Genomic DNA, 57671 nt, shown 5'->3' on the forward strand with positions numbered 1-57671 from the left:
AGTGAGTCTTTGCCGACGCTTTCATGTAATGCTTTGGCGCTGGCAAAGCGATAGGCGCCGACGATTTCTAGGTCATCTTTGTCCCACAAGACCAAGTGAAAGTAATGATTATCATATTTATCAGTATCACGACGCTTACCTGTGCCTTCACCTACGGCGCGAAAAGCGATTTCACGTAAGCGACCAATTTCACGCATTATTGAGCTACTTTGGTGGTGTTTATAAAGATAAATTTGTTTGTTGTCTTGGGTTTGCCCGAGTAACTCGCATTGCGATAAAGCATGTTGCAATTCGCTTCGCTTCTCTGGGTGCGCAATCGCATTTTGGGTGGTAAATAAAGGACTGCGATTTTTACCGATGCGGTATAAATGATTTTTAAGCAATTTAACTTTGGTTTTTAACGGGAAATCCTGGTTGTTCACCACTTCTTTGGCGATCAATTGTCCGATACGTACCGGCATCACTTGGTCGGCTTGCTTAAACATCTCTTTCACTAACAGTAAGGTGGCTAACGGCTTGTATATCATTGATGCACCGTAAAATGTGGCTGAGTTTTTGGCATCAACAAATATGGGCAGCAAGGGGGAATTACAGGCTCGGGCCATTTTTAAAAATCCTGAGTGCCAATGTAAATCCGTTACACCCGTTGGCCGTAAACGAGACACTTCACCAGACGGGAAAATCAGTACAGCACCTTCGTTTTTAAGGTGGTGATGAATTTCGTCTAAATGTTGTTTGGGTGTACCACCAGTCATGTTACGCACCGGAAGTAAAATAGAGTGTAAGGGTTTAATGGCCATCAATAATTCATTGGCAACCACTTTGATGTCTGGGCGAATCTGGCTAATCAGTTTAATCAAGGCGAGGGCATCGAGTGAGCCTATTGGGTGATTGGCGTAAATGACCACGCGGCCTTCGTGCGGGATATTTTCAACTTCGTTATTGGGTACGCTGTAAGTAAAATTCAAACATGCTAAGATTTGCTCAACAAAGTCAACTCCTGATAAATGCGCATGTTCATTGGCAATCTCATTACATTGTTTTTCGTGGAGTAAATAACGCAACATGGCTTTAGTGGGCGTGGCTAACCAAGGTTTGTTATGTAACTTGGGAAGGTTTTTCTCGACCACATTATCGACGGTAAATATCATAATTGTGCCCTTATTTATGCTACATGCTGTTTTTGTGGCTGGGGAGATTTATCGTTATGCACACGAGGGAATTCGATGTAGTTGACGATTTCTGCCTGCAAGGTTTGTTCGTTCCATTTAAGTAGTTGCACATCGCCCGTCACTGACTCGGCAATGAGAGTGCAGTTTTCTACCCAATCGCCGTCGTTAGCGTAAATTAGACGTTGCTGGTTGATGATGTGCTCAGACAGCTCAGGCTGGTGAATATGTCCGCACACCACCATGTCGACCTGTTTTTTTGCCGCGTAGCGTAATACCGCATCACGATATTGGTTAATGGCTTGCTGGGCTTTATTAACCCGTAACTTAATAAAGCTGGCCAGTGACCAATAGGGGTAGCCCATTGCACTTCTCACCGCATGCAGTTGTCGGTTTAACCACAATAAAACATCATATAAATGGTCGCCTAATTTGGCGTAGGTGCGGCTAACACAGACTTGGGAGTCAAACTGATCGCCATGAAGCATTAAAAACCGTTTGCCATTAATCGACTCATGGATGTGCTGTTTTGCGAGGGTGACTCCTCTGAAGTGGCTGTCAGCATAAGCTTTAAATGCCTCGTCATGATTACCGGGAATAAATACAACCCGAGTGCCGTTATTGGCAAGTTCTAGTATTTTTTTGATGACTTTGTCATGGCTGTCTGGCCAGTACACTCTTTTTTTAAGGGCCCATACATCCACAATATCACCGACTAAATATAAGTAATTACTTTGACTGTGGTTTAAAAAATGCAGCAGAAAATCTGCTTTACAGTCTACGCTGCCAAGATGAACGTCTGATAACCACAAGGCATGAAATGATTGGATCTGTTGAGGGTGAGTCAGGTGTGAAATCGGCTGTCGTTTTGCCAGCGTTGTTGTTTGATTGCTATCAGTCATCGTCTGCCAGTTCCCAATACACAGGTTGCGTCAGTGTTAATTTAGAGTAGGGCAGTTAATTGACGCTAAGGTGAACGATTTATTGCAAATTGATTAAGCTTAATGCGAAGACAATTTAGATTGATTGTCTGGTCACTTAGAGTGGGTCTAGCGGTTTTGATTTAGGGTCGCAATCCAATATTATTGCCCCCTTGAATAGCGGTATTAGAGTCAAAGTGAGTTTGTTTTTTCACTGAGTGTTGAGTTATTTTTGCCCATAAAAAAGGGAAATACTCAGTATTTCCCTAGGGTCTGTTGATCTTTTAAGGTTATTTTTGCAGCGAATTGTTGGTCATTACTCATATACAAGTGCGCGGCAGAGACTTTGAAGTGTATTATTCTACATAAAAAGTCGATAACGCAGTAAAAATGACCAACAAACGCTGCCCACAGGGTTCGGCTAAAAACGTTTTACTCTTTGTTGAACAGATTTTGCTTAGGTGGCTAGGCTTCAATCCATTCGCCTCGATTAAAACGTTTTTAACTCGAACAAAATTCAACCAGCAAAGATCAACAGACCCTAGTATTCAGGCTTGCTATTATCGTGCTGCGTCGATAATAGCTTTGGCCATTTCATCGGCAACTGAACCTGTGGTTCGGTTTTCGTTATCTGCGCGGCTAAAGATGGTCAACAATGTGTTGTAAATTTGCTCTACCTTAGCTTTTGATGCCGCGGCATCATAGTTTTTCTCAAACGAGACATTAATAATGCCGCCAGCATTAATGACATAATCTGGTGCGTATAAAATGCCCATTTCTTTGAGCTTTTCACCGTGTCGTACTTCAGCTAGTTGGTTATTGGCACAACCTGCAACAATCGTCGCTTTAAGTAATGGCAATGTGGTGTCATTTAATGTGGCACCCAAAGCGCAAGGAGCGTAAACATCCACATCTTGAGTATAAATGTCTTGAGGCGCAACCACGGTGGCGCCAAACTCTGTCGCTACGCGGTCAAGCGATGCTTGATGAATGTCGGTAACAATTAACTCAGCGCCTTCTTCATGCAAATGTTTACATAGGTAGTACCCAACGTGTCCTACACCTTGTACAGACACTTTGATGCCTTTAAGGCTGTCGATACCACGTTGATGTTTTACTGCAGCCTTGATCCCTAAATAAGTGCCAAGTGCAGTGAGGGGCGATGGGTCGCCTGACTTACCTTCCATTCCGGCTACAAATTCAGTTTCACGACTGGCTATCATAATGTCGGATGTTGATACGCCTACATCTTCTGCTGAATAGTATTTACCACCTAGGCTGTTAACAAAGCGGCCAAAGGCTAAAAATAATGCTTCGCGGTCGGTGGTTTTAGGATCGGCGATGATTACGGCTTTACCGCCACCCATGGTTAAACCGGCAAGGGCATTTTTATAAGTCATGCCACGTGATAGACGTAACACATCAGTTAATGCTTCATCATCAGATTGATAATTCCACATGCGACACCCACCCACTGCGGGGCCTAGGTTCGTATTATGGACTGCAATAATGGCTTTTAAACCACTTTGCTTGTCATGACAAAATACCACTTGTTCGTGTTCATCGAACGAAACATGATTAAATACTGCCACGTGAAATCTCCGCTTGCTGTTTTATTAAGTTATCGTACCCAGTATTTTACAATACATTAGGTACAAACGACTGCTTGTTATATTTATTGCAGCACGATAGCATTTAGCGATACTCTCAACAAAGCACGATTTAGTTATTTTTGTGATTGATGTGGCAATTTAGCTTGCCACTTTACGTAAACGTAAAGTAAGTTATGTTGCATCATTGTTTTTGAGATTGCATAGCAGGTTAATTATTGTTCTAACCTGTAATATAACAATAAGATAGGAAGTATTATGACTGAAGAAGTTGCAGAGCAGGTTACCAAACCCGCAGTAGATCAAGAAGCCATGAGACAAGAGTGGGTACGTACACAGTTTCAAAAAGCAAATCGTTTTTTAGCTGAAAAGGGCGTGATCCCAAGTAATGTGCTAGCCAGCGAAAGTCGTTATCTTGCGCCTTATTTAGCGATTTGGAAAATGGAATCTAAACAACCTAAAAAACAAACATTTTGGGTGATGTCTGGTGATTTGCCTTCTGATTATGTCGATGTGAAAGTGGCGGCCACTGCCCGTGATGCGATTCGACATTTTTCGATGATGTGGCAATTAAAAGCTGAAAACTTGCATAAATCTGGCATGACAAAAGATGCCACTCAGATGAAGTTTGCACAGCTATTAGTGTCACGTGCAGAAAGCTTATACAAAATGCACCAAGACGAGAAGCTTTGGGGTTAGTGCCAGGGCGTAGTATTTACTGCAAAGCGCGATGATATACAAAAAGGCACCTAGGTGCCTTTTTGTTTAGGGTAAATAGTGATACTCATCAGCATGATAATGTGATCATTCTTACTAGATAACATCGCTTATAACGTGTTAGCAATGTTGAAGGTAGAATAACTCACTCGCTACAATTTCTGCCTTGAACGATGCGATTTTCTACGCAATTTCTGATCACTTATTTATCTTGACTGGTATTATTCATCGTCTGCTAAGTAAAATAAACCTTGGTTAATCAGTTGGGTAAATACGGCTAGCAAAGTCGGCTGTTCAATAAGTTCACTGGCTTGCTCTGGTAAAATACTGACTTGATTGGCAAGCAGTTGTAATACGTCTTCCTTAACGTCAGGCAGTGGATATACTTCACCATTAATAAATAACCGCGCATGATTGTCTTGTTCAAGACGTAATACCTTTAAGCCCCCAATACGCTGAATAATTGCACCTTGTTCTATGGCATCAATTAAGTCATCACTGCTTAATGGCTCTTCACCTTCACAAATATCGAGTTCGAAACGATTTTGACTCAATAATTTACCTAGCATGATTTGATAGGCTTGAGGATCTTGAGCAAGTTGAACCAATAAATCCATTATACCTTGCTGGTGAGCTTGGCTAATGAGACCAGGCGAGCTCGGTTCTTCCTTAGAGGTAAAGCGTTTGTGTCCTTGATTGGTGTCGATAAGGCTATCGGCGATCTCTGATAACAATTCTTGCTGGCTGGGCGCTCTAAAACCAATGGAGTAAGACATGGCTAAGGTGACGGTTTCGCCGCAATGTGGGTAGCCTGGCGGAATGTATAATACGTCGCCTTTTTTTAGTACTACATCAATAATGGCTTCAAAATCCTCAACAAGCGGCGAGTTAGGGTTATTGCCTCGGCGTTTATGTTGGCCTTTGTCCCCGACTTTCCAACGACGCTCGCCTTCACCTTGAATAATAAACACATCATAGTTGTCGATATGTGGTCCTACGCCGCCACCGGGTGTGGCAAACGACACCATTAAGTCATCAAAGCGCCAGTCGGGTAAAAAGCGAAATGCCTCTACTAACGGCTGTGAAGCAGGATACCAATGGTTAACGGCTTGTACTAATAATTGCCAGTTGTCTTCACCAAATTGATCATAATCTTCAAATGGGCCTTGTATCACATCCCAGTCTTCACCTTTGGTAACGACCACTCGTGAAGATATTTCTTCTTCGCAGGCAAGGCCTGCAAGCTCGTCTGCGGCTATGGGGTCTTCAAAATCGACAAAGGCTTGTTGCATTAAGCGTGGTTTCTGTTGCCAATGTTGTTTAATAAAGGCTTGGGTATCAATATTTAATGTGTACATCATTGACCTCAGAAAGAGTGTTACATCCAATAAAAAAGCGGTCACAGATGCGACCGCCAAGATTAGTTCGTGTCGATTAAATGACTATTTTAGCTCGTCGACAAAGGCTTCTGCTCGGCCAATGTAATTTGCAGGGGTCATTTTTTTCAATTCAACCTTAACGTGTGCTGGCAGTTCAAGACCATCGATAAATACCGCAAGTTGCTGTGCATCAATGCGTTTACCACGGGTGAGCTCTTTAAGCTTTTCGTATGGTTTTTCAATACCATAACGACGCATCACGGTTTGTACTGGCTCGGCCAATACTTCCCAATTTTTATCAAGCTCGGCAAGTAGTTGTGCTTCATTGACCTCTAACTTACTGATCCCTTTTAAGGTGGCTTGGTAAGCAATGAGCGAGTGCGCCATGCCGACACCAAGGTTACGTAAAACCGTTGAGTCTGTTAAGTCACGCTGCCATCTTGATACTGGCAATTTAGCCGCTAGGTGTTGCATTAATGCATTAGCAATACCTAAGTTACCTTCAGAGTTTTCAAAGTCGATTGGGTTAACTTTATGCGGCATGGTTGATGAACCAATTTCACCAGCAATGGTGCGCTGTTTGAAGTGACCTAACGCAATGTAACCCCAAATATCACGATCAAAGTCGATAAGAATAGTATTGAAACGCGCAATAGCATCAAATAATTCTGCAATGTAATCATGCGGCTCAATTTGCGTGGTGTAGGCGTTCCAGTTAATGCCAAGACTAGTCACAAAACGTTGTGACAGTTCATGCCAGTTCACTTCAGGGTAGGCAGAAATGTGGGCGTTGTAGTTACCCACAGCACCATTGATTTTACCCATAATCTCAACCGCATTGATTTGGTTTAATTGACGCTCAAGACGCACGGCAACGTTGGCCATTTCTTTACCTAACGTTGACGGTGATGCTGGCTGGCCATGAGTGCGCGACATTAAAGGTACACTTTTGTTGTCATGGGCAAGTTTTTTAATTGCATCAATAATTTGTTGGCAATAGGGCACTAACACTTGTTCACGAGCTTCTTTTAGCATTAAACCGTGAGATAAGTTGTTGATGTCTTCTGATGTACAGGCAAAATGCACAAATTCATCAATGGCCGCAAGTTCTGCATTGTCGGCTATTTTTTCTTTGATGAAGTATTCAACCGCTTTTACGTCATGGTTGGTGGTGCTTTCGATGGTTTTGACACGAAGGGCATCTTGTTCGCTAAAATTGTCTTTGATGCTGTCTAACAAGGCCAGTGCGCTTTCGCTGAATGGGGGAACTTCTTCAATCTCTGGGCAGCTAGACAATAGCTTTAACCAGTTGATTTCAACTTGAACACGGTATTTTGTAAGACCGAACTCGCTGAAAATCCCTCTTAAAGAGGCGGTTTTACTACCATAACGACCGTCTATCGGAGAGATAGCAGTTAGTGCGGAAAGATCCATTTGAAGCTCCTTGATGAACTTTGTTGTAGGGTGAATCGATTAATTATTATTTTGGCATTGTTTTGCAATATCAAATATCGCTTTACGGGCAAACACCAAATGACGGCGTTTACCCCCTAATTGACGCCATAATACTGCGCTGCGCATAGCGGCGAGCAGAAGGGCACGAATTTTATGTTGTACTATGGGTTGCTTTAGGCAATCTGGGTTGCCTGATATTTGCAATTTAGGCCCAAGCTCACTAATGATGTCACTGTAGATACTGGCAAAATTAGACAATACTTGCTCATCGGTAATGGCAAAGTGACTTAATTGACGATGAACTTGATTAATGCGCTCTGCAAGCATGCCTAAGCCATTAGCAGAGCGAGCCAGCTTTCGCTCTAATGCAAGTATACCGACCAAATAACGTGTCGTTTCAACATCTTTGTTACTACCATCACCCAATTGATTTTGAATGAGCTGATAGCCTTTGTGTAAAATACTTTTGTCTTGGTAAACGTCTGCGGTCGATTCAGGTTCTGTCACTAAAATAGTATTTAGTGTTGCTGCTAAGGCTTCTTTTTCGCTGTCTCCATGACGCGCTAAATACTGAACTTGGCCGATTGCCTGTAAAATACCTGCAAATGCCATGGTGCGCTCGAATAAGATGTTGTCTTGGGTATCACTCACGGTTTAACCTCGGATCAAAGTATCGATAATACCGCCGCCTAAACAAGTTTCGCCATCATAAAACACTGCTGACTGGCCAGGGGTGACAGCGGCTACAGGTTCGTCGAATGTCACTGTGATATTATTGGGATCTGTATAAATTAAGGTGCATGGCACATCGCGTTGACGGTAGCGAGTTTTGACTGTGATTTGACTGTTATTGGCCGGGCCTTTGCGGTCAACCCAATGCAGTTGGTTAACTGTCATGCCTTGTGACATCAGGCGTGGATGATTTGCGCCTTGTGCAACCACGAGTACATTACGAATTAAATCTTTTTCAACGACGTACCAAGGATCTTCGCTACTGTTTTTAAGGCCGCCAATACCAAGGCCTTTACGTTGGCCAAGGGTATGATACATCAAGCCCTGATGCGTGCCGATGACTTCGCCTTCACTGTTTTCAATGTCGCCAGGTTGTGCGGGTAAATAAGTGGCAAGGAAATCAGTAAATTTACGTTCGCCAATAAAACAAATGCCGGTGCTGTCTTTTTTGTCGTGAGTGATTAAGCCCATTTTTTTGGCAATCTCACGTACTTCATGTTTTTCAAGCTCACCTACTGGAAATAAGCTGCGTGCGACTTGCTCATGGCTAAGGGTGTATAAGAAGTAGCTCTGATCTTTATTGCCATCTACACCACGGAGCATTTCAACGCTGCCGTCGCGGTTGTCACGACGACGCACATAATGACCCATGGCGATATAGTCGGCGTCTAAAATCTCGTCGGCAAATTCTAGGAATGCTTTGAATTTAATTTCTTTGTTGCACATGATGTCAGGGTTTGGTGTGCGACCGGCTTTGTATTCGGCCAAAAAATACTCGAACACATTGTCCCAGTATTCGGCAGCAAAGTTGACGGTATGCATTTTGATGCCAAGTTTGTCACACACAGCTTGTGCATCTTTTAAATCATCTGCAGCAGCGCAATATTCGTCGGTATCGTCTTCTTCCCAGTTCTTCATAAATAGACCTTCAACCTCGTAGCCCTGCTGGATAAGCAAATAGGCCGACACTGAAGAGTCTACACCGCCGGACATGCCGACAATGACTTTTTTACCATTAGAAGTGGGGTTGATTGATGTCATAAATCCTAAAAACCATTGAATAAAGAGAATATGTATATGGTGGCGCCTGTTAACGGTTTCAAGCTAATGATAAAAATTGACTGTGCCTAAGCCATTAAACAAGGTTAAAAATTAGCTAAATCTTATCTTAAGGTGTCAACATTGCATTTGTGCGGCGCATATTCTACCACGCATTCGAGCGCTGGGCTATCTTGAACAACAGTCAATAAAGGAGCGTGCGGTGCTAATGTGTGTGTAAATAATCGGCATTAATCAAGGATAATGGAAAATGGCTTGGGCAAGATTTGGCTTGGTTATGTTGGGTTACGTTTTCAGTTGTGTTTTCGTTCAATAAACCAGCCTGTTGAATATAATCATCAATACTGTTGAGTACCAAAGGACTGCGTAATTGACTACCTAACTCGCTAATTTGTGTTCGAGACAACCAATGAGTGCGGGTAATGGCGCTGTCAAGAGGTGTGGCTTTAAGTGGTTGTTCAAGGTTAATACAAAAAGTGTAACGTACAAATGCGAGTGTATCACTGGCACTAAATTGATAAATACCGACAATGGCTTGCGGTGTAATGGCAAGTCCTGTTTCTTCTAAAATTTCTCGTGAACAGGCATCAATCAGTGACTCGTTGGCTTCTAAATGTCCTGCAGGTTGATTAAATTTAACCAGGCCATCTATCATTTCTTCAACCAGTAAAAACTGCCCTTGGCTGTGGATCACACAAGCAACCGTGGTATTAGGTTTGTAACGTTGAGTCATCTGTTTCACTCCCTTTTTTAGTGCTTGGCCTGTGTTATTTATGGTTAATGATTAACGTTGGCTGATTTGTTTGTATTGTCCACTTTGTAAATCATCTAGACACCATTGACCTATTTTATAACGGATTAATCTTAAGGTTGGGTGGCCCACATGAGCAGTCATTCGTCTTACTTGACGATTTCGACCTTCGCAAATTTGCACTTCAAGCCAGGTTGTTGGTATTGATTTTCGCTCACGCACCGGTGGTACTCTTGGCCAAATATTCGGGGGATCCATCTTTTTTACTTTTGCAGGTAACGTCATGCCGTCTTTGAGAACCACGCCGTCCGATAATGATTTTATAGCCGATTCGCAGGGTTCTCCTTCTACTTGTACCCAGTAGGTTTTAAAGGTTTTTTTATTGGGCTGGGTTAACTGTGCCTGTAATTTGCCATCGTTTGTTAACAGCAATAAACCTTCGCTATCTCTATCTAAACGCCCTGCAGCATACACATCTGGAATTGCAATAAAGTCTTTAAGTGTTTGTCTGCCAGCCTCATCTGTAAATTGGCACAACACATCAAAAGGTTTATTAAATAGCACAATAACCGGTTGCGTGGTTGCAGGTTTATTGTTTGTTTTACGTGGGAGACGGCGTTTGTTAGCAAAACGCCCCCCTATAGAATTTGGGTGTTTTTTGGTCTGTTTTTTAAGCGAGTTAACTTTACCGGCATTTGACATAAACGTTTAGATGACATCCTTTGTTGGACATAACACGGGGACAAGCGAACGATTTTGGTATTTTTTATGATAGTTTACTGTGTATTCGCCCTTAGTGGAATTTGAAAATGAGCAATTATGATCTATGATGTCCGCCTAAAAATTGTGATCTGTACCTAATTACTCACTTGTTGAGGTTAAATTATCGTTAAATAAACCTCAGCAGTGACAAGAAAATATAATAAAAAATGGGATAGGGGATTTCACATACTAAGCTCGCACAGGATGTGTGCTGTAGTTGCAAATCAAGGTTCACTCAGGTGAGTGTTATCCACCAAAGCCCGTCAGTTGTTTGTACAATTTATTCTAATAAATTATTAATTTACAATAATGTAGGAAATATAATGAAAGATAACACTCCAACGATCATTTACACTGAAACCGATGAAGCTCCAGCACTTGCTACTTTATCTTTTTTACCTATTATTCGTGCTTTTACCAATGCTGCAGGCGTAAAAGTTGAAACCCGTGATATTTCTTTATCTGGTCGTGTCATTGCTAACTTCCCTGAAAATTTAACAGAGGAACAAAAAATTGCTGATGCGTTGACTGAATTAGGCGAATTAGCTAACCAGCCAGAAGCAAACATTATTAAACTGCCTAATATCAGTGCGTCAATTCCACAGTTAAAAGCCTGTATTGCCGAGTTACAAGCCAAAGGCTATGACATACCTAACTACCCAGACGAGCCTAAAAATGAAGCAGAGGTAGAAGCTAAATCACGTTATGACAAAATTAAAGGCAGTGCGGTAAACCCTGTTTTACGTGAAGGCAACTCTGATCGCCGTGCTCCAACGTCGGTGAAAAACTATGCTAAGAAAAACCCACATTCAATGGGTAAATGGGCAAGTACTTCACAATCACACGTTGCTCACATGAGCGAAGGTGATTTTTACGGTAGCGAACAATCTGTGACGTTACCTGCTGCTGATAAAGTCAACATAGTGTTAACAAAAGCTGACGGCTCTGAACTGGTACTTAAAAGTGGTTTATCACTGCTAGCTGATGAAGTGATTGATGCGGCGGTAATGAGCAAAAAAGCCTTAGTTGATTTTTATACTCGCGAAATTGAAGCAGCCAAATCAGAAGATGTTTTACTCTCGCTTCACTTAAAAGCCACCATGATGAAAGTGTCAGACCCTATTTTGTTTGGTCACGCTGTTAAGGTGTTCTTTAAAGATGTATTCGATAAGCACGGTCAATTATTTGCTGAGTTAGGTGTTGATGTTAATAACGGTTTTGGTGACGTTTACGCCAAAATTAAGTCACTTCCTGATGCAAAGCGTAACGAAATTGAAGCAGATATCGCTGCCGTTTATGCAGCGCGTCCAGCACTAGCTATGGTTGATTCAGACAAAGGTATCACCAACCTGCATGTACCAAGCGACATCATTATTGATGCATCTATGCCTGCTGCTATTCGTTCATCTGGCCAAATGTGGGGCCCTGATGGCCAATTAAAAGACACCAAAGCGATGATCCCAGATCGTTGTTACGCTGGTGTATACCAAGAAACTATCGCATTTTGTAAAAAACATGGCGCGTTTGACCCAACAACAATGGGTAGCGTACCAAACGTGGGCCTAATGGCTCAAAAAGCCGAAGAATATGGTAGTCATGATAAAACATTTGAGATTACCGCAGCAGGTACTGTCAACGTGATTAATCAAGCTGGCGATGTGTTAATGAGCCACAACGTCGAAGTGGGCGATATTTACCGTATGTGTCAGGTAAAAGATGCTCCGATTCGTGACTGGGTTAAGTTAGCCGTGAGACGTTCACGTTTAAGCAATACTCCAGCTATTTTCTGGTTAGACAGCGCGCGTGCACATGATGCTGAATTAATCAAAAAAGTGACTCAATACCTAGCACAAGAAGATACAGCAGGTTTAGACATTCAAATTATGTCTCCAGTTGAAGCAACTCGCGTAACGTTAGAGCGTATCATTAAAGGCCAAGATACCATTTCTGTTACCGGTAACGTGTTGCGTGACTACCTAACCGATTTGTTCCCAATTCTTGAATTAGGCACAAGTGCTAAAATGTTATCAATTGTACCGTTAATGAATGGCGGTGGCTTATTTGAAACAGGCGCAGGTGGTAGTGCACCAAAGCATGTCCAACAGGTAGAAAAAGAAGGCCACTTACGTTGGGATTCTTTAGGTGAGTTTTTAGCGCTAGCTGCATCATTAGAGCATTTAGCTCAAACAGCTAACAACCCTAAAGCCCAAGTGCTTGCTGATACGTTAGATGTGGCAATTGGTGAGTTCTTAGACAGTAATAAATCGCCTTCACGTCGTGTCGGTGAATTAGATAACCGTGGTAGCCACTTCTACCTAGGTCTTTACTGGGCACAAGCATTAGTTAAGCAAACTGCCGATGCACAACTTGCTGAGCATTTTGCGCCTTTAGCACAAGCGCTAGCAGCCAATGAAACAGTTATTTTAGCTGAACTTAATGGTTCACAAGGCCCTGCTGTTGATTTGGGTGGTTACTACCGTCTAGATGCGGCTAAAGCTGAAACAGCCATGCGCCCAAGTGCAACATTGAATAAATTAATTGGTTAATTGATGTGTCAATAGGGCATTACTTTATTGTAATGCCACTATAAATAACTCAGTTAATGCATTATTTTTAGACAATAAAAAAGACAGGGATTAAAATCCCTGTCTTTTTGTTTTATAGTCTCTACCTACTATTTTGTAGGTGAGATGGCTGAAGCATGCATTCCTTTAGGACCTTCTTCAACTTCGAAGCAAACAGGTTGACCTGCTTTTAAGGTACGATAACCTTCCATTTCGATAGTTGAATAGTGCGCAAATACATCCTCGCCACCCTGATCTGGGCAAATAAACCCGAATCCTTTGGCGTTGTTGAACCACTTTACAGTTCCGTTTGCCATACTTCCACTTCCTTCTGTTGTCTACTTACCAGTAAGATAGTAAAACTTATTATCCAGCGGTCTAGTATTCGCCGCCTAACAAACAGAATGAAATTTGTACGAAAAGATGTCAAGTGGAATTTAACAAAAAGACAACATTTAATTAATTTAATAATATCAAGTGGTCGGGATTCAAACGAGAGGCTAGTATTAAACAATGGCAAAATTAGGCAGTGTAGAACATACCGAAGAAAAGGTTGAATCTGAGCTACAACCACCCCATATGTATAAAGTGGTGTTAAACAATGATGATTACACCCCAATGGATTTCGTGGTTGAAGTGTTGCAACGCTTCTTTGATAAAAACGAGCAGCAAGCTGTTGATATCATGTTAGCGATACATCACCAGGGCAAAGGATTGTGTGGTGTTTTCCCATTTGGGATCGCCGAAACAAAAGTTTTTCAAGTAAATCAGTTTGCAAGAGAAAACCAACATCCGTTACTGTGTACATTAGAGAAAGCATAAAAATCGTTTTCTTACAGTCTGTGGTTAATTTTAGGGGGTGCTTATGCTGAACAAAGATCTGGAAGTCACCTTGAACCTAGCGTTTCAGCAAGCTAGAGATTCACGTCATGAATACATGACGGTAGAACATTTATTATTAGCGCTTATTGATAATCCAGCTGCTTACGAGGCGCTTATTGCCTGTGGTGCGGATGTCAATCGCCTTCGTGAAGAGGTGGCTAATTTCATTCAACAAACCACACCCATTATTGCAGAGTCATCTGAAGAGCGTGAAACTCAGCCCACACTTGGATTTCAGCGGGTGCTTCAACGTGCTGTGTTTCATGTGCAATCCTCTGGTCGCAATGAAGTGACTGGCGCGAATGTGTTAGTGGCCATTTTTAGTGAGCAAGAATCGCAAGCGGTATACCTGTTACGTCGTAGCGATATTACTCGTCTTGATGTGGTGAATTTTATTTCCCATGGCATGAGCAAAGACGAAGAGTCACGTGAGTCCTCAGATCAAGAGCGCATTGAAGATCAATCTGAAAGTAGCGAAGAGCGCAGCATGCTATCGCAGTTTGCTGCTAACCTCAATCAACTCGCCAAAGACGGAACTATCGATCCATTAATTGGCCGTGATGCTGAAATAGAGCGTGCAATTCAAACCTTGTGTCGTCGTCGTAAAAACAATCCGTTGTTGGTAGGTGAAGCGGGAGTGGGTAAAACGGCAATAGCCGAAGGGTTAGCGTATCGAATTGTGACGGAACAAGTACCAGATGTGATGGCTGATGCCACAGTGTACTCGTTAGATTTAGGGTCGTTACTCGCAGGGACTAAATACCGAGGTGATTTTGAAAAGCGCTTTAAAAGCTTATTAAAAGAACTCTCAGCCGATGAGCATGCGATTTTATTTATCGATGAAATTCATACGATTATTGGTGCAGGAGCGGCGTCTGGCGGGGTCATGGATGCATCTAATTTATTAAAACCCTTGTTATCAAGTGGCAAGTTACGCTGCATGGGCTCAACCACCTTCCAAGAGTATCAAAGCATTTTTGAGAAAGACCGTGCTTTAGCGCGTCGATTCCAAAAAATTGATATTAATGAGCCGTCTGTCGCTGAAACCACTAAGATTTTGATGGGGTTAAAGTCAAAATACGAAGAGTATCATGGTGTGCGCTATACTCAGGCAGCCATCAGCAGCGCTGCCAGCTTGTCTGCTAAGCATATCAATGACCGTCATTTACCTGACAAAGCCATTGACGTGATCGACGAGGCGGGTGCTCGTATGGTGATGATGCCGCAAAGTAAACGTAAAAAAACCATCGGCCAGGCTGAAATCGAAGCGATTATTGCAAAACTCGCGCGTATACCTGAGAAGTCGGTATCGTCGACTGACAAGGACATGTTACGTAACCTTGAACGCAACCTTAAGATGGTGGTCTTTGGGCAAGACAAAGCCATTGAGAGCCTTAGCGCTGCTATTCGCTTGTCTCGAAGTGGTCTAGGCTCAGATAAAAAGCCGGTGGGTAGCTTTATGTTTGCTGGTCCTACGGGGGTTGGTAAAACAGAAGTCACCAGTCAGCTTGCATCATGTTTAAATTTAAAGCTCATTCGTTTTGATATGTCTGAGTACATGGAGCGTCATACTGTGTCGCGTTTAATCGGCGCACCTCCAGGGTATGTTGGTTATGATCAAGGTGGATTGCTAACCGATGCCGTCATTAAGAACCCACATTGTGTGGTGCTACTTGATGAAATTGAAAAAGCCCATCCTGATGTGTTCAACTTACTTTTACAGGTCATGGATCATGGCACATTGACTGATAATAATGGCCGTAAAGCTGATTTTAGAAATGTCACCTTGGTGATGACGACCAATGCGGGTGTACAAGAGACTATTCGTAAGTCTATTGGTTTCCAGCAACAAGATCATACTCAAGATGCGTTAGCGGAAATCAATAAAGTGTTTTCGCCAGAGTTCCGCAATCGCTTAGATTCAATTGTGTGGTTTAACCATTTAGATATGACGGTTATTGCCAAAGTGGTTGATAAGTTCTTAGTCGAACTTCAAGCGCAGCTAGATGATAAGCGGGTCACTTTAGATGTGAGCGATGAAGCACGTACTTTGTTGGCTGAAAAAGGCTATGACAAGTCAATGGGTGCTCGTCCTATGTCGCGGGTGGTGACTGAGTTAATTAAGCGTCCTCTTGCAGATGAAATCTTATTTGGTGTGCTTGAACGCGGTGGTATTGCACATATTGATGTTAAAGATGGTGAGATTAATATTGATTGTGAGGCAACCGAGAAGGTGTCTTAATAAGCGTTTTTACGCTGGAAATTGACAATAAAAAGATGACCTAATGGTCATCTTTTTTTATCCGCAGTATTCGTATATCCATCACATTAACTGTGTCATCCGTTCAGGTGTTTTATGGTGCTTTATACTGCAATATTTGTTTACTGCCTGATCAGATAATGAATAGTAAACTCAACAACAAAAAAACCGACTTACAGTCGGCTTTTGCAATGTTGAGGCTAGCGATTAACGTGCGCGGAAGACGATACGACCTTTTGATAAGTCATAAGGTGTCAACTGAACCGTGACTTTGTCACCCGTTAAAATACGGATGTAGTTTTTGCGCATTTTGCCAGAGATGTGGGCTATCACCACATGTCCATTTTCCAGCTCTACGCGGAACATTGTGTTTGGCAAGGTCTCAAGGATAGTGCCCTGCATTTCAATGTTGTCTTCTTTCGCCATTAATAAGTTATCCCATTAGCCTTCAAATATGAAAAATCGGGCGTATCATGCCCCAAAATCGCTTAACTGTAAAGGGTGTTAGCAAGAAAGAGGGTCAAGTTTTTCGCTAATTTGCCAACCTTGTGGGGTTAAAATTTGATAAGGTCGATACTGCCGCTTGTAACGCATTTTTCGATTTTGATCAATTTGATAGCCTAAATACAAAAATTTTTTGCCCATGGATTTTGCTAATTGACATTGGATTAAGATCATTAAAGAACCTAGCGATCTATCGGCATAGTCTGGGTCAAAGTAACTGTATATGGCTGAGAAGCTATGGGGCAAATTATCGGTAACAGCAACCCCTATCAATTTGTCTTTATCGAACACTTCGATAAACATGGGCGGTAACCAGTCTGAAAGCAAAAAATCATCATATTGGCTTTGAGAAGCAGGGTACATGGGGCCATCTTGATGGCGTTCGTTAATATAACGTTGGTAAAGTTGATAATGCTCAGGACGCGTTTGGTGGGTTACTTTCCAGTGGAGATCTTGATTACTTTTTAGGGTTCTTTTTTGTCGCTTAGAGAGTACGAAATCGTGCACATTTAAGCGTATTGATTGGCAGGCATCACAACTTGGGCAACGTGGTTTATAAATTGAATTACCGTTGCGGCGAAAGCCCATCCCAAGGAGTTGCTCAAATAAATTGGCATCAATTTGTTGTTCTTGAATAACTAATAGCTGCTCTGTATTTCCTTCAATGTAATTACAATCAAAAGGATGGCTAATGCCGACGCTGACAGACTTAGAGTTCAATGAACACCTCTTGTGGCGACCATATTGCCGCCGAAATGTGTTGGTCCCGGTATTGGCGCAATAAGTGTAAAAACTCACTTCTGGCTAAGGCTTTTGCACCTAAACTTACTAAATGAGGGTTCATAACTTGTGCGTCAATTAAATGAAAACCATGCTTAACTGTGTGTTGATTAAGTATAGCAAAGGCTGCTTTTGATGCATTAGTTTGCCGGTGGAACATTGATTCACCGCAAAAAACACCGCCAACAGGTATGCCATATAAACCACCAATCAAATGATCGCCGTCCCATACTTCAATCGAATGTGCTTTCCCCTGAAGATGCAATTCGTAATACGCCATCTGTATCTCTGCAGAAATCCAGGTGCCATCCTGATTGCTACGCGGAGCAGCACAGCCGGCCAAAACATCTAAAAAGGCATGATTGATGGTATAGCGCCAAGACACTTTTTTGAGGAACTTTATCAAGCTTCTACTGCCAAATGGATGAGTGGGTACAAATACTGCACGAGGGTCGGGAGACCACCATAAAATAGGATCTTGGGCATTAAACCACGGGAAAATACCTTGATAATAAGCTTGCTGTAAGCGTTGTGGTTGCAAGTCACCACCTATGGCCAACAAGCCGTTAGGATCGTTCAGAGCATGTTCTGGTGGTGGAAAGCCGATAGCTTGATTTAAATAAGACAGTGAGTTCACAATTGAGTATATTAATTGGCATACCTTATCGTTAACTTAGCGGAAAATAGCGATGTTTAAAATCATAACTGTGACTGGGCAGAGTTTTTTTGCAATTTTGCTGACATTTTGCTTGTTTTATAACCAAGCACAGGCGGCTTATGAGCGAAATCAGGCTGTGCCCGTTGAAAAGGTGTTATACGGCACGGTTGATAGTGTTCGGCATGTGAGCGAAAAACAGCTAGTTGAAGACAGCCATAGCGGTTGGAAAACCTTTGGCGGGGCATTAATTGGCGGCGTGATCGGTCACCAATTTGGTGGCGGCTCTGGACAAGATGTTGCTACTGTCCTTGGGGCTCTGATTGGTGGAGGTTTAGGCAGTCAACATGGCCGTTCAGCTTATTACCTAGAGAACAAACTGGTTGAGCTGATGATAAATCAAGAAGATGGCAGCCAGGTGATGGTGATCCAAGATGTGGACCCTGGTATGAGCTTTAATGCAGGGGACGAGGTCAGGGTGGTTTATTTAAAAGGCTATGTCAGAGTCGATTTAGCCATGTAAGGCGCTAACATTATTTACTCGCTAAACGGTTAACTGCTTACCTCAACACAAAAGGAGCCATTGGCTCCTTTTGTGTTGATTCTTCCTGATAGGCGAGGTTTTCGCCCTATATAATACCATTGCGCATTAATAAGCGACCACTGTGAATGCGTCCAGCGGTTTTTGATTAAGGCGTCGCTATGTAGTAATGGTTGTTTCCTTTCAAATAGCGAGAACGTAAAGCAAAAGCGGCTGGGGCATTCCTTTTTGGCGAGTTTTAAAAGGGCTTACACTGCGTTGTATGACTTCGAAAGAGAATCTATTCATTCAGTCATTCGCCTTGTTTAAGCCCTTTTAAATTCTCGCTGAGAGATCACTTACTAACGCGCAATGGTATAACTAGAATCCTCGTGGTAATGTTTGATTACCTGCAGTGTTTTCGAGCTTTAAACGCCACAACTGCTTTGGTGTGAGTCCACCTGCGTTGTTAACGTTTTTAGCTGGCTGTTGTTTTACAACAGCTTTAGTTTTTGCCACGGTTTGTACAGTGGCCGCTTTTGATGTTGTGCAATGTTCTGCATGCATGCGCTCAAGCTCGCTAAAGCGAACAGATTTACCACCATCAATTTTATACCAGCTACCTGCTTGCTCAATCGAAACCGCTTTGCCTGATTGTGTTTCAAGTGCTAATTGCAGTTGGCTAATGACCTCTTCTTTAGTCAATGTTGTCATAGTTAAAAACCTATTTGTTATCATGTTAAATGAAGGTTGCGACTAATTTTAAAGTGTTAACGCGGCAAAAGTCCAATTCGCCACCCACATTGCCTGTTTAATGCTCAAAAAGTGGTATTTTTCAGCATTTATCACTGTAATAATTGAAATAGTGCACGATGAGTTACACTAAAGCATATTGGGCATTACACTATGATTATGGATTTTTTCGTGTGATTGAAAGCTCCTTTTTTGGCAAACATGGCTTTTTATAGGTGCGATAACTTAGCTGTTTTTAAACAAGGCAGTTTTAATCAATTTTTATTTTTAGGAAAATTATGTCTACACATCAACAAGGTCAGTCATCCATTACACGTCAGCAACTAGGTGCTTATTTAGATGAATTTTTAAATGTATCAGCTTTTAAAGATTACGCTCCTAATGGGTTACAAGTGCAAGGTAAGTCAACTATTCGAACCATAGTAACAGGTGTTACAGCTTGTCAGGCGTTAATAGAACAAGCCATTGCTGTTAATGCTGATGCCATTTTGGTACATCATGGTTTTTTTTGGAAAAATGAACCAGAAGTGATCACCGGCATGAAGTATCGCCGAATTAAAGCCTTAATGGACCACGACATCAGCTTATTTGGTTATCACTTACCCTTAGATGCTCACCATGGGGTTGGTAACAATGCTCAATTAGCTTATCAGCTGGGCATTTTGAGCCCGCGAGTGTATCAAGCTGTAGCGCAAGACTTATTGTGGCATGGTCACCTTGAGCATCCTGCAACGGCAACTGAGTTTAGCCAATTACTTAGTAAGGTGCTTAAGCGTGAGCCGTTGCATATTGGTGATAACAGTAAACCTATTTCAACCGTGGCGTGGTGCACCGGTGGCGCGCAAGATTATATTGATCAAGCGGCGCAAATGGGCGTTGATGCCTTTATTAGCGGTGAAGTGTCCGAGCGCACTTACCATGCCGCCATGGAGCAAGGGATCCATTACTTTGCTGCAGGTCATCACGCCACTGAGCAATTTGGGATTAAGGCGCTTGGGCAACATCTTGCCAGTAAATTTGATTTAACTCATCACTTTATCGATATCATTAATCCGGTGTAATTGAGGTTTATTGCTTAATCTCGTCAGTTTATAAGGAAGCTTAATGACGGAATATTTTTTACAGGCTTTTATTTATTTAACTGCAGCAGTGATAGCCGTTCCGTTAGCCAATAAATTAGGGCTAGGATCTGTATTAGGTTACTTGATTGCTGGTGTGGTCATTGGCCCTATTGTTGGGCTTGTGGGCAGTGAAACCAATACTATTCAACACTTTGCTGAGTTTGGCGTGGTAATGATGTTGTTTTTAGTCGGTTTAGAGCTTGAACCCAAAATGCTTTGGGCAATGCGAAACCGGCTTTTAGGCCTTGGCGGTTTGCAAGTCGGTGGCTCGGTGGTTGCTGTCATGACCTGTGCCATTTACGCTGGTTATCAAACCAGTATAGCCCTTACCATTGGATTAATATTTTCGTTATCGTCGACAGCAATCGTATTGCAAACCTTGTCAGAGAAGCGCCTTAACAAAACTCATGCCGGTAAAAATGCTTTTTCAGTGTTATTGTTCCAGGATATTGCGGTTATCCCAATGTTGGCGTTTATTCCGTTATTGGCTTTACCTGAACTAGTCGAAAAAGCCCAAGTTGCTGCCAGTAGCTTGAGTGAGCAACATGAACAATTAAGCCTAGTGGCATCATTACCGGGTTGGGCTTATGCCATTGTACTGATAGTGGCGATTGGTATTGTGGTGTTAGGCGGACATTACTTGAGCCGCCCCTTATTTAAAATGGTCGCTGAGTCGGGCGCTCGCGAAATATCAACCGCAGCAGCATTAATGCTGGTGATTGGTATCGCGGCGTTAATGAGTTTAGTGGGGATCTCTCCGGCTTTAGGGACATTCTTAGCTGGCGTGGTGTTAGCTAACAGTGAGTTTAAGCACGAATTAGAAGCGAATATTGGCCCATTTAAAGGGCTGTTATTAGGGCTGTTTTTTATCACCGTAGGTGCAGGGATTGATTTTGCGGTATTGTTTGCTGATTTTGGCGAAATTATCTTAATCACTTTAACAGTCATGATAATAAAAGCGTTTGTGCTGTATTTGTTAGCGCTAATATTCAGGATTAAAGGCAGTGATCGTTGGTTATTTACCCTAAGCCTTGCGCAAGCCGGTGAGTTTGGTTTTGTGTTACTCAGTTTCAGTGTGCAGCAGCATGTTATTCCAACCGATGTCGCGCAAACCTTATCGATAGTTGTAGCGCTGTCGATGTTTTTAACGCCTGGGCTGTTTATTTTATTTGATAAAGTGATTTATCCGCGTTTTCAAATTAAAACCAATCAGCGTGAGCAAGACAATATTGATGATAAAGGCACGGTAATTATTGCCGGTATTGGCCGCTTTGGTCAGGTGGTGAATCGGTTTTTAGTGTCCAATAATATTAAAACTGTGGTACTGGATTATCAGGTATCACAAGTCGATACCATAAGACGGATCAACACGAAAGCCTATTACGGAGATGCAACACGGCCAGATTTACTGAAAACGGCTGGCATTGATGAGGCGTCGTTGTTTGTCGTGGCCATCGATAACCGTGAGAGCAGTGTCGAGTTAGTTAAATATTTACACCACAGTTACCCTAAACTCAAAATAGTGGCCAGAGCGTTTGACAGAGGGCATGGGCACTTACTCAAAGAGGCCGGGGCTGATGTCGTTGAGTCTGAAACCCACCATTCTGCGCTAGAATTGAGCGTATCGTCTTTACAGTTGCTTGGATACAGCGACGATTACGTTATGCGGCGTAAAGCCACCTATAAACGCATAGAAAAAGAGGCGTCAAAACGTCTGTATGATTTTTGGTTAAAAGAGTCAGCAGGAGAGCGTTTTAGTAATGACTTTATTAAACTATTTATGTTGTACGAGGAGCGTTTAAAGCAAGCAATGGATGAAGATAATGCAGCGCATCAAGATGATGTTGAAGACCGTTTAGTGCCAAATAACAGCGCCGATGTTGATTTTGCTCAAGCAGAGGTCATTACACGCAAGGATAATCCTTTGAATACATAGCGGGGCTTTAAGAAAACTGTGGGATCATTTTTGGTGTTTATGCAGATGGGTTTAAATCGTAACGTTATGTTATGTATGATAAAAAAGACCGATTAGGCGGTCTTTTTTAGACGTGCTTTAACAACTAAACATGTGGCCTATTTGACGCGCATACCCGGTTGTGCGCCTTCATGAGGCTCTAAAATAAACAGGTCTTTACCGCCAGGTCCTGCGGCTAACACCATCCCCTCAGAGTCACCAAACTTCATGGTGCGAGGCGCAAGGTTAGCGACCATCACGGTTAGCTTACCAATTAAGTCTTCAGGCGCGTAGGCTGATTTTATCCCCGCAAAAACTTGTTTGGTTTCGCCGCCTAAATCCAGTTCAAGACGCAACAGTTTATTGGCTTTCTCAATGTGTTCTGCTTTGCTGATCCGTGCAATACGTAAATCAATTTTGGCAAAATCATCGAAGGTGATTTCCGGGCTAATTGGGTCTTGGGCTAATTGATCAACTGCTTGCTTAGGCGCTGGTGCTTGCGTTGCTTGTAAGTTCTCTTTTGACGCTTCGATAATGGCTTCAACATTTTTCATGTCGATACGTTGCATCAAGGCTTTAAACGGCGCAATTTCATGGCCAGATAAGTCTTGTGCTAGGTTATCCCATGTGAGTGTGAGCTGCAGAAAGCCTTCTACATCTTGAGCAAGTTTTGGCAACACAGGTTTAAGGTAGGTGACCAAAATGCGGAACAAATTAAGTGCATTACTGCACACTTGATGCGCTTCTTCTTGCTTGTCGTCTTGTTTAACCAATTGCCACGGCGCGGCGTCAGCAACATAACCGTTGGCGATGTCGGCTAATGCCATAATTTCGCGCATGGCTTTGCCAAACTCGCGGGTTTCGTAAAACTCGGCAATGGTTTCGCTTTTAGCAAGAAAAGCTTCTGTCAGGCTGGTGTCAGCAAGTTTGGCCAGCTTGCCGTCAAAACGTTTACTGATAAACCCTGCCGTGCGTGATGCAAGGTTAACCAGTTTACCCACTAAATCTGAATTAACGCGTTGGGCAAAGTCTTCAAGGTTTAAATCTAAGTCGTCAATACGGCTATTTAATTTAGCGGCATAGTAATAACGTAAATATTCAGGGTCTAAATTATCAAGATAAGTACGCGCTTTAATAAACGTGCCTTTAGATTTAGACATTTTCGAACCGTTTACTGTGACATAGCCGTGTGCATATACGCTGGTAGGCTTGCGAATTCCGGCGCCTTCCAACATGGCTGGCCAAAACAAACTATGAAAGTAAACAATGTCTTTGCCGATGAAGTGGTACACTTCAGCTGTTGAGTCTTTGCTCCAAAAATCATCGAAATTTAGGTTATCACGCTTGTTACATAGGTTTTTAAATGACCCCATGTAACCGATAGGAGCGTCTAACCAAACGTAAAAGAATTTACCTGGTGCGTCTGGGATTTCAAAACCAAAATAAGGTGCATCACGTGATATGTCCCACTGTTGCAAGCCTTGTTCAAACCATTCACCCAATTTGTTGGCCATTTCTTGCTGTAATGAACCCGATTGGATCCACTCTTTCAACATGCCTTCAAAGGCTGGTAGGTCAAAAAAGAAATGTTCAGTGTCTTTCATTACCGGTGTTGCGCCAGACACTGCTGATTTAGGATTAATTAAATCTGTCGTGCTGTAAGTTGCACCGCAGTTATCACAGTTGTCGCCGTATTGATCTTCTGACTTACATTTAGGGCAGGTACCTTTCACAAAACGATCTGGAAGGAACATGCTTTTTTCTGGGTCGTACAATTGCGAAATCGTTTTGGTTTTGATGTAGCCGCCATCACGTAACTTAACATAGATGTCATTGGCTAACGTGCGGTTTTCGTCGCTGTGAGTGCTGTGAAAATTATCAAATTGAATATTAAAATCAGCGAAATCTTGCTCGTGTTCTTTTTGTACTTGAGCAATCATTTCTTCTGGTGTGATACCCATTTGCTGTGCTTTAAGCATGATCGGCGTACCATGGGCGTCATCGGCACAGATGTAATAACATTCATGTCCACGTAACTTTTGGAAACGTGACCAGATATCTGTTTGAATATATTCAAGCATGTGACCTAAATGGATCGGACCATTGGCATACGGTAAGGCACTTGTGACCAGTATTTTTCGCTGTGATGTCGTCATTTTGTCTCTATATCAATTTACACCCAAAATATGGCTCAATCCTAACTGATTGACTGAGATTTTTCATCAAAACATGACTTAAAAAGTGTATTAATCGCTATTTTTTTACCAAGTTCTGATACACTTGTAAAAATTTCATGTTCGGAGCCATGGTTTTGGTTAAATCGCATACAAATTATCAATTAAGTGACGAATTATTGTCACCGGTGTTAGATATTTTAGAGGCTTTTGTCGATCCTTATTTGAAAACAGGCTTAGTGTCTGCCGAGTGCGTTAGTTCGCTGGCAATATCGGGTAAACGTTTACAACTCGGTCTCGTTTATCCTTATCCTTGTATGACACAATATCGTGATACTGTTATGGCGATAACCAATCGTTTAGCCGTGTTAGATTCCATTGATGAAGTTGAATGTGAAATTGATTTTAAGCCTCGTGTTTATTCAGCCCTTCCAGCCATTTCTCCTATTCCAAACGTTAAGCAAGTGATTGCCGTTGCCTCTGGTAAAGGTGGTGTGGGTAAATCAACTACGGCTGTTAATCTTGCATTAGCGTTAAAAGCTGAAGGCGCAGAAGTGGGCATTTTAGATGCCGACATTTACGGACCTTCTATTCCGCTTATGCTGGGTATCCCCAATTTTAGGCCGCAATCGCCAGACGGTAAGCACATGACGGCAGCATCTGCCCATGGCATTTCTGCACAATCGATTGGCTTTATGCTTAGTGGTGACGAGGCTGCCGTGTGGCGTGGCCCTATGGCGGCGGGGGCATTAGCCCAGTTATTAAATGAAACTCAATGGCCAGAGCTGGATTATTTAATTATTGATATGCCACCCGGAACGGGCGACATTCAGTTAACGTTATCACAAAAAGTGCCGGTCAGTGGCGCTGTGATTGTGACGACACCACAAGATATTGCCCTTGCTGATGCTAAAAAAGGCATAACCATGTTTGGCAAGGTTAACATTCCTGTGCTTGGTATTATTGAGAACATGAGTTTTCATCTTTGCCCAGAATGCGGCCATAAAGAGCATCCATTTGGGACTCATGGCGGCAGCCAAATCGCACAAAAGTACAATGTTCCATTACTCGGTTCATTGCCTCTTCACATCAATATTCGTGAATCTATGGACAACGGCACACCAAGCGTTATCAGTGAGCCAGAAAGTGAAGTGTCAGGGATATATCGCGAAATCGCCCGCAAATTAGGGGCGCAATTAGCACTTCAACAAGTTACATCAACCGTAAAAATTAGCATATCAGACGACGAGTAAGGTTAAGAGATGAATTCTCAGCAGTGTGTCATTATTGGGATTGCCGGTGCGTCGGCTTCAGGTAAAAGTTTAATTGCCAAAACCATTTTTGAAGAATTGTGCAGCGACTTAGGCACTAATCAAATTGGGGTGATTAATGAAGATGCCTACTATCGTGATCAAAGTCATATGACCATGGAAGAGCGGGTTAAAACTAACTATGACCATCCAAAAGCATTGGATCATCAGTTATTAGCAACGCATTTAACACAACTAAAGCAAGGTCAAGCCGTCCACATTCCTTGTTACAGCTACACAGAGCACACTCGCACTAGCGAAACACTCGACATGCAGCCGAAAAAAGTGATTATTTTAGAAGGGATTTTATTATTAACAGATCCTAAATTACGTGATTTAATGGATGCCACCGTATTTATGGATACGCCGCTGGACATTTGTTTTTTACGTCGATTAACCCGTGATGTCGCAGAGCGTGGCAGAACAATGGAGTCGGTGATTTCTCAATATAAGCGCACAGTTCGCCCTATGTTTTTGCAATTTATTGAGCCATCAAAACAATATGCCGACATTATTGTGCCTCGTGGCGGTAAAAACCGTATTGCCACAGACATATTAAAAGCTAGAATTCAGCATTTATTAGCTAAGTAACCGTTCCTAGGATGAGGGTGTTGCATGCGTTTAACGGATATTGAAATTGAGCAGTGTTTAGATAATGGCACCATTATTATTGACCCTCGCCCTCGTATTGAGGCGATTTCAGGCGTCAGCGTGGATGTGCGTTTAGGCAACCAATTTCGGGTATTTCAGGACCATACAGCACCTTACATTGATTTAAGTGGCCCAAGCGCAGAAATGCAGTTGGCGTTAGACAGAGTCATGAGTGACAAAATTGACATAGCGGAAAACCAAGCGTTTTTTCTGCACCCAGGTGAACTTGCTCTGGCAGTTACCCTTGAAAGTGTCACACTGCCAGCAGATATTGTAGGCTGGTTAGATGGTCGCTCGTCTTTGGCGCGTTTAGGGTTAATGGTGCATGTGACCGCGCATCGGATTGATCCGGGTTGGCAAGGAAAGATTGTGCTGGAGTGTTACAACAGTGGTAAGTTACCTTTAGCTTTGCGTCCCACAATGACCATTGGCGCGCTTAATTTTGAACGCTTAAGTTCTGCGGTAGCTCGTCCTTATAACACCCGTGAGAGCGCAAAATATAAAGATCAGCAAGATGCTGTCCCAAGTCGGATCAGCCAGGACAAATAATGGCGCTGGTTTGGGTTAATCAAATAGAACAAGGCACTATCAGTCCATTTGACCGAGGTCTGGCTTATGGTGATGGTGTCTTTGCCACTATGCGAACGGCTGGTGCACATCAAACTGCTGGGGTACTGTTTTTAGACTGGCACTTACAACGTTTACAACAAAGTTGCCAACGTTTAGGTATTCAATGGCAAGCCAATGATAGCCTGATTGGGCAATTATTGTCGTTGGCAGAACGGTATCCTGAGCATTGCATCAAACTTGTGTTAACTCGCGGTCAAGGCGGGCGAGGTTACCAAGCTCCTGTGTTATCTGATGTCACCGAAATTGTGTCGGTGCATACTATCCCCGAACATTATCAACATTGGCAAAAACAGGGGATTTCACTTGCGTCATCACCGATTAAGCTTGGGCGTCAACCCCTGCTTGCCGGTATGAAACATTTAAATCGTCTCGAACAAGTCTTGATAAAAACTCAGCCATTAATCGCAAACTGCCAAGATTGGTTAGTACTTGATACCGATGGCTACGTTATTGAATCATCTATGGCAAATCTTTTTGCCGTTAAAGAAGGACACATCATCACACCGGCTATTACCCATGCAGGCGTTAGTGGCGTTATGCGCGAACAAATGATTGATCATTTATTAAAAGATGGGTTTGCAGTTACCGCAAAAGCGATGCGATATGACGATTTAGGCAGCGCAGAGCATATTTTTATCACAAACAGTTTATTTGGTGTTGTTGATATTAACACCATTGACCAATTTCAATTTAGCCGTTGGACGCACACGTCGCGATTCAGGCAAGTTCTGAGTGTAGATTTATCATCATGATGAAAACAATAACAACACGTTTAGTTGCTAGTTTAATACCGCTATTTGCCATTTTTTGGATCAGTGTTTATTGGCTAACAACTGATTTAATTACATTTCAAAAGCAGCCGATACTCATCACAGAGTCACAAGCGCTTCAGGTTGAGTCAGGTACATCAGTGATTAAGCTTGCACAACAACTCGAAGAACAAGGGCTTATTGTTGACAGTTGGAAAATGAAATACTTGGTGAAATTAGAACCTAAATTAGCCAGCATCAAGGTGGGTTATTATCAAATCATGCCAAGTGATACGCTCGCGACCTTATTTAAACGCTTACGTTTAGGCCAAGAGGCGGTATTTACTTTGACCTTAATTGAAGGCAAATCAATTAAAGAGTGGCAGCAAGCATTAGCGAAGAGTAAGCACTTAGTGGTGGGTGAAGACGATTTTAATCAAATACTGATTGCAAATGGCGATACATCTGGCCTCCCAGAAGGTAAATTTTATCCAGAAACATTTCATTATCATGCTGGTGATAGCGTACAAACGGTATTGCAACGCAGCTTTGATATGATGCAAATGAGTCTTAAGCAAGCTTGGGAAGGACGAGATGCCGATCTGGCTCTTAACTCGCCTTACGAATTGTTAATTATTGCCTCAATTATTGAAAAGGAAACCGGTAAACCAGAAGAACGAAACTGGGTGTCTGCCGTATTTAATAATCGCCTTAAAAAAGGCATGCGTTTACAAACCGATCCGACAGTAATTTATGGCATGGGAGACCGTTACAAAGGCAATATTACTCGTAAAGATTTACGTGAAACCACCGCATTTAACACTTATAAAATCGATGGTTTGCCGCCAACGCCAATAGCGGCGCCAAGCCGAGCTTCATTATTTGCAGCGGCCAATCCAGCCAAAGTCGACTATTTATATTTTGTTTCACGTAATGATGGCACCCATGTATTTTCAGCAACCCTGAAAGAGCATAACCGTGCAGTGAACGAATTTCAGAGAAAAAGAAAATGATTAACCAAACAGGAAAATTTATTGTTATCGAAGGGCTAGAGGGTGCAGGTAAATCAAGCGCTATCGCTTTAGTTAACGATTTAATTGAGCAGCACACTGGGCAAGCACCTGTGTGCACTCGTGAGCCAGGTGGTACACCATTAGCTGAAAAAATTCGTGATTTGGTTAAAATTGCCGATGCAAGCGACCCATTAAGTGACGAGGCAGAATGTTTGCTTATTTATGCTGCTCGCACGCAACTTATCAGTAATGTGATTAAACCGGCCCTTGCAAAAGGGCAGTGGGTGCTAGGTGATCGCCATAACTTATCGTCATTGGCGTACCAAGGTGGTGGCCGTGGTTTGATGCCGTTAGTAAAAGCGGTTAGTGATGCTTGTTTAGCGGGGTTTACCCCAGACTTGACCTTATATTTAGACATTGATCCTAAGCTTGGTTTAACTCGAGCCAAGAGCCGCGGGCAGTTAGATAGAATCGAGCAACAAGCCATCGATTTTTTTGAACGTGCAAGGCAAACCTATTTGCAACTTGCCCAACAAGACGACAGTATTATAGTTATCGATGCAAGTCAGAGCCTTGAGCTTGTTCATCAAGCGATTCGCAGTCAACTTTTGCATCGTTTGCCTTTGTTGTTTGCTAACAAGTAGCGCAAATTGATAGGGACTGAGTAAAAATGAGCGAGTATCAATTGGGGCAATTGCCGTGGCTATCAAATGCACATCAACGTTTTGTTGATCTGCATTATCGCGGGAAAAGCAGCCATGCTCATTTGCTTAATGTTGATAATGCTCTAGGCGGCATTGTGCTTGCCAATGCTTGCGCTCACACACTGTTGTGCCAACAATTGACGCCAGTGGGAGCATGTGGGCAGTGTAAAAGTTGTTTGCTATTGCAGTCAGGAACACACCCCGATTTGCATGTTGTTGAGCCAGACGGCAATCAAATTAAGGTCGATCAGATCCGTCAACTTTGTTTGTCACTAACACAAACGGCACAACAAGGCGGCGCAAGGGTTGCGGTTATCACCAATGCAGAGCGATTAAACATGGCTGCAGCCAATGCATTATTAAAAACATTAGAAGAACCCGGTGAAGGAGTAGTGCTGATTTTACAAACCAATCGTAAATCGCAGTTGCTACCGACTATCACCAGCCGTTGCCAAACCTTGGCATTTGTGGCGCCGCAAAAAGCGGACATACAACAATGGTTAGCTGACCAAAACTTGTTACCGACAGCTAATGCACAAGGCAAAATTCATGATGTAACTTGGTGCATAAACGTTGTGGGTGGCCCTTTGGCGTTGGCAACGAGTTTACGCAATAAACATTACCAACAGTTACTGGCGTACAGACAAGATTGGGCTCAAAGTTTAAAAACTGGGCATTTATGCAACAGTTTACTGGGCTTATCGGAACAACAAATTGTTGATGCACTTAATGTTTTATATTTGTACTTACGCCAATATGTGTTAAAAAGTAGCAGTCAGGTTGCATTGGCAACTCAAGCGGACACATCACAGCGCCTAAATCCATTGGTGCAAGCAAAAGTGTTAGAACTTGCCGCAAACATAATGCAAATGTGCCACAAGTTACAAACAATGCCGAGTGTTAACACCCAAGCATTGTGTCAACAATATGTCTTAGCTTTCAAAAAAGTGACCCATTGATAAGCTGAGTTTTATTAAATTTTACGGAAAGAACACACTCATATATGGTTGATCTTGTAGTTAATTACGATACATTGCACAAACTTTATCGTGCTTATATGCCGTTTATTAAACCGGCAGGCTTATTTATTGCGACCACAGAAAGCCATTTTTTAGGCCAAGAGCTGACAATCTCATATCGTTTACCAAATGCAACCCAAGCTAATGAGTTTAAAGGTACCGTAGTGTGGATTAACCCATTAGGAGCGTCAGGTGGTCGTCCTGCGGGGATCGGTGTGAAAATAAAAACGGATGTTGAAAGTCATAAACACCACATTGAAAAACTATTATCAAGCGAACTTTCATCAAGTGATTTGACCTGCACCATGTAGCTAGGTATTCTTGCGCACCTGATTTACTTGTTTACTCGTTGCGAAAGAATACCCATGTTAATTGATTCCCATTGCCACCTTGATCGTTTAAAAGCGGCTCCAGACACAGCAAGTCTTCAAACCATAATGGATAACGCCAAAGCACAAGGCGTTGATTATTTGTTATGCGTAAACGTTCGTCAGCAAGGTTTTGAAGCCATGCGCGACAAAGTTGCACCTTTTAAAAATGTTTTTTTATCTTCTGGTGTACATCCTCTGGATGTTCAGGAGGGGTTGAACATCGAAGACATTAAGCGTTTTGCCACCGACGAGCGGGTTGTCGCTATTGGTGAAACTGGATTAGATTATTTTTACTCGAATGACACTAAGTCCCTTCAGCAAACCTGTTTTGAGCAGCAAATTGCCTTAGCTGTAGAAGTGAATAAGCCTCTTATTGTTCATACCCGAGATGCCCGAGAAGACACGATTAGCATGCTTAAAGCTGGAAATGCAGACAAAGTTGGCGGGGTGTTGCATTGCTTTACTGAAAACTGGGAAATGGCAAAAGCGGCTATTGACCTGGGTTTTTATATTTCTGTTTCTGGTATTGTGACCTTTAAAAATGCCAGTGAGCTGCGCAGTGTGATCCGTCAGGTACCTAAAGACAGATTATTGGTTGAAACAGACTCGCCTTATTTAGCGCCAGTACCGCATCGCGGCCAAGAAAATCAACCTGCTTATGTTCGAGATGTTGCGCAGTTTGTCGCAGAATTACGCGCTGAGAAGTTTGACGACTTAGCACAGTACACGACTGATAACTTTTTTCGCCTGTTTAAGGATGCGGCTAGGTTAATTGGTCGATAGTGCCTGTAGGCTGCTCAAGGTTATTTTTACAGCGAATTATTGCTATGACTCATATATACAACTGCACGGCATAGACGTTGAGGTGTCGTTATTCTAAATAAAAAGTTGATAACGCAGTAAAAATGGCCAACAAATGCAGCCCATAAGGTTTGGCTAAAAACGTTTTACTCTTTGTTGAACGATGCTTTACAAATAAAGAGTTGCTTAGGAGACTAGGCAACAATCCATTCGCCTCGATTAACACGTTTTTAACTCGAACAAAATTCAACCAGCAAAGATCAACAGGCCCTAGGCATTCATCCATTTTCCTCGATTAACACGTTTTTAACTCGAACAAGATTTATACCATTTCCATTAATTATGTGACCAATCAGAGCCACTCAGACTTTTCAGTTTGAGGCGCATTGTTGAAAGAATGGTTATTCCCTTTTAAGGCGATGCAACAAAGAAATGGACAGTCTGAGTGTCTCCTACAAGGCGGGTTTCTGTGCCTTCTATACTGCTTAATAGCATTTTGACGTACGACTGCATGGATGCAGGAGGTAGAACAACGCAGGAGCAGTTGTCGACGACTGCATGGACGCAGGAGGTAGAACAACGCAGGAGCAGTTGTCGAGAGCAACTATGCCTACAATCCTATTACTTGCCTAGAAGACACAGAATTCCCGCTGAATGACCAGATAATTGCTGGAATTGGTATAAGGCCTTAAACGACAATATAGTGGTTCTATTTTGAAGCCATACAACGCAGTGTATTCTTAAATCATGATTTGTAGCATATAGTAGTGTTACCAATTCGCATTATAATGTGCACTTTTGTCGAAAGTGATTGGCGAAAAGTTTTGTGTGTGGTTAGCAACAGCCCGTTGAAGAGCTACCTCTGTGCGTTCTGAAAGGCTAACTAAGAAGATTTGTTGATATATCCTTACGGCTTAAATGATTAGGTGCTGTTGGTGACGACCGCTACAGTCGTTTTTTTGTATAGCATCTCGTCATGTTGCCTAACACAGACACAGACACATGCAAATATTTTGTTTATCCTTTATTTAACACTAAGCTGTTATCTACTGTTTATATGGCATTTAGGAAGGTGATATGTTCAAAGAAGCGAGTTCTCAGAGTGCACTTAGAGAATGGCAGCAAGAAGTGAATGACATTTCTGCTGAGTTTCGCCTCACTATAACGATAAACGACATTATTACAGCCGATCATCGTTTTCAGGAAGTGTGTTTTAGTCAAGGTTGTTCTGAGCGTATTCGTCAACAACACCAAATGAGTTTGTTGCAGTATATTAATGCTGCTACATTTGAGCACGCATCAACACTGTCCCAAGAAAATTCTAAAGCTGATGTTTATCATCAGCTTGTTCGTGATCAAGCCGGTCATATTGTTATGGCTCTTAGTTTTAGCGCTGTGAATCATGATTTAGATAAGCCAGAAATGTTTCAAGCCTTAACGGCGGTACAAATTCGCATAGCCGACATGCTAAGTAGTGCGGTTCGCGCTTCATTAACCAGTATGGATTTACACAACAAACAACCTGAAAATGTGATTCACTCTGTTGATGTCCAAGCTTTTATTAATGCATTTGATGAACATATTTGGATTAAAAATACCGACGGGATTTATATCGGCTGTAATAAAAGTGTTGAACGCGCCTGGCGAAAATCGGCAGATCAAATTGTAGGCAAGTCTGATTTTGACCTTTTTGATCCTCGCACGGCAACACTGTTTATTGAAGGGGATAAGTTAGCTATTGATACTGGGGCTGCGGTTGTGGTTTCAGAATGCGAGGAAGTTGACTTAAATTCTAATAAAGTATGGCTAGAGACCATAAAAGCGCCTGTTTATGATCCCCAAGGGCAACTCACAGGTGTCATTGGGATGACTCGTAATATCGCCAAGCATAAAGAGGCACAAGAGCAATTAATGCTAGCTGCTAATGTGTTTCAAAATGCGGTTGAAGGGGTCGTTATTACTGATACTTATGGCAACATTACTGAAATTAACCAGGCATTTACAGACATTACCGGTTACAGCCGTGAAGAAGTTTTAGGGCAAAACCCTAGAATATTAAGCTCTGGAAGACATCCAAAAAGTTTTTTTGAACGTCTGTGGAATACATTATTAGTTCAAGGCAAGTGGCACGGTGAAATTTGGAATCGTCGAAAACATGGTGCCATATTTCCTCAGGCGATTACGATAAGTGCCGTTTTTGATAAGCAAAATATTATTCAATATTATGTTGCTGTATTTGCAGACATTTCAGCCCAGAAGCAAAATGAAGAGAAGCTGAAAAATCTGGCTTACTTTGATCCATTGACTCAATTGCCTAATCGTATGCAATTTATGTCATTACTCGAACAAGAGTTAATTCATTCAAATCGTGCAAAAAAGCAGTTAGCCATTTTATTTTTAGATATCGATTTCTTTAAACACATTAATGACAGTTTAGGCCATGTGATTGGTGATGAAATATTGGTCGAGTTAGCGAAACGTTTATCCTATGCATTATCAGATTTTGATGTGCTTGCTCGCTTAAGTGGTGATGAATTTGTGGTGATGCTGCCCAGTATCATGGGCACAGATTCTGTTACCTCGTCAGTTGATCGGATTAGAAGTGTGTTTGAACGCCCGTTTATTCTTGATAATGCCCAGTCTGTTAGGTTAACAGCCAGCATAGGCGTGGCGATTTATCCAAGTGACGGTGACGACCATGACAGCTTATTACGTAATGCAGACGCTGCAATGCATCGCGCTAAACTCGATGGGCGTAATAATTACGCGTTTTATACAGAATCAATGACAAAACAAGCTGTAGCACAATTGAAGTTACAGACCGCATTGCATCAGGCCATTGCCAATGACGATTTTTATCTCGTGTATCAACCCAAATTAAAACTAGATGATTTAACGCCTTATGGTTTTGAAGCCCTTATACGCTGGCATGATCCTATTTTAGGTGATATTTCGCCTGGTGAATTTATTCCGTTAGCAGAAAAAATAGGCCTAATTTGGGGGATTGGTTTATGGGTATTAAAAACTGCCTGTTTGCAGGGCGTCGAATGGCTTACCCAGGGGAAATATTTTGATCGAATTTCGGTTAATGTGGCCAGTTTACAAATACAGCGAAGTGATTTTGTTGAACAGGTGAGACTGATTTTGCTGGAAACCGGTTTGCCTGCTAAGCACTTAGAACTCGAGGTAACAGAATCTTGCATGATGCACGATCCGGATGCCATTATTCGCGATTTAAAATTACTCGGTGCGATGGGGATTGCGCTCAGTATTGATGACTTTGGTACAGGTTATTCTTCACTAAACTACCTTAAAAAATTGCCTATTGATAAGCTTAAAATTGACCAGTCATTTGTACGTGATATCCCTCATGATTCAAACAATACTGCCATCGCGAAAGCGGTTATTGCATTAGGGCATGCGCTAAATTTGCAAATTATTGCTGAAGGGGTTGAAACTCAAGCTCAAGCTGACTTTTTACGAGTCAATGGCTGTGACTTAGCCCAAGGTTATTTATACAGTAAACCGAGATTACCAGAGGCATTAGCTGATTTTTTACCACCAGTGGCAAGCATGAAAAGTAAAAAGTAAAAAGTAAAAAGTAAAAGCCAGCATTTGACCTTCTGGCTTCTTATTGTCCATTGTGCAAGAGTGTTATGCGTATACGTCTACATTCACCGTTGATGACGTGCTACTTGCCGTTTGTGTCTCGCCACCATTATAAATGCTGTTTAAAGCCTCATAAAAAATGCTGCCGATGTCTTCATCTGACAAGCCTTCAGTCATTGGCTTTAATTCATCTAATACTGACTTTAACTCCTGTTGTTGCTCTTCAGTCAACGATGCGAGCATCTCTGTCGTTGATTGCTGTTGTTCATCTGTTAATGTCGACACCGCAGATTCTAATCCAGGAGGAACACCACCTTTTGGTGGCGGTGGACCGTCAGGGCGAGGTGGGCGCTGAGTATTTTCGGTAGATGTCATTTGTATCGATGTACTGCCGCTAGTCACTTGCATATTCACTCCTTTACACTAAGCGTTAACTACGTTTTTTTGGTGGTTGCTTCATGTCATCTGGTGCATTGTCTGGCACGGCGACTAATTCACCCTCTATCATTTTACAGGTTGCTTCAAGGGTATCACCACGGGGTGTTTCAAAGCTGACTTGACTGTTTTCTGAACTGCTTGCACAAGCTTCAATTGCCTCTTGTGGTGGCTTGCCACCAGGTGGGTTGGCTAACGCAGATGCTGATGCAACCAAACTTAATGAAAGTAAAAGGGTATTGAAAGGGGTAAGTGTCATGGTGACGCTCCTAGGTTGGGAATTAGCAACAATATAACGCAGCAATGTGAAGAAAATGTGCAGAAATGGAGGAGATTATGATCAGATATTATGTGTGACTAGTTTGCTGTTATATTGCTGGTTATACTGTGGTTTATGCAGATCTCTCAAAAATTATTTTTAGCCTTTGTGGGCTTAACCAGTATTGTACTTATCGCGACGCTTTCGCTCGCGAGGTGGAGTTTTGACCAAGGTTTTTTAGATTACATTAATAGTCTAGAACAAGAACGTTTAGCCACTTTATCTGATGATTTACTTACCCTATATGCCGCATCGGCCCCCGAGTTCATCGACGATGAAACATCAATATTAACCTGGCGTAGGATTAGCCAAGCTAAGTTAAGCCAAGCTATTTTGACGCATTTTCCACAACATCGTATTCCTAAAGACGATAAAGCGAATGCTTTTAATAAGCCTCCCCGACCAGCAGACCGTATGCCTGCAAGGTCACCAGATCAAGCACGCCAAGGGCCTCGATCGCCACCTCCTCATATTCGCCCACCCTCTAGTAATCAACGTCGTGGGCCACCTACCGGCTTGTATTCGGCTGAAGAGCAATATATTGCGGGTACAGTGATTAATCGAAATGCCGACAGTATTAGTTATCCGTTGGTGTATAACCAACAAGTGGTGGGTTATATCTTTAGTAACCCCATTCGAGAAATTGAGTCATCTTCTGCCACGGCATTTGCTAAACAACAGCGGTGGACAAGTCTTGCAATAGGGCTTATTTGTTTATTGTTAGCAAGTGCAATTGCATGGTGGTTATCTCGATTTTTATTGGTGCCAGTAAAGCGCGCAATGCAAGGTGTATCTTACTTATCTAAAGGGGATTACGACCAGCGCTTAGCCGACTCTAAACGAGCTGATGAGTTAGGCCAGTTAATGGCCAATATTGATCACCTTGCCATGACGTTAGCTAAAAATCGAAGTGCTAAAAATCGCTGGCTAGCCGATATATCCCACGAATTAAGAACGCCTTTGAGTATTTTATGTGGTGAAATTGATTCAATTAAAGCGGGGATACGATCATTTGATGCGGCGCAATTGATATCGATTGAGCAAGAGGTCTTAAGGATGAAGCATCTGGTTGATGACTTGTATGAGTTGTCTTTATCTGATGTTGGTGGACTTCGATATCATTTTACGGCTGTCAATATGAGCGAATCTTTAGACAGCACACTGCTTGGCATTACTGCAACAATGCAAGATAAAGGCTTAACTCTGACTAAACATATTACGCCTATGTTGATGGTCTCGGCAGATGTCAGGCGATTAGAGCAGTTATTCATTAATTTATTGATGAATGCAATGGCCTATACTGACTCCCCTGGTGAAATAAATGTACAGCTTATGCAACAAGAAGGGACGATTTTGTTGACCATTAATGACACTAAACCCAGTGCGACAGAGGCCGAGTGCGAATGCCTATTTGAGCCGCTTTATCGTCAAGATAGTGCAAGAACACGAAGAGGCAGTGGGGCAGGGTTAGGGCTGACAATTTGTAAAAATATTGTCGAGGCACACAATGGCGCCATCAGTGCCACGCCGTCTCAAATGGGCGGATTATGCATTAACGTTAAATTACCTTTAGTAAGGAAGTCATCATGAGTGGATTTGTGCATCAACAGCCCATGACCGTATTAGTTGTTGAAGACGAGCCTAAAATTGCGCAAATTTTGGTGGATTTTTTGCAATTAGAAGGATTTAACACCCAAGTACAATACGACGGCCGTGATGTTATTGAGATCATTAAAACTCAATCAATTGACTTTGTTATATTGGATTTGATGTTGCCGTATAAAGATGGTTTAACAATTTGTCGAGAGATCCGTCAGTTTTCAATGTTACCAGTGTTGATGCTCACGGCTAGAGTGGATGAGATTGATCGCTTAATGGGGCTTGAACTTGGCGCTGATGACTATGTGTGTAAACCTTTTTCTGCACGTGAAGTGGTTGCTCGGGTTAAAACCATCTTAAGGCGTGTTGAAAATACCCAAGGCAGCCAAAACGAGCAGGTGATCCGTTACAAGCACATAGATTTAAATATCGAACGGTTTAAATGCCATGTGGATCAACAAGAAGTAGAATTAACCCCCGTTGAGTTTCGGTTGTTGCAAACGCTTCTTAAACGCCCAGGTGTAGTCCATTCGCGCGACAGTTTAATGCAAGTTTGCTATCTAGATGACCGCATTGTCAGCTCACGCACCATTGATAGCCACGTAAAAAACTTGCGGCATAAGTTAGCGCAAGCCACTAAACAAAAAGAGGTTCTACACTCCATTTATGGCGTTGGTTATAAAGTAGAGTAATCGCCAAGTGGCAGCAGTTCCGTTTGGATCTGCTGGTAACATTTTTACGTTTTTTCCTTAATTTCTGCACCGTTTCTGCATAATTGTTTTGTACAGTATGACAAATGGATTTTGTAGGTATAACCGTATGTCGGTGTTGATTATTTATTTACTTGTGTGTTGCCAGTGCCTTGCTATATTCAGTTTTTTGGTGGTATTTTTTGCTACTGCTAAAGATCCTCAATCGACACATTCAGGTCATTGAACCCTCGCTTTTCTCCCTCGACGGCTGCATGATTTTACTGCTAAATGCTATTCTTCGGTCAGCGTTTGTTGAGTTATAGTGTTATCGACGTTTTATGTACCATAACGTTATTTCAATGCTTCAATCGCAGTTGCATACTTGAGTCATGCCGATCAACTGGCGGCCAAAACAACCTTGATAATCAGCCGCGCGACTCTTTTTCGCGTTTTTTTAAGTTATCGCAGATGTTTTCTCGCTCCCTCGCAGGCTTTTGTTTAGAATGTCTTGGCAGCTTTGGCTTTGCCTTCTCGCTATGAAGGGAACAACCATTACTGCATAGCGACGTCTTAATCAAAATTGGCTAGAAACATTCTGAGTAGTCACTTATTCATACCCAATGGTACAATGTATCGTTAAGTGACTTATGGCCTAGCCAAGGGTGATAGCTCAATGTATCAATGAGTCACAGGCGTTCTTTTCCTTTGGCAAGCGCCATTTGGAATACCATTATACTGAGGTGGACTGTTTTTCTGCCTAGGAGCATTAATGCAACTGTTTGTAAAAGATTTAACCGTTATCGACTTTTCATATCTTTGTCCGATACGTGGCATGGTCGGCGAAAGCTGGATTGTGGATGTATTGCTCGACGGTGGGCTCGATGACCAAAATATGGTGTTGGATTTTGCTAAGGTAAAACGCACCATTAAAAATACCATTGATGATGTTGCCGATCATCGACTGCTTATTCCAACAGCATGCAGTGAAGTACGATGGCAACAAAAAGGTGACCGAGTTTGGATGGATTTTACCAGCCAAAAAGGCGATATTCACCTAGCATGCCCCTCACAGGCATTTGCACTTATTCCGACAGAAGTAATCGATTATGAGAGTGTCAATGACTTTCTCAAAAAAGCATTGCGTGAAGTCCTGCCAGACAATGTTCAAGGGATCAGTTTAACGTTACGCAGTGAAGTACTACACACGCCTTACTATCATTACAGCCATGGTTTACGTAAGCATGATGGTAATTGCCAGCGTATTGCGCACGGTCATCGCAGCCCCGTTACAGTATTTGAAAATGGCATTGCAGAGCCCAAATGGGACCAATATTGGGCCGACCGTTGGAAAGACATTTATTTGGGAACCGAAGACGATCTCGTGTCTGTTAGCACGTTAACTTTGTCTAAGCAAACGAGTGTTAGCGACGACACTCATTTCGGTTTTCATTACATCGCTCCCCAAGGTGATTTTCAGCTTGCGATGCCAAAAGCCTGTTGTGACTTAATCCCACACGATACCACAGTCGAGTTACTGGCTGATTATATGGCGACAACACTGGCGAGTAAGGTGCCAGAAAGCCATTTTAAAGTGATAGCGTATGAAGGGATTGGCAAAGGAGCCATTGCGGTTAAAGGTTAATTGAGTAATATAAAGGGCTGCCCAAGGTGGCCTTTTTTTTATCTTTTTACAAGGAATGCTATGCAATGTTAGTAAACAAAGTGTCTTTAAAAGCAATGTGTGCAACGTTATTTATGATGGCAAGCACCTTGATGTACAGTGCTGCAGCGACAGGTGTGACTTTCCAAGGCGTTTTTGAACAAGGTGCACTTGTGCGCGGCACAGTACCTGCTGGCAGTAAAATATTACTCAACGGTGAGCCTGTAAAAGTCACGCCCAAAGGGCAATTTGCTATTGGTTTTGACAGAGATGCAAAACCTGATCACATTTTTAAAGTGACGTATCCAGATGGCTTAACTGAAATTAAACCGTTAAAAATAGCCGCTAAACAATACAAAATAGACAGGGTCACGGGCATTAGCCAAAACATCATGAAGCCAGATCCTGTTGCCCAGGCTAGAGCGGCAAAAGATGCTGAACAAACACGTGCTGCTAGGGATATTTTTAGTGAGCAGTACGCTTTTATGCAACCGTTTATTTGGCCTGTAACAGGTCGAATTTCAGGGGTTTATGGTAGTCAACGCGTCTATAACGATGTACCTGGTAATCCTCACTTTGGTGTTGATGTTGCTCGACCTACTGGTACGGTTGTGGTCGCTCCTGCTGACGGTGTGATTACATTGGCAGTGCCTGATATGTTTTACTCTGGTGGCACGGTTATTATTGATCATGGCTATGGTGTTAGTTCAACGTTTTTACATCTAAGCAAATTGTATTTAAACGTGGGCGACAAAGTAAAGCAGGGCGATAAAGTGGCTGAAATTGGTGCGACAGGTCGCGTAACGGGTCCACATCTTGATTGGCGTTTGAACTGGTTTCAAATGCGTTTAGACCCAGTGTCTATCGTCCCGCCAATGGCCAGTGTGTTAGCTGAACAACAATCTCAAAAAAGGTAGCCAGCATCTAGTGGGTGAACCATGTGTTTTGTTAACGTAATGATATTGTTCATTAAAAGGGATATAGCGAATGGAAATATTGTTAGACGGTTTACAAGACCCCGGTGTAATTGAATTATTACAAGTACATTTAGCTGACATGTATGCCACTTCACCACCCGAAAGCGTGCATGCATTAGATATCGACGCATTAAGCCACTCCAGTATTACGTTTTGGTGTGCAAAGCGACAAGGCGAGGTGATAGGTTGTGTCGCGATAAAAGAGCTCAACAAGACCCATGGTGAAATCAAGTCAATGCGTACATCTGCAGCGGCAAGAAACCAAGGGGTGGCGACAGCATTGTTATTGCATTTACTCGATGAGGCAAAACGTCGAGGTTATCAGCAGTTGAGTTTAGAAACGGGCTCGATGGATTTTTTTGCACCCGCAAGACGATTGTATCAACGTCATGGCTTTGAATATTGCGGGCCATTTGCAGATTATCAGGCAGATCCTAATAGTCTGTTTATGACCCGCCTGATTGATTAAATCTTATTTACCTTTGTTAAGGCAAAATCGAACAAGGTTTTACTGCTCGCTGGCAATAATAGTTTGAATATCATGCGGATGCACTTTTACGCAAATGCCATGTGCTTTAAATGCGATGGTTGGGTTGGCTAAACGCTCGTTATCACCTTTTGGTGAACTCTGTTTCACCTTAACCTCTCCAATCCCTGCTTGGGCATTCTCGATAATGTTGGCCAATTGTGGTGCTTGTTCAATTAGCTCAGCAACAAGGGCTTCACAGGTTTGCGCTTGTGATGGAAACACTAATTCAATGTGTTCCCAACCTTCGACCGGATAGGCTTTATCTGATGGGAAGGGCAGTTCAACGCAGTTAATCTGCATGTTACCTAGCACTAATGGTTCAGTTAATTTGATGATTAATATGGGTCTACCATTAATCATGTTGTTGGAGATTATCTCACCATGTTGGCTAAACTCATCAGCAAGCAACTGTGCTGTGTGATGATGATTGACGCGTAACGCCGCATGATCTGCTTGTAAAGATAAATCGTCTAGCCCTAGCTGTTTAACAAAGGCGATTATCCGCTCGCTAAAGTTTGGCCAGCTGTGTTGTAAATGTTGGTAGTTCATGGACACACTCAAACAATGAATTACGTAAACGACGGCGGTTTATGGCCAGATTTCAATAGGGGTTCCGGCATCAATCATTTGCCAGAGTTCGTCCATTTCTTTATTGGTCACGGCAATGCAGCCATTGGTCCAGTTGTATTTTTGAGCTTCTTCTGGTGGTAAAGGTGAGCGCGGGTTTTCACCGTGGATCATGATCATACCACCTGCGGATATGCCTAGGGCGCTTGCACGTAGTTTATCTTCTTCATTGGGATAGGAGATATGAATCGATTTGTAAAAAGCACTGTCAGATTTTTTATAATCTAAGGTGTAACGACCTTGTGGCGTTCGTTGATCGCCTTCTTTAAGTTTGTGCCCTTGTGGCATATCACCCATAGCAATTAAGTAGCTTTTTACCAATTTACCGTCTCGCATTACAGATAAGCGAGATTCAGATTTGTTCACCACAACAAGATCGACTTTTGTGTGTAATGATTGAGAAGATGAGGCATTCACCCACAAAGGACAAAATAAAACAACTGTAAATAACATAGACAGCGCGCGCATGAAATCTCCGTAAACCAATGACCATTTTAATTTTTATTGTAAAATGACTGATTCCGAATGTTAAAACTCGGCAGTCAATGTTAGATTTTAACGACATCAAAGATGAATTGATATTAATTAGCCCTGTTTATTTGCATGTTTTTGCAAGTTTTACAAAAAGAACGTCTAATATAGCGAACCCTGAAATGAATACCGAAGAAAAATCTGACACACAGCTAAAACAAACGCTACGAAATGTCATTTTTGGCACTGAAACGCCACAAGGCAAACGTTTCGATATTATCTTAATGATCTGTATTGTATTAAGTGTGGTGTTGATCTTTATTGATACGATTGAGTCCATTAATCAGCAATATGGAGAGCTGATTAATATTGCTGAATGGAGCTTTACGGTATTGTTTACCGTTGAGTACATATTACGCTTATACTGTTCGTTAAATCGCATACATTACGCACGTAGTTTTTTTGGTATTGTTGATTTAGTGTCAATTTTACCCAGCTATTTAGGCTTGATTTTTCCGGGGGCTAATGTTGCGTTAGCGCTTCGAGTGTTGCGTTTGTTCCGTGTCTTTAGGGTGTTAAAACTGATGCGCTACTTGCGCGATGGCCATTTATTATTAAAAGCCATGGTGCAGTCTAGCCGCAAAGTGTTTATGTTCTTCTTTTCGGTCAGTCTCATTATCATGGTGCTTAGTGTGATTATGTATGTGGTTGAAGGGCCGAATAATGGCTTTACCTCTATTCCTAAATCGATGTACTGGACAGTGGTGACGATAACGACGGTCGGGTATGGTGATATTACTCCGCAAACGCCATTAGGCCAGGGGATCGCCGCACTCACCATGTTGATTGGCTACTCGATTATTGCCATTCCGACCGGGATTTTAACCGCCGAGATATCCCACGAAATGGTCAGAACACGTGATTTACGCAAGTGCAGTAATTGTGGCAAAAAAGGCCATGATAATGATGCCGATTATTGCAACCATTGCGGCAGCGAGTTAGAAAAACTCTAATTCCCCCGATATTAGTAAACCCTTTGTACCATTGGGTGATGTGATTTAAGGATGTTAATGACCACGGCTAAATTTGTTGAAGGGTCCATTTTACGGCATATATTAGTGATGAGTTCCACCGCGGCTGTGGGGATTTCTGCATTATTTGTTGTTGATCTACTCGATATTTTCTTTTTAAGTTTACTCGGCGAAGTTGAGCTTGCGGCAGCTGCAGGATATGCCAGTACGATTTCATTTTTTACTACTTCTATTGGTATTGGTTTGTCGATTGCTTTAGGTGCACTAGTGTCTAAAGCCGTTGGTGCAAAAAATATCGAACTGGCCAAACGTCTTTTTTTAAACAGTGCAATAGTGACGTTAATCACCAGTGTGCTGGTGGCCATTGTGGTGTTTAGTTTTATTCCTGAGTTATTGGCTTTAGTTGGCGCGACAGGGCGCACCGCTGAGCTTGCTCAGAATTACTTAACGATATTGATCCCATCTTTACCGTTTATTTGCTTGGCAATGGCATTAGGCGGCGCGTTACGAGCCGTGGGTGATGCAAAGCTGTCAATGATGTCGACACTTGCAGGTGGTGGGGTGAATGCGATATTAGATCCTATCTTTATTTTTACCTTGTCTATGGGGATAGAAGGCGCGGCGGCAGCATCTGTGTTGGCTCGCATCGCGGTATTTATTATTTCTGCTCGCGGTGTTGTGGTTAAACACAAGTTGCTTGGCAGGTTTTCTTGGATTGAATTTAAACAAGATTTAGGCGTGATTTTTGCCATTGCGGCGCCGGCAATGTTAACCAATGTGGCAACGCCCATTGGAAATGCAGTGGTGACCAGGGCAATTGCTGATTTTGGCGACAGCTTTGTTGCTGGCTGGGCGGTGTTAGGCCGACTTATTCCTGTGAGTTTTGGGATGATTTTTGCCTTGTCAGGTGCCGTTGGCCCGATTGTAGGACAAAATTTTGGTGCCAATGAATTTGAACGTGTGCGGCTAAGTCTCACAAAAGCCGTGCAATTTTGTATTGTTTACGTATTGGCCATGTCGCTCATTCTTTATTTAATGCGTCATGTTATTGTGAGCAGTTTTGACATGCAAGGTGACGCGGCTCAGTTGATCGTGTTCTTTTGTCAGTACATTGCCGTTTTCTTTATTTTTTCTGGGATATTATTTATCGCGAATGCGTCATTTAATAATTTAGGTAAGGCTAAATACTCTACGTTGTTTAATGTGGGTAAAGCCACGCTTGGCACAATCCCGTTTGTGTATTTTGGGGCGCAATGGGGCGGAGTGTATGGGGTTTTGATTGGTCAGGTTATTGGGGCAATTATTTTTGGTGTCGTTGGCATACTGTGCGCATATCGTTTAGTCGATAATATCAGTCGTCAAAGCGTTATTTCAGTTGATGCTAATAAAAAGCGCTTAGAAGATGATGCAATAAATATTGATATGCCCGCAGCACCTTTGCCTACGTCGGGTCGTTCTCAGATGGGGCAATTAGATGAAGAGCCTTTGTGTAAGCAGTTAGCCCAACAAGATGCTAAGGCAAACAAAGAGTAATGGGTATTAAATCAACAAGCCCCTATGACGAGTGACGTGATAGGGGCTTTTTTGTCGCGGCGAGTAAGCTACTTTTTGTCTGCCGTTTCGGGCGTATCAGCAACGTCTTGCGCTGGTGCATCTGTTTCGTTATTGGCAGCGGCTTGCTCTGCGGCTTCAGCTAAGGCAATCTTTGCGCGCTCAGCCTTAGAAATATAACGTTCAACAGGCTTGCTACTAGGATTTGATGGCACAACTTTGTTTTTACGTGCTTTTGCTCGCTTGGCCATCTTTTTGATCATTTCTTGCTTTCTATTCATCTGACTTCTTACTGTGTAAACGACAAACTATTCATATCATTTCAGAAGATAAATGGCTTATCAAAACATGAAGGCGCATAGCAATAATGCATTAGCACCTACACGACAAAATTGGAGGGTAATTTTACCTTAATTGCCACGCAGGTGACAGCAGTTTATAAAAAGTGCATTAACCGCAGAAATCACCGAATGGTTGGGATAACATTAGCGACCAAATTTAGTGAAGTCTTCTTGGGTTGCACCGTCGTTACATTCGCCACGAATTTCAGCTCTGTCCATTTCAACATAACGGTTAAGTTCCACAAAGCCTGCTTGACAATATCCACTCATTTCAATGGTTTTCTGTAAGCCTAAATCCACTTGTTGGTGCCACAGCTCAAGGCGTTGTTCTGCATTTCGTTGCTCTATTAAGTAACTTTGCAAGTCTTGCTTACGACGGTTTATGCGTTGGTCATGGGGTTGATCGTCTGGCAAAGGTCGATCTGTGGCCGTGGCTAATTTGGCTTTATAGGTAAATAATTTAATGCCGTCACCTTTAATTTCAGTACTAAAGGTATCACGAAACTGTCCGGCAAATTCCTTTGGATCTGGTGGGCTAGCACTACAAGCACTTAATGCCATTAGGCTACAAACAATAAGATAATGTTTAAACACAGATAATTCCTGATGCACAATAATGTTGTAAATCATAACTTAAGTATTATTAAGTATGATAGTCCGTTACTGGGTAAATTAACTTAAAGGTGACGTTTACAATGTTAAGTCTAGCTATAGTAGCTATTAAGCAAAACGTTGCTTTAAGTAGCTAATGATCTCGTTAGACTCATATAACCATTGAGTTTGTCCATCTTGCTCAATGCGTAAACAGGGCACTTGTAACTTACCCGCTTGAGCCACTAATAAGGCTTTGTTTTGCGCTTGCTTGGCATCAACAAGGTTAATGTTTAAATTTTGGCGACGCATTTCTCGGCGTACTTTTACACAAAATGGACACGCAGCATATTGGTATAACGATAGTGCTTGAGTTTGTTGGTCAATAATGGCCTGCTGTGCTTGTGGACGTTGGCGTTTTTTAGGGGCAAATATCGCATTGAGCAATAAAATAATCCGACCTAAAATCCAGCGAATAATAAACATATCTTTCCTTATATATCAAAAGTGAACCGTGGACCTCTGTATGGTACCGGTTCGATAAAAATGAGCCGCAGTCTACTCTAACTCAAGCACAGATTACAGCTTGGTGTTAGTTTGCTTGAAGCTCTAGCAGTGCAGATGCTGCATTTTGATTGGTGTTAATGCGACTTTCAAGTACAAAGACTTTACTCGCATCGATTTGGCCTTGCTCGACCAAATAGGCTTTTACTGATCTTGCCCGAGCTTGTGCTAGGAGTCCAAGATCATCAGCACTCACTTGTTGATTGTTTTTTAACAGGTTATAGAGTGCAATGTGCCATGCTGTCGTGAGTGCTTCGTGATTAAGGTTAGGTGTTTCGGTTAATATGGTTTGTTTAATATCAAGTGGTTGAAGCCCTAAATCTTGTTCAATTAGACGATACAGTGCCTCGGTTAAAGGGCCTGAGGCCGGGAATTGACTTGCCGATAACTCTTTTGGCAGTGCGCGCACCTTAATGGCTGCACTTTTGGCTAATTTTTTGTGTAGTTTTAGTTCTGCTAATGCGGGTTTATCGTTGGCAAAGTCGACACTGCCTTTGATATTAAGGTTTAATAACGGCCTTTCAACCAAGGCTTTGGCTAATTTATCGAGTGTCTGTTGTTGTTGGTATTCGATGCCGCTATTACCAAAATTAAAATCCACTTCATCGATAGATTCTTCACTGCCAATAAGCCCTGCGATAAATGAAAACGGAGAGGTGACGGTTTTGGTGATTAAATTACCAAGTGCATTAATGATGATACTGCCAAAACTAAAGCTTGGGGAGTTGATATCGCCAGACACGTCAACACCTAAATCTATCACACCGTGACGGTCTTGCAGTAATGCAACGGCTAAAGTAATAGGCAAGCTGGTGGCCAAATCACTGTTGCTGCGCTTGCCTAGTTTGAGTTGATCGATTACCAGATGATTGGTACCTACCAAGGTGTTGTTATCAAGTTTGTAGTTTAAATCTAACGATAGCTGACCTTTGTCAATGTAATAACCTGCGTACGTACCCGAGTACGGATTTACAGAGGTGAGCTCGACTCTTTTAAAGTTGAGGTTCAGGTCTAAATACGGTTGCTCTAGAAATGGATTGACGACGCCTTTTAATGTGACTGGTGCATATTTATCTATTTTCCCTGCTAAATCTACTGATGCCGTTGTATGTGGGTTAGAAGATAAATTAATAATTTCACCATTTAGCATTTCTATGCCAGAGGCAAAATTAGGCGTTAATGAGTTGTCAGCAAAAAAGGCTGAACTGTTTATCACGCCAATTTTATTGATGTTGAGCTCCATTTCTGGCGTGCTTGGTGTGCTTTGGGCTACCTCAATGCCATCTTGATCCTCTGAAAGTGGTTTGGGCTTTGTTTCTTCCTGTTGCACTGTTGGCTGTGGCGTGAGGTCTTTAGGCGCCTCGTTGTTGCGCATCAGTTGGCTAATGTTAGTGCTACGATCTTCTGCAATGATTAATCGAGTGAACAAGGAGTCAAAGTCAATCTCATCTATGTCAATCTTGGCTTGTTGACGATTGTAAGCCAGCTCATTTATTGACATTGTTTCCCAATTTAATAAGGGCTGTTTAAGCACATTGTCTTTAATGTCGAGCTGTTCTATTTTGGCACTGCCTTGATAAATTAACGTCTCGTTTGCATTGGCAATAAGATGGCCTTTGGTCGAGAATACTCCATCTTCTAGGGTGACATTAATGTAAGGTGCAATATAGGGCTGAAAGCGAGTTAACATCATGTTATTAAAGTCGATATCAGCCTGAATACTTTGTGCAAGCACATCGACTTGGCCTGTCGAGGTCAATTGGCTTTGACCATTAATCAAGGTAGACAGTTGATAGTCGATGGGGCTAGAAAAGTCTGAGACGACTTTTCCAGTACTCACATTGATTGGCCCAATTTGCCATATAATGATGTTTTCGCTGGCAATACCTTCGCCTAATGCCACTTGGTACTCGTTAAATTTAATATTGTTAAGCGTGACAAGCCATTGCTTCGCTTTAACGTCGGTGTTGGCGGTATCAATGTGTGTGTTTGTGGCGTCAGTTTGTGCTACTGGTGTGTCAGCGCTCGTGGTTAGCTGAGTATTTTTGGGGAGCAGTAAGGCAACGAGGTCGGCGCCTGTTGGGGTAATATTAAGGTTGATTTTGCCGTTTTCGCTGTAAAGCTCATCAATGGTGACTTGCTGCAGCGGGGTATTAACCGTGATGTTATTTAAGGCTAAAGCGCCAATCGAGATTTTTTCATCTTGCTGGTGAAGCGCTTTTAGGTTGTTAATCACCACCTGGGCTTTGGTTATCTTTATGTCACTGATGGGTTCGAGCGCGGCATTTTGTAGTGCGATTTGAAAATGCCCTTGGGTGTTGAGTTGGCCCTTAGCTAAGTTGATGGTAAATAGCTGGTCAATAAAAGACCAGTAACGTGACAGGTCAATTTTAGCGACCTTAATATCACCTTGCAGCATTAGCGGTGCAAGTTGCAGTTGCCCTTGAAGATTTAGTGATCCTTGGAATTGATCTTCAATGGCAATTTTAAATTGATTGACCACGTTTTGCTTATCATCAATGGCTGCCAAGTTACTGTCAAATTGGCTTAACGTTAGTTGAATATTAGGGTAGGTGATCTGGGTGTCTGTAACCTTGTCGAAAAGAGAGAATGTCCCGTCTACGAGTTGAATATTGGCCATGCGCATCGACAACATTTCTGCCGATTGAGCTGAGTGCTCTGCTTGTTGCTTGCTGCTGTTATCGGCAATACGTTCAATGATATCTGTAAAATTAAACACATCATGTTGTTGGGGATTTTGGCGACGAGTCACTGTGACTTTTGGTTGTTCAAGGATGACATCCTCAAGCACTAATCCCATAAGGCCTAGCGATTGCCATACTTGCAAGTTGGCATATAAGCGTTCAAAGCTGACAAAGGTAATATCATCTTTTTGCTCGGTAATTGAAAAACCGGTGAGCGTTAATTCTGTGGTAAAGGGATTAATCTTGATATCTTGCAGAGTCACCTTGCGGCCTAACATTTCGCTGAGTTGTTGCGGTAATTGTTGCTTGGCAATAGCAGGAATTAATCCGCCTAAAAGGGCACAAAATACTAAATACAGACTAAAAAGCCAAAATAGCCATTGTTGATATTGAGGGCGGCGCTGAAAACCGGTGCGTAATTGAGTCAAAAAGGATGTCATAGGAAATTTACTAATAAATGCAGTGTGACAGACAGTCATAGTAACAAATAAATTTCGATACGAGTGATTATTTTACCGAATAGATAGAATAATTTACATTGTTCTTTTTTGATGTTAAATTGTTAATTATAAAAATAAGCTTATGTAATTAATAGGTTTTATTTTTATGCGCTGGCCGATGTTTGTGTGCGTAATTCTATTTGATCCGCCCAAACAACTTAGTTGGTCATTGCTGTAAAATGAAACGTTAAATTATATAAAGTAACTATAATCGCTACTTTCAAGGATGATAAATGCAAATTCGTCTCGCCTCGTTAATTGACCTAGAACCATTAAGTAACCTGTTTGATTTGTACCGACAGCAGCTCAATCAAGTTGCTGACTTTTCGTCATGCCGTGCTTTTTTAAAACACCGTTTATCTGAAAACGACTCCATGATTTTTGTTTGTATTAAAGACGATAGCATGGTGGGATTTATTCAATTATATCCTTCTTTTTCGTCGCTGCTATTAGCGCCGGTGTGGTATTTAGAGGATGTATTTGTGTTGCCAGCTTACCAGCAACAAGATGTCGCGATGCAAATGTATCAAAAGGCAGAATTACTGGCGAAAAGTACCGGTGTGCTATTAATTAATCGCGATGAGCAGCAAAGCATGCCACTACAAGAGACACAACAAGAAATTGCCTAGAAACACGCTATAAACCTCGGTTATTTTTCTGATAAAATGGCTGAGGTTTTTTTATGTTCTCTGTTGACGGTACTTAGCGTATTTTAGGGCGACAGAAACGGGTTGATGTTAAGGAATAGAGATTGAACAAGAGTGTAATAACAAATTTGATCGCGACCATTTTTGTGTTGGTGGGGTATGGTCTACACCAACAAATGGTGTTAACCATCGGCTTATTTGCCTTATCTGGAGCCATGACGAACTGGTTAGCCATTCATATGTTGTTTGAAAAAGTGCCCGGATTGTATGGTTCTGGTGTGGTGCCATCCCGTTTTGAGGAGTTTAAGGCTGGGATCCAGCATTTAATGATGCAACAGTTTTTCACACAAGAAAATATCGATCGCTTTTTAACAAGCAGCAGTGCCAGTCATATTGATTTAACTCCGGTAATTGAGAAGATTGATTTAGCACCGTCTTTTGATGCGCTGGTTGATACGATAGAGAAGTCATCATTTGGTGGTATGTTAGCCATGTTTGGCGGCACTGAAGCGCTACAGCCTTTAAAAACACCCTTTATTGAAAAAATGAAACTATCTTTGGTCGAACTTGCGCAAAGTGATCAATTTAACGCTATTTTAGTTAATGAGCTTGAGCAACCGAGTGTGATTGCCGATATGCAAGCTAAGGTGGCTAACATTGTTGAGCAACGTTTAAATGAGTTAACACCTGAATTAGTGAAACAGATTGTGCAAGATATGATTAAAACGCACCTAGGTTGGTTAGTGGTGTGGGGGGGCATTTTTGGTGGATTGATTGGCGCGATTGCTGCGCTGGTGCAATAAGTCGACTGAAACCCCGTAAATCCTCTGCTTGCCATTGATACAGTATCATTCAAGTTAACAGAGGTGATGATGAGCCAGCACAACAAGATTAATTATTTAGAAATACCGGTAAAAGATGTGCTGGCCACTAAAGCCTTTTTTAACCAAGTCTTTGGTTGGCAGTTTCAGGATTATGGACCTGAATACAGCTGCTTTTTACGGGTTGGCATTGACGGTGGTTTTTATCAATCTAGCAGTCAGTTTACCTTAGCAGCAGGCTGCCCTTTGATTGTGCTTTACAGCCAAGACTTATTGGCGACACAAGCTGCAATCACTCAAGCAGGTGGCCTCATCAGCCGAGACATTTTTAGTTTTCCTGGTGGGCGCCGTTTTCATTTTACCTACATTAATGGTAATGAATATGCCGTATGGTCAGAATAAACCCACAGTTGAATCGCCTTGTGTTAGGCATTGTTGCTTAGACAGTAACGATGTCTGTTTAGGTTGTCGGCGCACGTTAGATGAGATCTTGGCCTGGCATTCGATGAACGATCAACAAAAAAGCGCGCTGATAGAAATCATGCAGCAACGCGCTATTGCGTGCCAAAACCGTTAGTGAGATTGTGGTTCAATATCGGTTCGAAAGAGCGTAAACCCTCTTGCTTGATAATTTTGCAACGCACTTGGATGGTCTAACGAACAGGTATGTACCCACACTCTGCGGGTATTGGGCAATGCCCAGGCATGTTCAATGGCTTGAGTCAGTAAATAGCCGCCATAGCCTTGACCAATAAAGCGCTCTCCTAAACCAAAGTACATAATTTCGACGTTGCCATCGGCTTGCTGCTGTAATTCAAAATAACCTGCCGGCGAGCCACCGACATAAGCAACATACAAATGCAGGTTATCTGCTTCGCTGTAAGCCTGCCATTGACTGTCTGACCAGCTCAATTTGTCGGTCCACTCCCATGCTGCCCCCACAAACTGATACAGAAATCGATTGAACTGGTATTGTTTAACCTTGGCTTCGATTAACGTTAATCCGTTCGCTTGATGCTTAGGCTTAAGCTGACTGTAGTGGGTCATTTCTAAATTATAAATACTGATGTCTGGCATTTGTATGGTGCTCATTTTAATGATTATGCTAAATGTTGGAGCGTCAATCTGTTTCAAATAGTCTAGTTTACTGGATTGAATCAACAGGCCTAGTATAAACAAAAACACCACCGATTAAGGTGGTGTTGATAAGGCAACTTGCAATTAATAGGCGCTAGCGTGAACGTTTTTAACTGCACGGCCCGATGGGTCGTTAATGCCTTGTAAGCTGGCGTCCCAAAGTAGGGCTTCTGGTGTTGAACAAGCGACGGTCTTGCCGCCTGGTACCGTTTCTGCGGCACTGGTCAGTGGGAAAAACTCTTCAAAGAAACTGCGATAAAAATAAGCTTCTTTCGATTCTGGGGTGTTGTACGGGAAACGGAATTTCGCGTTAGCAAATTGTACGTCATCGACATTCGCCCCAGCGTGAGCTTTTAGACCGTCAATCCACGAGTAACCGACGCCATCACTAAACTGTTCTTTTTGACGCCATACCACTTCTTTAGGCAATTTGTGTTCAAATGCCTGACGTAAAATGTGTTTTTCGATACGGCCATCTTTAGACATTTTGGCTTCAGGGTTTACCCGCATGGCAACGTCAATGAACTCTTTGTCTAGGAAGGGGACACGTGCCTCAAGCCCCCATGCTGCCATGGCTTTGTTAGCACGTAGGCAATCGAATAGGTGCAGTTTGTCTAGCTTACGTACTAATTCTTCATGAAAAGCTTGCGCGTTAGGAGCCTTATGGAAGTATAGGTAACCACCAAATAACTCGTCGGCACCTTCACCCGATAACACCATTTTTATGCCCATGGCTTTAATTTTACGTGCCATTAAGTACATTGGCGTTGCCGCTCGAATGGTGGTGACATCGTAAGTTTCTAGGTGATAAATCACTTCTTTAATTGCATCTAAACCTTCTTGGAAGGTGTACACAATTGGGTGGTGGATTGTGCCAATGGCATCGGCCACTTTTTGTGCGGCAACTAAATCAGGAGACTCTGCTAAACCAACGGCAAATGAGTGAAGTTGAGGCCACCATGCGCCAGTTTCACCATCGTTTTCTATACGGTGTTTGGCATATGTTTGGGTAATGGCAGAAACCACAGATGAGTCTAAACCACCAGACAATAATACGCCGTAGGGCACATCTGACATTAACTGACGTTTCACCGCCGCTTCTAATGCATCACGTAACTCTTCAACACTGGCTGGGTTGTCTTTTACTGCATCAAAGTCTTTCCAATCACGCTGATAGTAGTGTGTTGGTTGGCCATCGGCTGAATATAAATACTGGCCTGGTAAAAACTCTGCAACCGTTTTACAGACTGGCATGAGTGCTTTCATTTCTGAGGCAACATAAAAGTTGCCTGATGAATCAAAGCCTGTGTATAGCGGAATAATACCAATATGGTCGCGACCAATAAGGTAAGTTCCTTTCGCTTTGTCGTACAAGACGAAAGCAAAGATGCCGTTGAGTTTGTCTAAAAAGTCACAACCGTATTCTTGGTAAAGCGATAATATCACTTCACAGTCAGAGTTAGTTTGGTACTGGTACTTGTCGCCTAACTGGGCTTTGAGTTGCTTATGGTTGTAGATTTCACCGTTAACGGCTAACACTAGGTTACCGTCAAGGCTGATAAGTGGCTGAGCGCCGTGGTCTACGTCAACGATGGCTAAACGCTCATGAGCTAAAATGGCTTTGTCGTCTGCATAAATGCCAGACCAATCAGGTCCGCGATGACGTAATAACTTTGACATTTCTAAGGCAACTTGGCGTAGTTGGCTTGCATCAGATTTGATATCTAAAATTGAGAATATTGAACACATAATACGGCTCCAGCAGCGTTGGCTAATCTTTATCTGTTTGCTACTTTGCCAGCATTTTCGTTAACTGCCAAGCTTGTTTTTTAAGATAACATCATAAATATGGTGTTTTTGATGGTTTTTTATCTTTTAAAATTGCATTTAATTGTGAATTGTATTGTAAATGACGGGTTTTGTTGTTTAATCGATAATTTTATTGAGAATATCGTCCCAATTTTTAGGATTTATCAATTAAGATAAAAAAAATGCCGATATGCACAGAACGAGTGCGTTTGCATGTTTTTTGAGCAAAACGATGATTGCTGTAGGGGGCCTTGTTCGATTACTGATCAAGATGCCATATATTGTGCGCTCATTTTACTCAATGAGGGCATTGTGAAGGGGGGGTAAGATACATCAGGCTTGCCAGCATTATTGTTGAATAGTGCTAATAAAGGGCTTGTATAGTGTTACGAGTGCAAAGGCTTATCACTTTACTTTTTGCTGATTTATCAAGGTGTAATGGCATAAAAAAGCCCATCAAATTTTGATGGGCAAATCCTTGGGTGGGAAGGAATGTAAAATTACTTTGCAGGCCGAAGCGAATTAAATTCAGAGCTGGCATAATAGCCTGGCCAGTCCTGGCTATTTGCGAGTGTTTCAGCTGCGTGGTAGTACACGGCTAAATCTTGTAATGCACCAGATAAATCCCAATCTGCACGATAATGATCGCACACATTGTGGTAACAACCTTTCATTTGCTCTCTCATTGCTGCTTTGTATTGTGCTGTCGCTTCATCAAGCGGTTCTGTACCACCACCGGCAAACACCGCAGGAACACCTAACTTAGCAAAACTGAAATGATCTGAGCGGAAAAAGCCACCTGAAGCAGGATTACTTTCGCCAGTAGTGACGCGGTTTTGTGTTGCTGCCGCCTTTTCTAAGTAGACCTCTAATTCTGACTGGCCTTTGCCAACGATGGTGTAATCTTTGGTTTTGCCATAGACATTCGTGCTGTCGAGGTTAAATACGGCAACCGTTTTGTTAATGGGGTAAAGTGGATTGGCCGCGTAATAGCGCGAGCCCAGTAGCCCTTGTTCCTCACCCGTTGTGGCAATGAAGGTCAAAGAACGCTTAAGGCCATGGCCTGCTTTAGCCTGCTTTGCAAATTGGCGGGCGATTTCAAGTATACCTGCTGTACCTGAGGCGTTGTCTAAAGCGCCATTGTAGATTTGATCACCTGTTTTGCTGGTATCGACACCGATATGGTCCCAATGGGCAGTAAATAAAATGTGTTCATCTATTTGGCTGCTTCCAGGTAAAGTTGCGACGACATTATAACTGTCGGCATAGTCGGCTTTGTTGGCAAATGCGATAGAAGCTGTTTGTGCCAAATCGACGTTTAAGGGGCTGTTTGCGGCCCTGTCCATTAAAGCTGGCAATGATAAGCCCGCCTTGTCAAATAATCGCGTGGCACTGTCTAAGGTTAGCCATCCCTCAACTTGCACACGTTTAGCCTGTTCTGCTTTATTGAGCACCAAATCTTGTTGTGGGCCTGTCCAGCTATTTTCTACCACCGACCATGGGTAAGATGCCGGTTTGGTGTCATGAATGATAATCGCCCCTAGCGCGCCTTGTCGGCTTGCCTCTTCAAACTTATAGCTCCAGCGACCGTAATAGGTCATTGCGTTACCATTAAATTTTTTATCATTAGGGTGTGCAAAACCAGGATCGTTTACCAATATGACAGCAATTTTGCCTGTCATGTCGATGTCTTGGTAATCGTTCCAATGATATTCTGGTGCGTTGATACCGTAGCCAACAAAAATGAGCGGAGCATCATTAATGGTCACCTGTTGCTGATCATGACGACTACTGAGCACAATATCTTGTCGATACTGCATCTCAATACCGGCTAAATTGACTTGTTGTTGCTCGCTGGCAGTGTAACTGACCATGGGCACAGCTTGTAAAAATTGGCCATTATTGGCACCAATAAGCCCCATGTCTGCAAAGGCGGCAGACAAGTAATCTAGGGTGAGTTTTTCACCATGAGTTGTCGGTGCACGTCCCTCGAATTTGTCTGAGGATAAGGTTGCAATGTCGGTTCTAAAACCTTGTTCGTCAAAACTGACTTGAGTGATTTTTTGAGGGCTTTCTTGCAACGCGTGGTTTGACTCGCCACCATTGCATGCACTGAGCAGCGCAACAGCGCAAAAAGGAAACAGTCGTTTCATGCTCTATCCTGAATATCGTTTTTATTTTCGGACCAGCATAATGAATCAAGCCAGCGCGCTATGACAAGGGCTCTGGCTTGATAATGTGTTACCTAATGTAAATAGTGTCGCGGATAAATGGACTTACACCACGTCGATGTCGCCGGCACAGGCAAACACATGATTAGGCCTAAAGGGCTCTTTTTCTATGTCACTCATTTGGCTAACGCCACTGGTGACTAAAATGGTTTCAAGTCCGGCCTGGAAACCAGCCAAGATATCGGTACGCATGTTGTCACCGATAATTACAGTGTTTTCAGAATGTCCTTGGATGTGATTTAACGCTGAGCGAATAATCCATGAGCTTGGCTTGCCCACGTAAAATGGCATTTTCCCGGTAATACGCTCAATGGCGGCACATAATGCGCCACAGGCTGGGCTATAAGCCGGGCCGTGTGTATCTGGGTTGGTTGCAATAAAGCGTGCACCACCTGCCACAAAACGTGATGCTTTGTGGATCATGTCCCAGTTGTATGAACGGGTTTCGCCCACAATCACAAAGTCTGGGTTTATATCCGTTATTGTAAAACCTGCGTTGTACAACTCGTGGGTAAGGGCGCCTTCACCAATTACAAAGGCTTTGGTGCCGGTTTGGTGTTTAAGAAAGTCAGCCGTTGCCATCGCCGAGGTATAAAAGCAGGTTTCTGGCACATTAATGCCCGCAGCACCCAAGCGGTTTTGTAAATCTTTACCTGTTTGTACTGGGTAATTGGTGAGAATAACCAGTGGATTGCCTTGCTCTAATACACGATGAATAAATTTATCACTACCAGGAATTAACTTGTTGTCGTGCAGTAACACACCATCGATATCACAAATAATGTTTTTCATTCTGTTATTTCTTCCTTCAAATACAACCTGACTACATCTAATGCTAATTCAGACCAGAAAACAA

The 57671-nt window shown here is 42.4% G+C and carries 55 protein-coding genes (1 of these 55 only partly in view); 28 read left to right on the plus strand and 27 right to left on the minus strand.

Features of this window, described 5'->3' with window-relative positions; all coding sequences use genetic code 11:
* The 3 genes from olsF to L2703_RS05780 all read right to left on the minus strand — a co-directional run.
* On the minus strand, nucleotides 1–1151 hold the 5' portion of the coding sequence (gene olsF / locus L2703_RS05770; RefSeq protein WP_248970176.1) for a bifunctional ornithine lipid synthase OlsF. Its footprint begins 589 nt before the window's first position; only the first 1151 of its 1740 coding nucleotides appear in the window; it begins with the start codon at nucleotides 1149–1151; its stop codon lies beyond the left edge, outside the window.
* Nucleotides 1152–1165: 14 nt separating this feature from the next.
* Complete coding sequence (locus tag L2703_RS05775) at nucleotides 1166–2071, minus strand: UDP-2,3-diacylglucosamine diphosphatase (protein WP_248970177.1); 906 nt, start codon at nucleotides 2069–2071, stop codon at nucleotides 1166–1168.
* 578 nt (nucleotides 2072–2649) lie between these two features.
* Complete coding sequence (locus tag L2703_RS05780) at nucleotides 2650–3681, minus strand: Glu/Leu/Phe/Val dehydrogenase dimerization domain-containing protein (protein ID WP_248970178.1); 1032 nt, start codon at nucleotides 3679–3681, stop codon at nucleotides 2650–2652.
* Between the two features lie 276 nt (nucleotides 3682–3957).
* Between L2703_RS05780 and L2703_RS05785 the strand changes: the two genes are divergently transcribed.
* Nucleotides 3958–4398: a DUF4826 family protein gene (locus L2703_RS05785; protein ID WP_248970179.1), complete on the plus strand. Its 441-nt coding sequence runs from the start codon at nucleotides 3958–3960 to the stop codon at nucleotides 4396–4398.
* 239 nt (nucleotides 4399–4637) lie between these two features.
* Here L2703_RS05785 and L2703_RS05790 read toward each other — a convergent pair whose 3' ends face one another.
* The 6 genes from L2703_RS05790 to L2703_RS05815 all read right to left on the minus strand — a co-directional run bounded on the left by L2703_RS05790 (nucleotide 4638) and on the right by L2703_RS05815 (nucleotide 10494).
* Nucleotides 4638–5774 (minus strand): ribosomal protein uL16 3-hydroxylase, encoded by a 1137-nt coding sequence (locus L2703_RS05790; protein WP_248970245.1) that lies wholly within the window; start codon nucleotides 5772–5774, stop codon nucleotides 4638–4640.
* Between the two features lie 84 nt (nucleotides 5775–5858).
* Nucleotides 5859–7229: an adenylosuccinate lyase gene (gene purB, locus L2703_RS05795; protein ID WP_248970180.1), complete on the minus strand. Its 1371-nt coding sequence runs from the start codon at nucleotides 7227–7229 to the stop codon at nucleotides 5859–5861.
* Nucleotides 7230–7268: 39 nt separating this feature from the next.
* On the minus strand, nucleotides 7269–7901 hold the full coding sequence (gene hflD, locus L2703_RS05800; protein ID WP_346347541.1) for a high frequency lysogenization protein HflD: 633 nt from the start codon (nucleotides 7899–7901) through the stop codon (nucleotides 7269–7271).
* Between the two features lie 3 nt (nucleotides 7902–7904).
* Nucleotides 7905–9023: a tRNA 2-thiouridine(34) synthase MnmA gene (mnmA, locus tag L2703_RS05805; RefSeq protein ID WP_248970181.1), complete on the minus strand. Its 1119-nt coding sequence runs from the start codon at nucleotides 9021–9023 to the stop codon at nucleotides 7905–7907.
* Nucleotides 9024–9246: 223 nt separating this feature from the next.
* Nucleotides 9247–9774: an NUDIX hydrolase gene (locus L2703_RS05810; RefSeq protein ID WP_248970182.1), complete on the minus strand. Its 528-nt coding sequence runs from the start codon at nucleotides 9772–9774 to the stop codon at nucleotides 9247–9249.
* A 51-nt stretch (nucleotides 9775–9825) separates the two neighbouring features.
* Nucleotides 9826–10494 carry an rRNA large subunit pseudouridine synthase E gene (locus L2703_RS05815; protein WP_248970183.1) on the minus strand — a complete coding sequence of 223 codons (669 nt, stop codon included), beginning with the start codon at nucleotides 10492–10494 and terminating at the stop codon, nucleotides 9826–9828.
* A 383-nt stretch (nucleotides 10495–10877) separates the two neighbouring features.
* Between L2703_RS05815 and L2703_RS05820 the strand changes: the two genes are divergently transcribed.
* On the plus strand, nucleotides 10878–13100 hold the full coding sequence (locus tag L2703_RS05820) for an NADP-dependent isocitrate dehydrogenase (RefSeq protein WP_248970184.1): 2223 nt from the start codon (nucleotides 10878–10880) through the stop codon (nucleotides 13098–13100).
* 128 nt (nucleotides 13101–13228) lie between these two features.
* On the opposite strand, the gene cspD is transcribed toward L2703_RS05820, so the two are convergent.
* Nucleotides 13229–13435, minus strand: a complete 207-nt coding sequence (cspD, locus tag L2703_RS05825) for a cold shock domain-containing protein CspD (protein WP_160052900.1) — start codon at nucleotides 13433–13435, stop codon at nucleotides 13229–13231.
* A gap of 196 nt (nucleotides 13436–13631) precedes the next feature.
* Here cspD and clpS point away from each other — a divergent pair, with 196 nt between their 5' ends.
* Nucleotides 13632–13940: an ATP-dependent Clp protease adapter ClpS gene (gene clpS / locus L2703_RS05830; RefSeq protein WP_238103524.1), complete on the plus strand. Its 309-nt coding sequence runs from the start codon at nucleotides 13632–13634 to the stop codon at nucleotides 13938–13940.
* 43 nt (nucleotides 13941–13983) lie between these two features.
* Nucleotides 13984–16242, plus strand: a complete 2259-nt coding sequence (gene clpA / locus L2703_RS05835) for an ATP-dependent Clp protease ATP-binding subunit ClpA (RefSeq protein WP_248970185.1) — start codon at nucleotides 13984–13986, stop codon at nucleotides 16240–16242.
* Nucleotides 16243–16467: 225 nt separating this feature from the next.
* Here clpA and infA read toward each other — a convergent pair whose 3' ends face one another.
* From infA to aat, 3 genes are all read right to left on the minus strand, one after another.
* Entirely contained in the window at nucleotides 16468–16686 is a 219-nt protein-coding gene (gene infA / locus L2703_RS05840) for a translation initiation factor IF-1 (protein ID WP_011496276.1), read from the minus strand.
* Between the two features lie 78 nt (nucleotides 16687–16764).
* Nucleotides 16765–17484, minus strand: a complete 720-nt coding sequence (locus L2703_RS05845) for an arginyltransferase (RefSeq protein WP_248970186.1) — start codon at nucleotides 17482–17484, stop codon at nucleotides 16765–16767.
* Nucleotides 17474–18181: a leucyl/phenylalanyl-tRNA--protein transferase gene (gene aat, locus L2703_RS05850; RefSeq protein WP_248970187.1), complete on the minus strand. Its 708-nt coding sequence runs from the start codon at nucleotides 18179–18181 to the stop codon at nucleotides 17474–17476. The genes L2703_RS05845 and aat overlap by 11 nt, the downstream gene beginning before the upstream one ends.
* 52 nt (nucleotides 18182–18233) lie before the next feature.
* On the opposite strand from aat, the gene L2703_RS05855 reads away from it, so the two are divergent.
* The gene (locus L2703_RS05855) at nucleotides 18234–18722 is read left to right on the plus strand and encodes an outer membrane lipoprotein (protein ID WP_283107816.1); all 489 of its coding nucleotides are present in this window, start codon (nucleotides 18234–18236) and stop codon (nucleotides 18720–18722) included.
* Between the two features lie 378 nt (nucleotides 18723–19100).
* Here L2703_RS05855 and L2703_RS05860 read toward each other — a convergent pair whose 3' ends face one another.
* Nucleotides 19101–19433, minus strand: coding sequence for a hypothetical protein (locus tag L2703_RS05860; RefSeq protein WP_248970188.1), 333 nt, complete (start codon nucleotides 19431–19433; stop codon nucleotides 19101–19103).
* A 347-nt stretch (nucleotides 19434–19780) separates the two neighbouring features.
* Between L2703_RS05860 and L2703_RS05865 the strand changes: the two genes are divergently transcribed.
* On the plus strand, nucleotides 19781–20533 hold the full coding sequence (locus tag L2703_RS05865) for a Nif3-like dinuclear metal center hexameric protein (protein WP_346347542.1): 753 nt from the start codon (nucleotides 19781–19783) through the stop codon (nucleotides 20531–20533).
* A 43-nt stretch (nucleotides 20534–20576) separates the two neighbouring features.
* Nucleotides 20577–22529, plus strand: a complete 1953-nt coding sequence (locus L2703_RS05870) for a monovalent cation:proton antiporter-2 (CPA2) family protein (RefSeq protein WP_248970190.1) — start codon at nucleotides 20577–20579, stop codon at nucleotides 22527–22529.
* Nucleotides 22530–22666: 137 nt separating this feature from the next.
* On the opposite strand, the gene metG is transcribed toward L2703_RS05870, so the two are convergent.
* Nucleotides 22667–24703 (minus strand): methionine--tRNA ligase, encoded by a 2037-nt coding sequence (gene metG / locus L2703_RS05875; protein ID WP_248970191.1) that lies wholly within the window; start codon nucleotides 24701–24703, stop codon nucleotides 22667–22669.
* 149 nt (nucleotides 24704–24852) lie between these two features.
* On the opposite strand from metG, the gene apbC reads away from it, so the two are divergent.
* The 10 genes from apbC to L2703_RS05925 all read left to right on the plus strand — a co-directional run bounded on the left by apbC (nucleotide 24853) and on the right by L2703_RS05925 (nucleotide 35560).
* Nucleotides 24853–25974 carry an iron-sulfur cluster carrier protein ApbC gene (gene apbC, locus L2703_RS05880; protein WP_428848648.1) on the plus strand — a complete coding sequence of 374 codons (1122 nt, stop codon included), beginning with the start codon at nucleotides 24853–24855 and terminating at the stop codon, nucleotides 25972–25974.
* Nucleotides 25975–25983: 9 nt separating this feature from the next.
* A complete protein-coding gene (gene udk / locus L2703_RS05885) occupies nucleotides 25984–26622 on the plus strand; it encodes a uridine kinase (protein WP_248970193.1) in 639 nt (212 codons plus the stop codon).
* Nucleotides 26623–26646: 24 nt separating this feature from the next.
* Nucleotides 26647–27231, plus strand: coding sequence for a dCTP deaminase (dcd, locus tag L2703_RS05890; protein ID WP_248970194.1), 585 nt, complete (start codon nucleotides 26647–26649; stop codon nucleotides 27229–27231).
* A 5-nt stretch (nucleotides 27232–27236) separates the two neighbouring features.
* A complete protein-coding gene (gene pabC, locus L2703_RS05895; protein ID WP_418358981.1) occupies nucleotides 27237–28064 on the plus strand; it encodes an aminodeoxychorismate lyase in 828 nt (275 codons plus the stop codon).
* Entirely contained in the window at nucleotides 28064–29074 is a 1011-nt protein-coding gene (gene mltG, locus L2703_RS05900) for an endolytic transglycosylase MltG (protein ID WP_428848649.1), read from the plus strand. Before pabC ends, mltG begins: the two co-directional genes overlap by 1 nt.
* Nucleotides 29071–29718, plus strand: coding sequence for a dTMP kinase (gene tmk, locus L2703_RS05905; RefSeq protein ID WP_248970197.1), 648 nt, complete (start codon nucleotides 29071–29073; stop codon nucleotides 29716–29718). Before mltG ends, tmk begins: the two co-directional genes overlap by 4 nt.
* Nucleotides 29719–29744: 26 nt before the next feature.
* Nucleotides 29745–30737, plus strand: a complete 993-nt coding sequence (holB, locus tag L2703_RS05910) for a DNA polymerase III subunit delta' (protein ID WP_248970198.1) — start codon at nucleotides 29745–29747, stop codon at nucleotides 30735–30737.
* Nucleotides 30738–30781: 44 nt separating this feature from the next.
* The gene (locus L2703_RS05915) at nucleotides 30782–31108 is read left to right on the plus strand and encodes a PilZ domain-containing protein (RefSeq protein WP_160052887.1); all 327 of its coding nucleotides are present in this window, start codon (nucleotides 30782–30784) and stop codon (nucleotides 31106–31108) included.
* 54 nt (nucleotides 31109–31162) lie between these two features.
* Nucleotides 31163–31951, plus strand: a complete 789-nt coding sequence (locus tag L2703_RS05920; protein WP_248970199.1) for a TatD family hydrolase — start codon at nucleotides 31163–31165, stop codon at nucleotides 31949–31951.
* A gap of 1095 nt (nucleotides 31952–33046) precedes the next feature.
* Nucleotides 33047–35560: a sensor domain-containing protein gene (locus L2703_RS05925; RefSeq protein WP_248970200.1), complete on the plus strand. Its 2514-nt coding sequence runs from the start codon at nucleotides 33047–33049 to the stop codon at nucleotides 35558–35560.
* 63 nt (nucleotides 35561–35623) lie between these two features.
* Here the strand turns inward: L2703_RS05925 and L2703_RS05930 are convergent, their stop codons facing one another.
* Together L2703_RS05930 and L2703_RS05935 are read right to left on the minus strand one after the other, a co-directional pair.
* Nucleotides 35624–35986: a hypothetical protein gene (locus L2703_RS05930; protein ID WP_248970201.1), complete on the minus strand. Its 363-nt coding sequence runs from the start codon at nucleotides 35984–35986 to the stop codon at nucleotides 35624–35626.
* A gap of 22 nt (nucleotides 35987–36008) precedes the next feature.
* Nucleotides 36009–36272 (minus strand): hypothetical protein, encoded by a 264-nt coding sequence (locus L2703_RS05935; RefSeq protein WP_248970202.1) that lies wholly within the window; start codon nucleotides 36270–36272, stop codon nucleotides 36009–36011.
* A gap of 135 nt (nucleotides 36273–36407) precedes the next feature.
* Here L2703_RS05935 and L2703_RS05940 point away from each other — a divergent pair, with 135 nt between their 5' ends.
* The 5 genes from L2703_RS05940 to L2703_RS05960 all read left to right on the plus strand — a co-directional run bounded on the left by L2703_RS05940 (nucleotide 36408) and on the right by L2703_RS05960 (nucleotide 41729).
* Nucleotides 36408–37922: an ATP-binding protein gene (locus L2703_RS05940; protein WP_248970203.1), complete on the plus strand. Its 1515-nt coding sequence runs from the start codon at nucleotides 36408–36410 to the stop codon at nucleotides 37920–37922.
* Nucleotides 37919–38623, plus strand: a complete 705-nt coding sequence (locus L2703_RS05945; protein ID WP_248970204.1) for a response regulator — start codon at nucleotides 37919–37921, stop codon at nucleotides 38621–38623. The genes L2703_RS05940 and L2703_RS05945 overlap by 4 nt, the downstream gene beginning before the upstream one ends.
* Before the next feature lie 769 nt (nucleotides 38624–39392).
* On the plus strand, nucleotides 39393–40265 hold the full coding sequence (locus L2703_RS05950; protein WP_248970205.1) for a 6-carboxytetrahydropterin synthase: 873 nt from the start codon (nucleotides 39393–39395) through the stop codon (nucleotides 40263–40265).
* A gap of 95 nt (nucleotides 40266–40360) precedes the next feature.
* Entirely contained in the window at nucleotides 40361–41200 is an 840-nt protein-coding gene (locus L2703_RS05955; protein WP_248970248.1) for a M23 family metallopeptidase, read from the plus strand.
* Nucleotides 41201–41270: 70 nt separating this feature from the next.
* Nucleotides 41271–41729, plus strand: a complete 459-nt coding sequence (locus L2703_RS05960; protein ID WP_248970206.1) for a GNAT family N-acetyltransferase — start codon at nucleotides 41271–41273, stop codon at nucleotides 41727–41729.
* Between the two features lie 39 nt (nucleotides 41730–41768).
* Here L2703_RS05960 and L2703_RS05965 read toward each other — a convergent pair whose 3' ends face one another.
* Nucleotides 41769–42338, minus strand: coding sequence for a VOC family protein (locus L2703_RS05965; protein WP_248970207.1), 570 nt, complete (start codon nucleotides 42336–42338; stop codon nucleotides 41769–41771).
* A 39-nt stretch (nucleotides 42339–42377) separates the two neighbouring features.
* On the minus strand, nucleotides 42378–42884 hold the full coding sequence (locus tag L2703_RS05970; protein WP_248970208.1) for a L,D-transpeptidase family protein: 507 nt from the start codon (nucleotides 42882–42884) through the stop codon (nucleotides 42378–42380).
* Between the two features lie 185 nt (nucleotides 42885–43069).
* Between L2703_RS05970 and L2703_RS05975 the strand changes: the two genes are divergently transcribed.
* On the plus strand, nucleotides 43070–43900 hold the full coding sequence (locus L2703_RS05975; RefSeq protein WP_248970209.1) for an ion transporter: 831 nt from the start codon (nucleotides 43070–43072) through the stop codon (nucleotides 43898–43900).
* A gap of 57 nt (nucleotides 43901–43957) precedes the next feature.
* Nucleotides 43958–45451, plus strand: a complete 1494-nt coding sequence (locus L2703_RS05980; protein ID WP_248970210.1) for an MATE family efflux transporter — start codon at nucleotides 43958–43960, stop codon at nucleotides 45449–45451.
* A 68-nt stretch (nucleotides 45452–45519) separates the two neighbouring features.
* Here the strand turns inward: L2703_RS05980 and L2703_RS05985 are convergent, their stop codons facing one another.
* The 4 genes from L2703_RS05985 to L2703_RS06000 all read right to left on the minus strand — a co-directional run bounded on the left by L2703_RS05985 (nucleotide 45520) and on the right by L2703_RS06000 (nucleotide 50110).
* Entirely contained in the window at nucleotides 45520–45750 is a 231-nt protein-coding gene (locus L2703_RS05985) for a DUF2986 domain-containing protein (RefSeq protein ID WP_248970211.1), read from the minus strand.
* A 204-nt stretch (nucleotides 45751–45954) separates the two neighbouring features.
* Nucleotides 45955–46404 carry a hypothetical protein gene (locus L2703_RS05990; protein WP_248970212.1) on the minus strand — a complete coding sequence of 150 codons (450 nt, stop codon included), beginning with the start codon at nucleotides 46402–46404 and terminating at the stop codon, nucleotides 45955–45957.
* Between the two features lie 126 nt (nucleotides 46405–46530).
* Nucleotides 46531–46887, minus strand: a complete 357-nt coding sequence (locus tag L2703_RS05995) for a glutaredoxin family protein (protein WP_248970213.1) — start codon at nucleotides 46885–46887, stop codon at nucleotides 46531–46533.
* Between the two features lie 106 nt (nucleotides 46888–46993).
* Nucleotides 46994–50110 carry a DUF748 domain-containing protein gene (locus L2703_RS06000; protein ID WP_248970214.1) on the minus strand — a complete coding sequence of 1039 codons (3117 nt, stop codon included), beginning with the start codon at nucleotides 50108–50110 and terminating at the stop codon, nucleotides 46994–46996.
* A 293-nt stretch (nucleotides 50111–50403) separates the two neighbouring features.
* Between L2703_RS06000 and L2703_RS06005 the strand changes: the two genes are divergently transcribed.
* The 4 genes from L2703_RS06005 to L2703_RS06020 all read left to right on the plus strand — a co-directional run bounded on the left by L2703_RS06005 (nucleotide 50404) and on the right by L2703_RS06020 (nucleotide 52215).
* Nucleotides 50404–50799 (plus strand): GNAT family N-acetyltransferase, encoded by a 396-nt coding sequence (locus L2703_RS06005; protein ID WP_248970215.1) that lies wholly within the window; start codon nucleotides 50404–50406, stop codon nucleotides 50797–50799.
* Between the two features lie 122 nt (nucleotides 50800–50921).
* Nucleotides 50922–51620, plus strand: a complete 699-nt coding sequence (locus L2703_RS06010; protein WP_248970216.1) for a DUF445 domain-containing protein — start codon at nucleotides 50922–50924, stop codon at nucleotides 51618–51620.
* A gap of 69 nt (nucleotides 51621–51689) precedes the next feature.
* Nucleotides 51690–52040, plus strand: a complete 351-nt coding sequence (locus L2703_RS06015; protein ID WP_248970217.1) for a VOC family protein — start codon at nucleotides 51690–51692, stop codon at nucleotides 52038–52040.
* Nucleotides 52015–52215, plus strand: a complete 201-nt coding sequence (locus L2703_RS06020; protein WP_248970218.1) for a DUF1289 domain-containing protein — start codon at nucleotides 52015–52017, stop codon at nucleotides 52213–52215. Before L2703_RS06015 ends, L2703_RS06020 begins: the two co-directional genes overlap by 26 nt.
* Here L2703_RS06020 and L2703_RS06025 read toward each other — a convergent pair.
* From L2703_RS06025 to L2703_RS06040, 4 genes are all read right to left on the minus strand, one after another.
* Entirely contained in the window at nucleotides 52212–52730 is a 519-nt protein-coding gene (locus L2703_RS06025) for a GNAT family N-acetyltransferase (RefSeq protein ID WP_248970219.1), read from the minus strand. The two genes, L2703_RS06020 and L2703_RS06025, sit on opposite strands and share 4 nt — an antisense overlap.
* A 129-nt stretch (nucleotides 52731–52859) precedes the next feature.
* Nucleotides 52860–54524: an asparagine synthase B gene (gene asnB / locus L2703_RS06030; RefSeq protein WP_248970220.1), complete on the minus strand. Its 1665-nt coding sequence runs from the start codon at nucleotides 54522–54524 to the stop codon at nucleotides 52860–52862.
* A 560-nt stretch (nucleotides 54525–55084) separates the two neighbouring features.
* A complete protein-coding gene (locus tag L2703_RS06035; protein ID WP_248970221.1) occupies nucleotides 55085–56737 on the minus strand; it encodes a M28 family metallopeptidase in 1653 nt (550 codons plus the stop codon).
* Between the two features lie 123 nt (nucleotides 56738–56860).
* A complete protein-coding gene (locus L2703_RS06040) occupies nucleotides 56861–57607 on the minus strand; it encodes an HAD-IIA family hydrolase (protein WP_248970222.1) in 747 nt (248 codons plus the stop codon).
* Nucleotides 57608–57671 lie beyond the last annotated feature (64 nt).

Origin of the sequence: Shewanella basaltis (assembly GCF_023283885.1) — a bacterium.
GTDB lineage: Bacteria > Pseudomonadota > Gammaproteobacteria > Enterobacterales > Shewanellaceae > Shewanella > Shewanella basaltis.

What these genes read in the sequence shown, in the direction of transcription:
- L2703_RS05960 (WP_248970206.1), top strand. Translation starts at nt 41,271, where the DNA reads ATGGAAATATTGTTAGACGGTTTACAAGACCCCGGTGTAATTGAATTA.
- tmk (WP_248970197.1), top strand. Translation starts at nt 29,071, where the DNA reads ATGATTAACCAAACAGGAAAATTTATTGTTATCGAAGGGCTAGAGGGT.
- L2703_RS05985 (WP_248970211.1), bottom strand. Translation starts at nt 45,750, where the DNA reads ATGAATAGAAAGCAAGAAATGATCAAAAAGATGGCCAAGCGAGCAAAA.
- L2703_RS05820 (WP_248970184.1), top strand. Translation starts at nt 10,878, where the DNA reads ATGAAAGATAACACTCCAACGATCATTTACACTGAAACCGATGAAGCT.
- mnmA (WP_248970181.1), bottom strand. Translation starts at nt 9,023, where the DNA reads ATGACATCAATCAACCCCACTTCTAATGGTAAAAAAGTCATTGTCGGC.
- L2703_RS05980 (WP_248970210.1), top strand. Translation starts at nt 43,958, where the DNA reads ATGACCACGGCTAAATTTGTTGAAGGGTCCATTTTACGGCATATATTA.
- L2703_RS05775 (WP_248970177.1), bottom strand. Translation starts at nt 2,071, where the DNA reads ATGACTGATAGCAATCAAACAACAACGCTGGCAAAACGACAGCCGATT.
- udk (WP_248970193.1), top strand. Translation starts at nt 25,984, where the DNA reads ATGAATTCTCAGCAGTGTGTCATTATTGGGATTGCCGGTGCGTCGGCT.
- L2703_RS05955 (WP_248970248.1), top strand. Translation starts at nt 40,361, where the DNA reads ATGTGTGCAACGTTATTTATGATGGCAAGCACCTTGATGTACAGTGCT.
- L2703_RS05785 (WP_248970179.1), top strand. Translation starts at nt 3,958, where the DNA reads ATGACTGAAGAAGTTGCAGAGCAGGTTACCAAACCCGCAGTAGATCAA.
- L2703_RS05810 (WP_248970182.1), bottom strand. Translation starts at nt 9,774, where the DNA reads ATGACTCAACGTTACAAACCTAATACCACGGTTGCTTGTGTGATCCAC.
- L2703_RS05915 (WP_160052887.1), top strand. Translation starts at nt 30,782, where the DNA reads ATGGTTGATCTTGTAGTTAATTACGATACATTGCACAAACTTTATCGT.
- L2703_RS05940 (WP_248970203.1), top strand. Translation starts at nt 36,408, where the DNA reads ATGCAGATCTCTCAAAAATTATTTTTAGCCTTTGTGGGCTTAACCAGT.
- mltG (WP_428848649.1), top strand. Translation starts at nt 28,064, where the DNA reads ATGAAAACAATAACAACACGTTTAGTTGCTAGTTTAATACCGCTATTT.
- L2703_RS06000 (WP_248970214.1), bottom strand. Translation starts at nt 50,110, where the DNA reads ATGACATCCTTTTTGACTCAATTACGCACCGGTTTTCAGCGCCGCCCT.
- L2703_RS06005 (WP_248970215.1), top strand. Translation starts at nt 50,404, where the DNA reads ATGCAAATTCGTCTCGCCTCGTTAATTGACCTAGAACCATTAAGTAAC.
- L2703_RS06035 (WP_248970221.1), bottom strand. Translation starts at nt 56,737, where the DNA reads ATGAAACGACTGTTTCCTTTTTGCGCTGTTGCGCTGCTCAGTGCATGC.
- cspD (WP_160052900.1), bottom strand. Translation starts at nt 13,435, where the DNA reads ATGGCAAACGGAACTGTAAAGTGGTTCAACAACGCCAAAGGATTCGGG.
- infA (WP_011496276.1), bottom strand. Translation starts at nt 16,686, where the DNA reads ATGGCGAAAGAAGACAACATTGAAATGCAGGGCACTATCCTTGAGACC.
- L2703_RS05790 (WP_248970245.1), bottom strand. Translation starts at nt 5,774, where the DNA reads ATGTACACATTAAATATTGATACCCAAGCCTTTATTAAACAACATTGG.
- asnB (WP_248970220.1), bottom strand. Translation starts at nt 54,524, where the DNA reads ATGTGTTCAATATTCTCAATTTTAGATATCAAATCTGATGCAAGCCAA.
- L2703_RS06025 (WP_248970219.1), bottom strand. Translation starts at nt 52,730, where the DNA reads ATGAGCACCATACAAATGCCAGACATCAGTATTTATAATTTAGAAATG.
- L2703_RS06040 (WP_248970222.1), bottom strand. Translation starts at nt 57,607, where the DNA reads ATGAAAAACATTATTTGTGATATCGATGGTGTGTTACTGCACGACAAC.
- L2703_RS06020 (WP_248970218.1), top strand. Translation starts at nt 52,015, where the DNA reads ATGAATATGCCGTATGGTCAGAATAAACCCACAGTTGAATCGCCTTGT.
- L2703_RS05930 (WP_248970201.1), bottom strand. Translation starts at nt 35,986, where the DNA reads ATGCAAGTGACTAGCGGCAGTACATCGATACAAATGACATCTACCGAA.
- L2703_RS05945 (WP_248970204.1), top strand. Translation starts at nt 37,919, where the DNA reads ATGAGTGGATTTGTGCATCAACAGCCCATGACCGTATTAGTTGTTGAA.
- holB (WP_248970198.1), top strand. Translation starts at nt 29,745, where the DNA reads ATGAGCGAGTATCAATTGGGGCAATTGCCGTGGCTATCAAATGCACAT.
- clpA (WP_248970185.1), top strand. Translation starts at nt 13,984, where the DNA reads ATGCTGAACAAAGATCTGGAAGTCACCTTGAACCTAGCGTTTCAGCAA.
- L2703_RS05855 (WP_283107816.1), top strand. Translation starts at nt 18,234, where the DNA reads ATGTTTAAAATCATAACTGTGACTGGGCAGAGTTTTTTTGCAATTTTG.
- purB (WP_248970180.1), bottom strand. Translation starts at nt 7,229, where the DNA reads ATGGATCTTTCCGCACTAACTGCTATCTCTCCGATAGACGGTCGTTAT.
- L2703_RS05870 (WP_248970190.1), top strand. Translation starts at nt 20,577, where the DNA reads ATGACGGAATATTTTTTACAGGCTTTTATTTATTTAACTGCAGCAGTG.
- L2703_RS05935 (WP_248970202.1), bottom strand. Translation starts at nt 36,272, where the DNA reads ATGACACTTACCCCTTTCAATACCCTTTTACTTTCATTAAGTTTGGTT.
- L2703_RS05950 (WP_248970205.1), top strand. Translation starts at nt 39,393, where the DNA reads ATGCAACTGTTTGTAAAAGATTTAACCGTTATCGACTTTTCATATCTT.
- L2703_RS05925 (WP_248970200.1), top strand. Translation starts at nt 33,047, where the DNA reads ATGTTCAAAGAAGCGAGTTCTCAGAGTGCACTTAGAGAATGGCAGCAA.
- L2703_RS05995 (WP_248970213.1), bottom strand. Translation starts at nt 46,887, where the DNA reads ATGTTTATTATTCGCTGGATTTTAGGTCGGATTATTTTATTGCTCAAT.
- L2703_RS05975 (WP_248970209.1), top strand. Translation starts at nt 43,070, where the DNA reads ATGAATACCGAAGAAAAATCTGACACACAGCTAAAACAAACGCTACGA.
- L2703_RS06015 (WP_248970217.1), top strand. Translation starts at nt 51,690, where the DNA reads ATGAGCCAGCACAACAAGATTAATTATTTAGAAATACCGGTAAAAGAT.
- L2703_RS05970 (WP_248970208.1), bottom strand. Translation starts at nt 42,884, where the DNA reads ATGCGCGCGCTGTCTATGTTATTTACAGTTGTTTTATTTTGTCCTTTG.
- L2703_RS05965 (WP_248970207.1), bottom strand. Translation starts at nt 42,338, where the DNA reads ATGAACTACCAACATTTACAACACAGCTGGCCAAACTTTAGCGAGCGG.
- dcd (WP_248970194.1), top strand. Translation starts at nt 26,647, where the DNA reads ATGCGTTTAACGGATATTGAAATTGAGCAGTGTTTAGATAATGGCACC.
- L2703_RS05815 (WP_248970183.1), bottom strand. Translation starts at nt 10,494, where the DNA reads ATGTCAAATGCCGGTAAAGTTAACTCGCTTAAAAAACAGACCAAAAAA.
- L2703_RS05920 (WP_248970199.1), top strand. Translation starts at nt 31,163, where the DNA reads ATGTTAATTGATTCCCATTGCCACCTTGATCGTTTAAAAGCGGCTCCA.
- clpS (WP_238103524.1), top strand. Translation starts at nt 13,632, where the DNA reads ATGGCAAAATTAGGCAGTGTAGAACATACCGAAGAAAAGGTTGAATCT.
- L2703_RS05860 (WP_248970188.1), bottom strand. Translation starts at nt 19,433, where the DNA reads ATGACAACATTGACTAAAGAAGAGGTCATTAGCCAACTGCAATTAGCA.
- apbC (WP_428848648.1), top strand. Translation starts at nt 24,853, where the DNA reads ATGGTTTTGGTTAAATCGCATACAAATTATCAATTAAGTGACGAATTA.
- metG (WP_248970191.1), bottom strand. Translation starts at nt 24,703, where the DNA reads ATGACGACATCACAGCGAAAAATACTGGTCACAAGTGCCTTACCGTAT.